Source organism: Nocardia yamanashiensis NBRC 100130, from assembly GCF_001613325.1.
Taxonomy (GTDB): Bacteria; Actinomycetota; Actinomycetes; order Mycobacteriales; family Mycobacteriaceae; genus Nocardia; species Nocardia yamanashiensis.
Genome location: NZ_BDCD01000041.1, coordinates 1 through 57,671, shown reverse-complemented (window position 1 = coordinate 57,671; position 57,671 = coordinate 1). Strand labels below are relative to the sequence as shown.

The following is a 57,671-nucleotide window of genomic DNA, read 5'->3' as shown; positions in this document are numbered from 1 at the left end:
TTCGGCGGCAGATAGAAATCCGCCGCATCGGCATGCGCGGTGTGAACCGATCCGAGCACCGCACCCGCCGAAAGCAGGACGGTGGCGGTCAGGCGTAGAACCCGCCGCAGGTGAGCGTGCATCGCTGAAACTCCGGGGGGACTGCCGATGGAATGCGAACCCCGATGGTAAGCCGACCCGCCGTCGCGATCGCCCGTAATGACGAAATGACCCCGCCCCGGGTCAGGTGGCCGACCCGGTGGCGATGCGCAGCAGGTCGATGAGCGGTTCCACCGAGACCCCGGGGTCGACCGCACGCTGCAGACCGAGCCCCACGCCGCTGCTCAGCAAAATCAGCGCAGCCGCCTCGGCGGGCATGGCGGGCGCGAGCTCGAAACGATCACTGATCAATTGCAACGCCGCCGCGAGCGCCGCCCGCACCTGGCTCGCGCCGTCGGCGATATCGGTGCGCACGCTCTCGCTGTGCCGCGAGCGGGTGGAGAACTCGATCTCCAGCAGCGTCCAGTTGCGGTCGCCGATAGTTCGCTCGGCCCATTCGCGGAACAGTTCCAGGATGGCGTCCACCGACTCGGCGTCCGCGATCGCCGCCACCACTTCCCCGACCTTGGACAGCCGGATCTGGTTCAGCACCTCCAGGCAGAGCCCGTCCTTGTTGGCGAAATTGGAGTACACCGCGCCCTTGGAGTAACCGGCCTCCTCGGCGATCTGCTCCAGCGAGGCGGCGGCGTATCCATGCTCCAGGAAATGCCGCGTGGCCACGGTCAACAGCTCTTCGCGCGTGCGCGCCTGGGTCTGCTGTCTGCTCAGTCGCGCCACGGTCGCCTTTCGCCTCGATACCCCGCCAGCACGGTATCAAAAACCGGCCGCCGCGCTGTCTGGGCCGACCCGTCAAAGGCCGGGGTCGGGGGCACGAAATGCACTCGCCGCGACACGCTTGGCGGGCGCGGAAATTCTTGTGCCGCCTACATTGCTGTGCGCCCGTGTTCCGCTATCGTTCATCCAACTATTCGATGCTGCTACTGGCGCGCCAGGGCTGGTTCGTCTCATCCGGAGAGTGTGGCCGGTGCGGCAAGGCCTGACGCGAGCCCCCGACCATGTCCGAAAGATCGAGGGAACGTGCCTGTACCCGTAACTCTTGCCGGCCGTCTGGTACGGCTGGAACCCCTTGCGCCGCAGCATGCCTCGGGTTTATCGGAGGCGGCCGCCGGGAGTCGTGACGACTATGCGTTCACGCCCGTCCCACACGGTGCGGAGGAGGCCCTGGAATATGTGGCCGCCGCGCTGTCGGGACATGCGTCCGGCACGTCGCTGGCTTTCGCCATCATCGCGATAGCCAGTGGCCGGGTGCTCGGATCCACCCGTTTCACCCGCTTCGACTATTGGCAGGGGCCGCTGGTCTGGCCGCAGGTGCACGGTGCGCCGCAAGGGGATCCGCTGCTGGCGGTGCCCGACGCGGCGGAGATCGGCAATACCTGGCTTTCGCCCGAGGCGCGCGGCACCGGCATCAATCTGGAGTCCAAGCAGCTGCTCTTGCAGCACGCTTTCGACGTCTGGCGGGTCAAGCGCATCGCCATGCGGGCCGATGTCCGGAACCTGCGCTCCCGCTTGGCGATCGAGCGGCTGGGCGCGACCAGCGACGGCGTCCGGCGGGCGCATTCGCGCGGGCTGGACGGGGCGGTGCGCAGTACCGCCTTCTATTCGATTCTGGACGAGGAGTGGCCGACTGTCCGGGCCACCATCGAGGAGCAGCTGGCGCAGTCGGCCAACAAGCTCGGCGGGCGGGCCTCGAACGGCCGGTTGATCGACGCCTAGCCGGGGGTTAGCGACGAATGCGACCGATCGGAAACCGATCGGTCGCATTCGTATTCGGCGACTATACTTTCGGTGTCGCACCACCAAGCCAGCAACCGGCGCGGGGTCGCATGTCGTCCCCCTCGTTCTCGAAGGAGAAGCGCATGCCCGACCCGATGCACACCAAGGTCTGCCTGGCGGATCGCCGGACCGGCGACCCGGTTCTCACCCTCTTCCTGGTCCCCGAACCCCGCGTACCGGGCGCCAGCATCCTGCACCTGCTGGAACAGACGCCGCTCACCGGCCGCGTCCTCCGGCCCAATCCCACGCTCATCGACTGGTTGCAGGGGCATCGCACCCCGGCCATCCGGGCCCGATTCCTCGCCTTCACCCCCGGCCGGGCCGACCCGCGCCGGGTGCATTCGGTCCTGCACGACCACTTCATCGCCGATCCGGAACCGCCCATCGGACTGGATCTGGCGGATCAGGCCGAGCTCACCCGGTTGTCGCTGCTTCCCGAGCACGACCTCGGGCCCCGGCGCATCGACGACTTCCACGATCGCGCGGTGCGCAGCGCCATGCTCGCCGTCTATCGCCATTTCGGCGTCGATCGGCGAATACCCTTGCTGTACCACGGCTATGCCGCGGCCGAGGACGGCTGGTTCGAGGTGCCCGCGGCGCAGGCCTGATCAGCCGAACGGCACCACGGTCAGCAGCCACCACGGCCGGGCCGGCGTCTGGAACTGGAAGCTCTGCACATAGTGGTCGCGCTCGCGGCCGGCGCTGGGCTCGACCATGCGCACCGTGCGCTGCTCCGGAACCGGGAGGGCGTCGTCGGCGCCGTTCCAGAGCCGATCCCACTCCGGGATCCGCCGGCACATATTGCGGATCTCGTCGATGCGCGCCGGATCGATCAGCTTCGGGGCCAGTCGTTTGAACGCCGACACCATCAGGCTCGCTTCCGATTCCCAGCTGCCGAGCCGGGTGCGGGCCATCGGATCCAGCAGGATCGCGGTGAGCAGGTTCGCGCCCCGGCCGGCGCCCGGGAAGGTCGCTAGGAAGGCGTCGTTCACTTCCACCAGGTCGAACGCGGCGTCGTGCAGGCACGCCGGATGCGGAAAGCTGTGCAGCACCGCGAGATCGGCGGGCGGTGGCCGGGAGGGGTCGAACACCAAGGCAGTGTGCGGTAACCCTCTAATGATCTTCTTCGTGCCGGGTTAAGCCCCATCACAAGACTGGGTACTGTCGCAGAATTTCTGCCATATTGAAGACCTTCTGTTTGGTTTGTTCTGGTCTGTGTATGGGGGTCGGTCGGCACCATGGTGGTGACACGAATCGGGGTGCTCGGCCCGTTGCACATCAGCGTCGACGGCCGGCGGGTACCGCCCGGCGCGCCCATGCAGTGCGCGGTGCTGGGCCGATTGGTCGCCGCGGGCGGCCGGGTGGTGCCGACCGAACGCCTCATCGACGATCTGTGGGCCGGTGACCCGCCCGCCAAAGCCGTTGCCGCGCTGCAGGTCTACATCCACAATCTGCGGCGCATCTTCGAACCCGACCGGCCGCGGCGGGCGCGCTCCCGGGTCATCGTGAGCGAATCGCACGGGTACGCGCTGAATCTGGAACCGGCGCAGGTGGATTCCTGGCAGTTCGAGCAGCTGCTGCACGGGCACGAGGCCGCCATGCGCGATCCCGCCGGGCGGCCCGACCCGCTCGAGCAGAGCCGGGTGCTCGATGCCGCGCTGGCGTGCTGGCACGGGGCCGCGTTCGAATCGTTCACCGGAATGCCCTGGGCCGCGCAGGAAGCCGCGCGGCTCGCGGCCCTGCGGCTCACCGCGCTGGAATTGCGCGCGCAGGTCGCGCTCGACACCAACCGGCCCGCGGAAGTGGTGATGACGCTGCGGCCGGTGTTCGAGGAATATCCCGGGCGTGAGGAATGCGCGCGGCTGCTGGCGCTCGCCCAGTACCGGCTCGGGCAGTCCCTGGACGCGCTCGGCACGGTGCGGCGCAGCCGGGAATTCCTGACCCTGGAATTCGGGGTCGATCCCGGGCCCGGATTGCGGGAACTGGAGCGGGCCATCCTCACCCATTCCGTCGATACCGAGGCCCCGGTGCCGACCATTGCCGTGCGACCGGTGACGCCGGAACCGGCGCCGGCGCCGGAACCATTGGCGGACAGCGGTTACGGGAAACAGCGCGCCGCCGTGCTGGCCGCCGCCGCGGACGCCGCCGGCGGGCAGGTGCGGCTGGTCTGGCTGGCCGGTGAGGCCGGCGCGGGCAAGACCACCCTCGCCACCGGCGTCGCCGCGCGCCTGGCCGAACAGGGCTGGACGACGGTGTTCGGGCGCTGCCCGGAAGTGGAAGGCGCGCCGCCCGCCTGGGCATGGGCCGAAGTGCTCACCGGAATGGACGCCGCCGAACCCGAAACCTTCACCGCCGTGGACGCTTTCACGCTCGCGCGCCGGGTGGTGCGGTCCTGCCGGGAACGCAGCGGACACGGACCCGTCGCCATCGTCCTGGAGGATGTGCACGGCGCCGACACCGCCACCCTCCAGGTGCTGCGCCAGGTGGTCAATTGGCTGCGTGACCGCCCGATCCTGATCGTCGCCACCCTGCGCGGCACCGAATCCGGTCCCGGCGTGCGGGATACGGCCGCCGCCCTGGCGCTGTTCACCGCCGGCCGCATCGAACTCGACGGACTCGATCTGGCCGGCACCCGTCGTGCCGCCCAGGCCGCGGGTCTCATCGCACTCGACGACCACACCGTCCGCGTGCTGCGTCACCGCACCGGCGGCAACCCCCTGTTCGTCCGCGAACTGGCCAAACTGGTTGCGGCCCAAGGTTCGACCGACGGCCTTCCCGACACCGTCCGCGACCTGCTGGGCCGCCGTATCGCCCAGCTTCCCGCCGATGTCACCGAACTCCTGCGCCACCTGTCGGTCTGGGGCGAGGAATCCGACATCACTACCCTCGCCGCCTACACCGGCCACCCCACCGACACCGTGATCGACCTGCTGGCGACGGCCGAAGCCGCCCGCCTCGTCCGCACCGAACGCTCCGGGCGGCTCACCTTCGACCACGCTCTCATTCGCGAAACCGTCTACCACGACATCCCGATCCTGCGCCGGGCCCGAATGCACTGGGCTGCTTTCGAATCCCTCCGTCGGCAGTCCGTCGCGGATCGACCGGTGGACGGCCGTGTCGCGCCGCTCGCCGCGCACGAGGAATCGAACACCTCGGGCCTGTACGACCATGGACACGCCAGCCCGAGTGGCGCCTCGGCTGGGATACCAGAATCGACTGCGGTAGTCGGAGATTCGGAGTGTTCTGCGGCAGAACCGCCGCGAGCGCGGGATATCGATGCGCTGGCCCATCATGCCGCCTTGGGGGCGAACGCCGAAACCGCGGCGCTGGCTTTGGAATTCGGGGTGGCGGCGGCGCGGCGGTGTGTGGAGCGGCGGATGCGGGCCGATGCGGTGCGGCGGTGGCGGGCGGTGCTGGCGTTGCACGAGCTGGCGGGGCATGGGGCGGGTGGGGCGAGCCGGGCGGATCGGATCGGGTTGCTGGAGGCCAGATGCGAGCTGGTGACGGCACTGGCCTATGACGGGCAGCATCTGGCGGCGCGGGCGGAGCGGGAGGCGGCGCTCGCGTCGGCGGAGTCGATCGGGGGTGTGGAATTCGTGGCGCGGGCGGTGACCTGCTGGCCGACGCCGCTGATCTGGTCGGTGGTCGATTGGCATACGCCGGATCCGCGATTGCGGGCACCACTGCGGGCGGCCTTGCGCGCACCGCGGCTGCCGGTCACGACGCGAATTCTGCTGCTGGTCACCAGTGTTTTCGATCAGGCGCTGGAGGATCCCGAAGGTGCGCGGCAGGCGGCCGCGGATGCGGTGCGGCTGGCAGAACCGCTCGATGATCCGGAGCTGTTGTGCACGGTGATCAACGCGCAGGCGTTCGTGGCGTTCGCGTCGGGGACCTTCCTGCGGGCGCACGAGCTGAAAGGCCATGCGGCGCGGATGCTTCGGATCGCCGAGGCGGCTCACCTCACCGAATTCAGCGCGCTCGCACACTATCTGCTGTTCCGGGCCGAGCTGGCCGATGCGCGGCTCGTGGTGGCCGCGGGGCATGCGCGCAGCGCGGGGGAGTACGCGACGGACGGGCAGTTGCGGCATCTGCTCGATGCCATCGCGCCGTTCGGGGTGCTGCTGGAACTCATGCGCGGGAATGTGGCGGGGGTGCTGCAGGCCATGGCGGAAGTGCCTGCGGCCGAAGCGGATTCGGGCACGTGGGCCGAGAACGTGATCGACGGGCACGCGCGGGATCCGAACGCGCTGCACATCGGCATCGCGGTCGCCATCGGCTGGATGCGCGGGAATCTGTCCGACTACCTGGAGGAACTGCGCGAACGCAGCGCGGTCAAACCCGAACTGTTCATCTACGGGTACGCGCTGGCGCTGCTGCACGCCGGGCGCGAGGACGAGGTGCGCGCGGTGCTGGCCACCGAACCGCCGATCGGGCCGCACTTCTGGAACAGCTTCACCGCGGTGCGGGCGCGGATCGCCATCGCCCTCGGTGATCTGGACACCGCGCGCGAGCTCTACGACCTGCTGCTGCCGTTCGCGGGCACGGTGGCCGGGCTGGAAACCGGGGCGTCCGTGCTCGGACCCATGGACGATGTGCTCGCCGACCTGGCCGCCGTGCTCGGTGACCGCGCCCGCGCCGACGCGCACCGCGCCGACGCCGCCCGCCTGCAAGCCGCCATTCGCGCCGATCTGGACCAGCTCGCGGCCGAGGGCACCGGCATGTTGCCGGCCATGCGCATGGGACGCGCCCGGGGCTGAGCGGTCCGGCGTTCACCGGTAGCCGTGCGTTGCGTTCCCGCCGCCCTGTGCGATTCCTGTGGAGAAATTGTGCGGAAGTGGCGTGACGCAAGCGATTCGGGAACCCGGGCGGCGTCACGCGCGTCGGAATAGGGGAGTGGCCGGATACGGCCAGGGGAGAGGAGAACCGGGTGGACGCGAAGAAGCGAGCCCCGCGCCGGTGGGCGATATCCGTCGGCGTGCTGGCGGTCATCGTGGCGCTGGCCGTCGGCGGCGTGGTCGGGGTCGGGCTGTGGCATCGGCGCGGTGACGCACCGGTGCTGGCGGGCGAACGGCTGCGCAGTTTCCCGGACGTGGATCGCAGTGGATTCGACGAAACGCAGGGCCGCATCGTGGATGTGCTGGCGGGCGAATTCGACGCGCAGCACGACGGCACCAAGTATTCCGAGGGCGTGGACGAACCCTGGTGCGCGGATTTCGTGAGCTGGGTGATGCGCGAAGCCGGGCGGCCGCTGGCCAATCCGAATTCCGGCTCCTGGCGCATTCCGGGCGTTTACACCCTGGAGGACTACTACCGGGGGCAGCAGCGTTTCGAAGCCGCGAATTATCTGCCCAAGGCCGGTGACGTGGTCATGTACAGCGAGACCAGCGCCTTCCAGCAACACACGAATATCGTGATCGCCGCCGATCCCGCGGCCGGCACCATCACCACGGTGGGCGGCAATGAATTCGGCCAGATCACCATCCACCGCTACAACCCGAGCCTGATTTCCGGACTGGTCGGTTACGGCCGATTGTGAACACGCCGGTTCCACATATTGGAAACGCCGGAGACGGAGGGTAGGACTCCACGGATTAACCGCCTACGATGGTGGACGGCGGCGCCCGGCAGCGTCGCCGTTAGATCCCTGTCCTGCTGCCCCCTCATCGGCAGGACAGGGGTCCCCGCCCGACGAAAGTGCATGGATGACGCCGTCCCCTGAACCGACTTGGATCGATTACGCCGAATTCGGCGAACGTTTCGTGGCGGCGGCGGTGACGGAATCCCGCATCGAAGCGGCGGTCGCCGGGACGGCCGGACGCGGAATGACCATCGGCCCCTTCGGAATCGGTCCCGCCGGGCTCGCCAGCTTCGTGGCCAAGGGCAGCGTCGGCAAACCCACCATCGTGCGCCGTGGACCGCATGTGCACTTCGACGTCATGCTGCCGGTGAAACTCCGGGTCGACGTCACCCTCGGCGGGCAGCGACTACGTGTCGAAGCCGTGGTCGAGATCGATCTGAGCATGCACGCCCGCACCGCCGACCCGCTGCTGGTGGTCATCGACATACCGCCGGTGAACAGCCGGGACGTCAGCTTCGTCATGCGCGCCCAGGCCATCGGGACGGCATGGGAGGTGCTGCTGGACCCGATCGCGAAGCTGGTGCAGCGCGAGGTCGCCAATCGCATCAACGGCATTCTGGCCGATCCGGACGCCCAGCGCGGGCGCACCTTCGACGTGGAAGCCATTCTCAACGGCGTGAAATCGCCGTATCGCGGCAGCCCGGCCCACGAGTGGATCGACTACGGCGAGTTCGGGCATCGCTTCTTCGAACGCATCGTGACCGCGGAACGGGTGCGCGACGTGGTGGAAGCCATGGCGGGCAAGCCGATCGAGGTCGGTCCGCTGCGCGCCGGGCCGGGCAACAAGGCCCAGGTGGCGGTCAAGGGCACGGTGCGGGTGCCGCGGGTGGCGGAGAAAGCCGCGGCGGGCGAGTCGCCGCGGGCCGAGCCGCGCATCGCGGAACTGCCGAAACCCAAGGTCGAGGAGCCGGCGCCGGACGAGCACGATCCGGCGCTGATCAACTTCGAGCTGACCATCCCGGTCTCGCTCGACATCACCGTGGATGTGCTGCAGTCCAACCACTATCGCGCCGAGGTGCTGGTGCCGGTGGCGCTGACCGCCCGTGCCGCCGACCCGTTGCTCATCGTCATCGATGCCGCCCCGCCGCGCGCGGAGGACATCGATCTGGAGATGAAGGCAACCGGCTGGCGCGCCGCCACCCTGGGCAAGCTGGCCGGGATGCGCAAGCAGGTCGCCGCGCAGGTGGCGGCGGTGGTGCGGGCCGAGGTCGCGGACACCTCGCGCCGGACCATCGATGTGGCGGAGCGGCTGAACGGAACCCGCGTCTGAGCGGGTTTTCGCATGTGACCGATTGCGCACATGTGAGACGTATGGTGCCAGTGAGCCGTGTGCGCCTGGCGATTCCAATGTGAATATGGTGAAATGAGGGACGTTCATCCGGGCTCCCCGGCGCGCAGATGATGATCTTGCTCATCATCGGGGAAGGTGCGCCGGGCACGCCGCTTTTGGTTCCACCGGTCTTCGCGTGAATTCGCGCAAACGACCGGCAAGTTCGATCGGCGAGTGTGCGAAGGAGTTCCTTGATGCGTTCTGCCCGTGGCCATGTCAGCCGTCGCAACTTCCTAGCCGGGGCGGCCGCCGCGGCCGCCGGAATCACCGCGGGACTCACTCTTCCCGGCGCGACAGCATCCGCTCGGCAATCACTCGGCACCCTGCTCGACTATGCGGGCGGCGTGCCGGATGCCGCGGCCATCAGCGATGCGGGGCATATGGGCGTCATTCGCTACGTCTCCGACCGCCGGCCCGGCGCGGAATGGATGGAGGGCAAGCCGCTGCTCGCGCGCGAGGTCGACGCGCTCGCCGATGCGGGGCTGTCCGTCGTGTCCTGCTACCAGTTCGGCAAGGGGCCGACCGCCGACTGGCGTGGGGGATTGGAAGCCGGAATCCGGCACGCCACACGGGGACTCGTGCTGCACAAGGCCGCGGGCGGACCCGACTCCGCGCCCATCTACGCCTCGATCGACGACAAGCCGAGCCAGGAAGAGTTCGAGACCATGATCGAGCCCTACCTGCGGGGCTGGGAGACGATCCTCGGTCGTGAGCGCGTGGGCGTCTACGCGAACGCGCCGACCATCGATTGGATTCGCGACGCGGGGCTGGGTTCGCTTTTCTGGCAGCACAATTGGGGCACCCCGGCCGGGTACGTGCACCCGGCCGCGCAACTGCACCAGTTCGAGATCGACAAGCGCGCCGTCGACGGCATCGGAGTCGACGTCAATGCGGTGCTGCACCCGAATTACGGGCAGTGGTGGTGACTCCGAACTCCCGGACTCTCGTCCCCCGCTGCCTTTCGGCAGCGGGGGGCATTTCTTTGTAAGACGAATCGAGCGTCTAGGTCTGGCAGTGGCAGGTCGGGTCGTCGCGCAGGTCCGGCTCGTCCGCGACCACGCGCAGGATGGCGCGGGGTTCGTGGTCCTCGTCGCGTCCTTCGCTGAACGCCTGCCGGTCGCCCTGCCACGAGAACATGGACCAGCGCGACAATCCGGAGAACAGGGAGCCCAGGCTCGCGAACGAGCCCGAGGAGATGATCGAGCCGAAGGATCCGGCCGAGCCGATCGACAGCACCGAGCCGACCGAGCCGATGGACAGGATCGAATAGGCCGAGCCGATCGAGAGGATCGATCCCTCCGAGCGGATCGACAGAATCGACCGACGGGATTGCACGCCACGCCAAGAATTCTTCACAGCGGCCATAGATGCCGGTCTACCACACGTACGGGGGTGCCAAACAGATTTCGCCCCCGCCCGTTCCGGCTTGTCGCACGGAACGAACGGGGGCGAAATTTACGGCTACGAGCGGGTTTCCGCTACGCGACGGTGAAGAAACCGGCCGTCGGGAGGAACGAGCAGGTGATGGGCTGGTCCTCGGCGCTGGCCTGGGTGGTCAGCGAACCCGACACCACGGCGACCACGCGACCGGAGCCGGTGTTCACGATGGCCGACAGGGTGGCCGGGCCATCCGGGTTGATCTTGGCCTCGTCGGTCAGGTTCTGGATGCCGGACTGGCGGGTGTCCAGGTTCAGCCACTGCACGGTCATCGGCGGGTTCTGCACGGCGGTGGGCTGCTTGGTGCCCAGCGCGGTGAACACGAAACCGGTCTGACCGGCGGCCGGTCCGGGCGGCGGCAGGGTGGCCGGGCCGCCGACGGCGAGCGCGGTGCCGACCGAGTCGCCGGAGGAGGAGATGCAGCCCTTGCCGACGGTCGGCCACAGGAACTGGGAGATGACGGGACCGTCCTGCGGAATGTCCACGCCGCCACCGCCACTGCCGTCCAAGAAGGTGATGATCTTGTTCAGCGTGTCCTTGATGGACTGCGGGAGGTTCAGGGTGGTCAGGATCTGGCGGGCCTGATCCAGAATCGCCGCCTGCGGGCCGGCGGCCGCGATATCGGCGGGACCGGCGGCCGCGCCGATGATGGCCGGAACCAGCGAGGCCAGCGCCTCGACCGGAACACCCTCGGGGATCACCGGGATATTCGAGGTGGCCTGCGGCGCGGGCGATGCCGGCGCGGCGGCGGCTGTGGTCGGCACGACGATGGTGGCGCAGGCCGCCAGGGCCAGCGCGGACATTGCGAAGCGCGTTCCTCGGGTGCGAAGCACTGGTGTAGCCGTCCTTACCTCGGGTACATCTAGCAGCGATGGAGACATCGCTCCGCGCCACTCTAGGGACCGGGCCGCCTTGTTGTACAGCCACGGTGTGATCTTGGCGTCCTCGACTTTGCTCACGCTATCGAACAACCGACCAATTGCACTGTTACCCGTGTGGTCAGTGATGCAAATGTTACAGCGGTTACGCACACTGCACGACTATTTCCGGCTTGAACTAGTCTTACCGGCGTCCACACGCCCGCACACCGAAAGTACGAGCCGTGCACCGACACTTCCGCCTGGCTGCCGCGGCACTCGGTATCTCGGTACTGATCCGCCTGCTGTGGATGCTGCTCTCGAAAAACGGCATGAACCTGGTCGACCTGCACGTCTACGTGGACGGCGCGGCCGAACTGCCCAGCGGTCACCTCTACGACTTCACCTACGCGGTCGACACCCCCGATTTCCCGCTCCCGTTCACCTATCCGCCCTTCGCGGCCATCATCTTCTTCCCGCTGCATTTCCTGCCCATCGCGGTGACGGCGGTGCTGTGGCTGCTGGCGGGGGTGGCGGCGCTCTACGGCATCGTGTGGATTTCCCTGGAGCTGCTGCTCGGCCCGGCCGCCATGACGGAATCGCGGTGGCGGACAACGGCGGTGGCCTGGACCGCGCTGGGCATGTGGCTGGAACCGGTGCGCAACACCCTCGACTACAGCCAGGTCAATCTGTTCCTGGCGCTGCTGGCCATGTTCGCGGTGCGCAGCACGGTGTGGTGGGTGTCGGGCGCGCTGGTCGGCCTGGCCGCCGGGATCAAGCTGACGCCGGCGGTGACCGGGCTGTACTTCGCGGCGCGGCGGCAGTGGCTGGTCGTGGCGTGCTCGGCGGCGGTGTTCTTCGGGACCATCGCGCTGAGTTTCCTGGTGGTGCCGGGGGAGACCCGCAACTACTTCTTCGACCTGCTCGGGGACGCCTCGCGCATCGGGCCGGTGGGCACGGTGTGGAATCAGTCACTGCGCGGCGCGATCAGCCGCATCCTCGGTCACGACGTGGTGTCCGGGCCGATCTGGCTGGTCACGGTGGTGATCACGGCCGTGCTGGCGTTCCTGGCCTGGCGGGCCCTGGAAAAGGACGACCGGCTGGGGACGCTGCTCATCGTCCAGTTCTTCGGCCTGATGGTCTCCCCGATCTCCTGGTCCCACCATTGGGTCTGGCTGATCCCGGCCCTGCTCTGGCTGCTGTACGGCCCGTGGCGCACCGCGGCCGGCGCGCGCTGGGTGGCCGGCTTCTGGCTGTTCGCCGTCGGTATCGGCGTGCCGTACCTGCTCTCGTTCTTCCAGCACGACATCTGGACCATCTCCCGCCCGGGCTGGCAGGCGTGGCTCGCCATCTCCGGCCCGGTCGCGGTGGTCGTGTTCTACCTGTGGGTGATCCGCACCGGCCGGGTCAGCTCTGCGCGGACAGCCGATCGATCTCCCGAGCCAGCGCCGCATCCAGCGCGGTGAGCCCGCCGGCGTCATGGGTGGAGAGCGTGAAAGTGACTCGGCGCCAGCGAATGTCGATATCGGGATGATGATTGGCGGCTTCGGCGGCGACGGCCACCCGGCGCACCAATTCGATGCCGGCCAGGAATGACGGGGCTTCGTAGGTGCGGGCGATGCTGTCCCCGGTACGGGTCCATTCGGGCAGTTCGGTGAGGGCCTTGGCGATCTCGTCTTCGGACAGGAGTGCGCTCATACTCCCGGTCTACTCCGGACTCACGCCGCGCGTGCGGCTTTGAGGCCCTTCTTCAGTTCCTTCTTGCCGCAGCAACCCGACGCTTCGAGCTTCTTCATCCGCATGATCACGACGGGGCATTTGAGGCACCGCGTCTTCTTGCGGCAGCACTTCTTCTTCGGCTTCAGACTCGAAACGTCCTTCGCCTTCACCTTGCCCATGTTGGTTAGCTTAACCTAAGTCGCACGCGCTAAACGTGTGACTTGGGACCCCCGGTAATGTGTAGCTCGCCGCATGCCCGGTGGAAGTTCGCTATGTCATCGAAGACAGTGCCCCCATGCATGTACCTACCAGGTCCCGGCAACAAAACTTTGCAGCAGGAGGAATCTAACGTGTCGTCTGTCGAGTTCCGCAACGTCGCCATCGTGGCGCACGTCGACCACGGCAAGACAACACTGGTCGACGCGATGCTGCGGCAGTCCGGTGTCTTCGGTGAGCGTGCCGAGGTAGTGGACCGGGTCATGGACTCCGGTGACCTCGAGCGCGAGAAGGGCATCACCATTCTCGCCAAGAACACCGCCGTGCACCGCCACAACCAGGACGGTTCCGTCACCGTCATCAACGTGATCGACACCCCCGGCCACGCCGACTTCGGTGGCGAGGTCGAGCGCGGTCTGTCCATGGTCGACGGCGTCGTGCTGCTGGTGGACGCCTCCGAAGGCCCGCTGCCGCAGACCCGTTTCGTGCTGCGCAAGGCCCTCGCGGCCTCGCTGCCGGTGATCCTGGTGGTCAACAAGACCGACCGTCCGGACGCGCGCATCGAGGAGGTCGTCGAGGAATCGCACGACCTGCTCCTCGATCTGGCCTCCGATCTGGACGACGAGGCTTCCGAAGCCGCCGAGCTGGCGCTGGACCTGCCCGTCCTCTACGCCTCGGGTCGCGCGGGCGTGGCTTCCACCACCCGCCCGGAGAACGGCACCGTGCCGGACGCCGAGAACCTCGACGAGCTGTTCGACGTGCTGATGAAGTACGTCCCCGCCCCCAAGGGCGACGCCACCAAGCCGCTGCAGGCGCACGTCACCAACCTCGACGCCTCCCCGTTCCTGGGTCGTATCGGCCTGGTGCGCATCCACAACGGCACGCTGAAGAAGGGCCAGAACGTGGCCTGGATGACGCCGGAGGGCACCAAGAACGTCAAGATCACCGAGCTGCTCAAGACCATCGGCGTCGAGCGTCAGCCGGGTGAAGAGGCCGTGGCCGGTGACATCGTCGCCATCGCGGGCATTCCGGACATCATGATCGGCGACACCCTCGCCGACCCCGAGAACCCGGTCGCGTTGCCGCGCATCACCGTTGACGAGCCCGCCATCTCGGTGACCATCGGCACCAACACCTCGCCGCTGGTCGGCCGCGTGTCGGGCCACAAGCTGACCGCGCGCATGGTCAAGGACCGGCTCGACAAGGAACTGGTCGGCAATGTGTCGCTGCGCGTGCTCGACATCGGCCGCCCGGACGCCTGGGAGGTGCAGGGCCGTGGTGAGCTGGCGCTGGCCATCCTGGTCGAGCAGATGCGCCGCGAAGGCTTCGAGCTGACCGTCGGCAAGCCGCAGGTGGTCACCAAGACCGTCGACGGCAAGGTGCACGAGCCGTTCGAAGAGCTGACCATCGACGCGCCGGACGAGTACCTGGGCGCCGTGACCCAGCTGCTGGCCGCCCGCAAGGGCAAGATGGTCCAGATGAGCAACCACTCCGCCGGGTGGGTGCGCATGGAGTTCATCGTGCCCTCGCGCGGTCTGATCGGCTTCCGTACCGACTTCCTCACCGAGACCCGCGGCACCGGTATCGCCAACGCCGTGTTCGACGGTTACGCCCCGTGGGCCGGCGAGATCCGCGCCCGTCACACCGGTTCGCTGGTCTCCGACCGCAACGGCTCGGTCACCCCGTTCGCCATGATCCAGCTGGCCGACCGCGGTCAGTTCTTCGTGGAGCCGGGCGCCGACACCTACGAGGGCCACGTGGTGGGCATCAACCCGCGCGCCGAGGACCTCGACATCAATGTCACCCGCGAGAAGAAGCTGACCAATATGCGGTCCGCCACCGGTGACGTGCTCGAGACCCTGGCCAAGCCGCTGCAGCTGGATCTCGAAGGCGCGATGGAGTTCTGTGCCGCCGACGAGTGCGTCGAGGTGACCCCGGAGATCGTGCGCGTGCGCAAGGTGACGCTGAGCGCCACCGATCGCCAGCGTGAGACCTCGCGCCGCAAGGCGCGCGATCGCGCTGCCGCGCAGTAGTAATCGGATCGTCAGCAACGCCCGCGCCGAACGGCGCGGGCGTTGCTGTAGGCCGGGCCGGAAGGTCTTCACGATCCGGCAAACCGCTGGTAGTCCTCATGATCGAGTAGCGAAGGGTGCGACCGGTAAAGTGCGCGACGTGAGTATGGGGGCCTTCGGGCGGCGCGCATCGTGGCGTGCGGTGATGGTGTTGGTCGCGACGACGCTGGCTGTCGCGACCGGCTGCACCGCGAATCCGCCGCCGCCGATCGAGAGCACCGACAGCCCGAAGACGACGGCCGCGAAGCCGACCAAGACTTCCGTCGTGGTGGCCATCGACGACATCGGGCTCGGGTTCAATCCGCATCTGCGGTCGCAGCAGTCGCCCGCGACGGCGGCGGTGGCATCGATGGTGCTGCCCAGTCCGTTCCGGCCCGCGCCGACCCCCGGCATTCCGGGCGGCACCGACTGGGTGCTGGATCCCTCGCTCATGGTGTCGGCGGATGTGACCGTCCAGGAGCCGTTCACCATCACCTATCAGCTCAAGAACGAAGCCTCCTGGTCCGATGGCGCGCCCATCGCCGCCGAGGACTTCCGCTACCTGTGGCAGCAGATGATCACCCAGCCCGGCGTGGTGGATCCGGCCGGATACCGGCTGATCTCGGATGTGAGTTCGTCGGCGGGCGGCAAGACCGTGACCGTCACCATGAACGAGCCGTATCCGGCCTGGCGGCAGTTGTTCGCGGATCTGCTGCCGCAGCACCTGGTCAAGGATTCCGGCTTCGAACAGGGCCTGGTGGAAACCATCCGAATCTCCGGCGGGCAGTTCCGGATCAAGCAGGCCGATCGCGGCCGCGAGGAGATCCTGCTCGAACGCAATGACCGGTACTGGGGCAAACCCGCTGTGCCGGACCAGATCCTGATGCGCCGCGGCGGCACCTACGCGCAGGTGGCCGAGTCGCTGCGGGTCGGCGACGCGCAGATGGCGCTGGTGCACGGCGGCGTCGCGTTGCAGGCGCAGCTGGCGGCCATCCCGTCGGTGCGCACCGCGGTCATGGCGCAGTCGCGGGAAATGCAGCTCGTCCTCAATGGCCGCAGCGGCGATCTGGCCGATATCCGGGTGCGCAAAGCGGTACTGGGACTGCTGGATCCGGTGCTGCTGGCCACCGTCGGCGCGCAGACCGGCAGCTGGGTGGAGCCGGTGCGGGCCCAGGTGCTCACGCCGTCCGATCCCGGATACACCCCGACCGCGCCGCCGCGGCTGAGCCTCGAGGAATCGTTCGCGCTGCTGAACGAGGCCGGATTCGGCCGCGCGCCCGAGACTCCCGGCACCGGTTCGCCGACTTCGCCCGCGCCGCAACCGCGTCCGCTGGCCAAGAACGGGAAATCGCTGACCATCCGGATCGGCGCGGTCGAGGGTGACGACGCCTCGCTCGCGGTGGCGAACACCGCCGCCGACCAATTGCGCAGCGCCGGAATCGATGTCATGGTGCGCAGCGTTTCCGCCGCGCAGCTCTACGGCAAGGATCTGACCGACGCCGGCATCGATGCCCTGGTGGGCTGGGAGCGCGCCGGTTCCGATCCGGCCACCGTGCTGGCCTCGCGCTACGGCTGCCCGCCGGTGCAACCCACCGGCACGGACGGGGATTCGACCGTCGCCGACGCCGCCAAGAAAGCGCCGTCGAACCTGTCCGGCGTGTGCGATCCGACCCTGCAACCGGCCATCGACGCGGCCCTGCGCGGCATCGACACCGCCAAGGTGATCGCCGAGGCCGAGCCGAGATTGTGGGAGCTGTCCACCGTGCTGCCGATCGTGCAGGACACCCAGGTGGCGGCGGCCGGGCCGCGGGTGGACGGGGCCTCGCTGAGCGGGGCCATCCAGACCGGCATCTTCGGCGATGCCGCGAACTGGCGGCGGATCCCGTGACGACTTCCGCACCGACCGGCGGGCTGCTGCTGGTGCACGCGCACCCCGACGACGAATCCATCACCACCGGCGGCACCATCGCGCACTATCGCAAGCGCGGGGTGCCGGTGACCGTGGTGACCTGCACGCTCGGTGAGGAGGGCGAAGTCATCGGCGACGAGTACGCCCACCTGGTTGCCGCCGAGGCCGATCAGCTGGGCGGCTATCGCATTCTCGAATTGACCCGGGCGCTGGCCGCATTGGATTGCGCCGCGCCGCGCTTCCTGGGCGGCGCGGGCCGCTGGCGGGATTCCGGGATGGCCGGGACGCCGTCGGCCCGCAATCCGCGCGCCTTCGTGAACTCGGGGGACGCGGCGGTGGACGCGCTGGTCCAGGTGATCCTGGAACTGCGCCCGAACGTGGTGGTGGGCTACGACCCACGCGGCGGTTACGGCCATCCGGACCATATTCGCGCCCACGAAGTCACCATGACCGCCGTGGACGCCGCCGCCGACTGGGGTTGGGAGGTCCCGAAGGTCTATTGGACCGTCACCGACGGCGCGGTGCTGGGCATGCACACCGAGGCGCTCAAACGCCGCACCGTCGATCAGCTGCCGGGCGCCCTGCCGCGCGGCTGGCGGCTGCCGCACGACGGCGAATTGGCCTGCGTGCCCACCGAATCCGTCACCACCACGGTGGACGTGTCGGACGCGCTGGCCGCCAAGCGCGCCGCCCTGCGCGCGCACGCCACCCAGGTGACGGTGGCCCCGTCCGGACGCGAGTTCGCGCTGTCCAACGACATCGCCCAGCCGGTGCTGCCGGAGGAGCACTACATTCTGGTGCGCGGGCGGCGGGGTCCGGCCGGTCCCGACGGCCGCGAACACGATCTGTTCGCCGGGCTCGGCCCCGAAGTGAGAGACTGACCGCATGTACAACTGGGATCTGCAGAATGCGATCGCGGCATTCGTCGAGAGCCAGCGGCCCAACTTCCCGGCGCAACACGAGCTGTACCTGTCGGTGCTGTACGCGTTCGTCGATATGCAGAGCCACCTGCTGACCCTCCTCGGCTTCCCCCCGGTCGCGTGACGACGGCCGTCAGCGCCTCCGAGCGCACCGAGTCGCCGTTCGACGCGCCGCCGCTGCGCGGCTGGCTCAATGCCGCCATCGCCGGGCTGCTGGTGCTCGACGCCCTGGTGACGCTGGTGCTCGAAGTGCTCTTCCTGCCGATCTATGCCGGGCAGTCCAAGCTGAACGAACCGCAGCAGCTGCTGGCCGCGGCGTCCTCGCTGGCATCGGGCGTGACCGAGGGCGCGGTGCCGCTGCCGTTCACGGCGCTGGCGGCGGCGGTGATCAATGTGGCGCTGGTGGCCGGGATGGCGGTGGTGTCGCCGCGGATCTCGGTGATGGTGCTGCCGTTGACGGCCTGGACGCTCGGGTTCCTGGTGCTGGCCAGCAGCGGGCCGGGCGGCGACATGATGCTGATGAGCGATTGGCCGACTCTGCTGCTGTTCGTGTGCGGGCTCTTCCCGGCCGGGCTGTACCTGTATTGGCGCGCCACGTCCGGATTCGGTTCGCCCGCACGCTGATTCGCCGCTGTGCCGCTCGTCGCATCGCGGTCGGGTTCGCCCTCCACCGATGGCATGCTGGTGGCCGGGGGACGAAGGAGAGATGCGATGACGGGTTCGGCTCAGGATGTGGCGCGGCGGTTCCGGTGGACCCGGCGGTTACAGCGCTATGTACTGAATCCGCCCATGCGCTTGCTGGTTTCGGCCGGTCTGGTGGCCGATCACGCGATCCTCGAGACGGTCGGGCGCAAGACCGGCAAGCGGCGGTTGAACGTGGTGTCGGTGAAGCCGGACGGGCAGACGCTGTGGGTGGTGTCCGAGCACGGCCGCCGGGCCGGATACGTGGCGAACATCGGTGCGCAGCCGCGGATCCGGGTGCGGTTCGGGCGGCAGTGGTATCAGGCCACGGCGACTTTGCTGCCGGAGGATGACGCGCGCGCCCGGCTGGCCGACAATTGGTCGCAGGAGTCGGCGCGGCGGGCCATCGAACGCTTCGGGACCGCGCTGATGACCATTCGGATCGACCTGGACGAACCGCTCCGACCCTAGAAGTTTCTTCCGATTCTTCCCAATTGTCGCGAATCCGTATGCGATTCGGGATGATTCCGTTACCCTCACGCGGAGGGAAGCGTGCCGAGCCGTCTCTTTGCGACAGCCCGGCACGTGGCGGGGAACGCGTTGGCTTGAGCGGGAAGATCGACTGTGGGCACTTGCCAGAATCGGCGGGAATCGCTTGACCGTCAGGCTGATTCGACCAAAGGCGCTTTCCGCGGCTGGGTGAGTGTGCGCGCCCGGCTCCTGTCGATCGTGCTCATCTCCAGCGTCACCCTGCTCGTCATCGGCAGCGGCGCGGCCATTTACCTGGTGAAATCGGCCCGCGAGGCCAAGCAGTGGGCCGAACTCGCCAGCAGCACCACCTCACCCGCGATTCTCATGGTCTCCGCCTTCGAGGAGGAGCGCCGGCTGTCGATGCTGCACCTGGCCGGTGACCCGGACGCGGCGCATCTGCTGCCCGCCGCCCGGCAGCGTTCGGACGAGGCCCTCGCGGCGGTCAAGGCCAAGGGCGATGCCGCCCGCGAACTGAATCCGAACGGCTCGGCCGGCGATATCGAGGCCTACAACAAGCTTTTCATCATGGTGCCGACGCTGCGCAACGGCGTCGACGCCCGGCAGGCACCCACCGACCAGGTCTTCGGCTTCTTCACGCAGGTGATCGGCACCATCATCTCCGCGTCCATGCTGGCCGCCCGGGTCGCGCCGGATGCCGGGATCGGGATCGAACTCGGTTACGGCGTCGAGCCTTTGCGCGCCGCCGAAGCGCTGTCGCAGGCCGACACCCTCGGCGCGGTGGCGCTGACCGCGGGCGAGCTGACCTCGGCGCAATTGCTGGAGTTCGGCCGCCTGGTCGGTGAATTCCGCGGCGAGGTGCGCTATTCCGCGTCGGTGCTGAAGGACGCCCGGCTGGCGCAGCTGAACGCGATCACCGGCGGCGCCGCCTGGCAGCAGGTGACCGCCATGCAGGACGCGGTGCTGTTGCGCGGGGCGGTCGGCGAGGACGCCGCCGAGACCGCGCCCAAGTCGCGCAGCGGCAAGGCGGTGAATCGGGCGGTGACGCTGCCGATTTCGCTGGCCGAATGGCAGGAGTCGTCCAGCCAGGTCAATGCCGCCCTGCAGAAGCTGTGGGAGGACCAGAGCCGGGACGCGCACGTCATCGCGCGCGAGCAGGGTGAGGCGGCGACCCGGGATTCGATCATCGGCGGCGCGGTCGTCGCGCTGATCGCGGCGCTGGCCTTCCTGGCGGCGCTGGTGCTGGCCAATCAGTTCATCGGCCGGATGCGCCGATTGCGCCGCGACACCCTGGAATTGGCCGACAATCGCATGCCGGAACTGATCAACCGCCTGGGCGCAGGCGAGAACGTGGACGCCGCCGCCGAGGCCGCGCGCCTGGACTACGGCACCGACGAACTCGGTCAGGTCGCCGACGCTTTCAACCGCGCGCACCTGGCGGCGGTGTCGGCCGCGGCCGGGGAGGCGCGCACCCGCGCCGGGATCAAGGCCGTGTTCCTCGATATCGCGCATCGCAGCCAGGTGGTGGTGCACCGGCAGCTGGCGCTGCTGGATCGCGCCGAACGCGAGGAGAGCAATGCCGAACAGCTCGAATTGCTGTTCCAGCTCGACCATCTCGCGACCCGGGCGCGCCGCAATGCCGAGAACCTGATCATTCTCGGCGGCGAGCAGCCCGGCCGCCGCTGGCGCAGCCCGGTGCCGCTGCTGGAAGTGGTGCGCGGCGCCATCACCGAGAGCCTCGATTACACCCGGCTGGAGCCCGGCCGCATTCCCGACGTGCGCATCGCCAGCCACGCCGTCGCCGACGTCATCCATCTGCTGGCCGAACTCACCGACAATGCCACCGCCTGTTCGCCGCCGGAATCGCCCGTCACGGTCACCGCGACCATCGTCGGGCGCGGGGTGGCCGTCGAGGTGATCGATCAGGGGCTCGGCATGACGGAAGCCGAATTCGCCGAACACAATGCGGCCCTGTCGAATCCGCCGGAATTCAGCGTCGCCGCATTGTCCGGCAACACCCGCCTGGGCCTGTTCGTGGTCGCGAAACTCGCTGCCCGGCACGGTATCTCGGTCAAACTGATCGAATCCGTGTACGGCGGCGTCCGCGCCGTCGCCCTGATCCCCTCGTCGCTGCTGATCGGTGACGGCGTCGGCGCCCAGCCACCCGCCCCCGGCTCGCCCGTCACCACCGTCCTGCCCGTCGTCGGCGTCGCCTCCACCAACGGCGCCGCACACGCCATGGGCGATCCGTTCGCGGCCAATGGCGAGGCCTGGTCCGCCAACGAGGCATGGTCGGCCGCCAACGGTGTGGCCGGTGGTGATACCGCATGGCAGTCGTCCGCGTCGTTGCCCCCGGGTGCTCCCGCCCCCGAGAGCCCGACGGTCCGGATTCCGAACGGCATCGAATGGCCGTCTCCCACCTCGGAAGTCGATGCGACACCGGTGCGCCGCTTCCCCGCGCCGTATGTGCCCGCGGACGATGAGCCGTTCTTCACCCCGACCTCCGATACCTACCCGCCCATGCCGACGCGTTTCCAGCCGGATCGCCCCGCGTCCACGTCCGTGGGTTTCTCCGATCCGGTGTCGGGCGCGCCGATTCGTTTCCCGGATGCGTACCCGCCGATCTGGGATTCGCACGCGGACGTTCCGGTGCAGGACATCGATATCGATCCGGCCCTGTCCGGTCCGCTGCCGAATTCCATTCCGGCGCTGCGGGCCGCGCGCTATGCCGCCGGGATGCCGGCTCCGGCCGAGCGCCCGGATCTGCCGCGCCGCCAGCGCGCCGCCTTCGGCGACGCCGATCCGGCCGAGCCGGAGGCGACCGGCGCGCCGCGCCTGCGTTCGGCGGAGGAGGCCCGCAAGCGGATGAGCGCGATCTCGAAGGGTTCGCGGCAGGGCCGCCGCCCGCTCAGCGACACAGATTCGAAACCGACGGATTGACGAGAAGGCGACAATGACCACTTCCCACCGGATCGACCTCGGCTGGCTGCTCGACGAATTGGTCAACGGGCTCGCCGACGCCCAAGCGGCGGTGCTGCTGTCCACCGACGGCCTGCTACTCGGCTTCTCCCAGGGTCAGGATCGCGCGGACGCCGAGCGCTTCGGCGCCATGGCCTCCGCGCTGCACAGCCTGGCCCGCAGCGCCGGACAGCATTTCAAGGCGGGCGGCGTCTGCCAGACCGTGGTGGAACTCGATCAGGCGGTGCTGTTCGTCACCGCCGCGGGCACCAATACCTGCCTGGCGCTCTTGGCCGCGGAGACAGCGGATCTCGGCCTGGTGGCGTTCGAGGTGAATCAGACTGTGCAGCGCGTCGGCGCGCATCTGACCGCGGACCCGCGGACCCACGACCGACCATGAGCGATTCGCGCGAGCACTGGTACGAGGACGAGGCGGGCCCGCTGGTTCGTCTCTACGCCGTGACGCGCGGTCGCGGCCGGGCGCAGCGGCCCGATCTGGATCTGACCACCCTGGTGGTGGACGCCGGTTTCGCCTCCGCGCTGAAGCGGCCCGAACCCGAATACGCGGCGCTGCTGCGGCTGTGCCGGGGCCCGCTGTCGGTGGCGGAGGTGGCGGCGCACATGGGGCTGCCGCTCACTTTGACCAGGGTGCTGGTCGGCGATCTGATCGACGACGGGCTGCTGGTCTTCCGATCGCCGCCGCCCGCCACCGACCATGCCTTCGACACTGGGCTGCTGTACGCGGTCCTGGAAGGCATCCGGTCCCTCTGAACGCTCGGATTCGCCGCTCGCGCAGCGGGATCCGGATGCCGATAACTCAACTCAACCGCGCGGCCAGGCGTTTGGCGTTCATATAGGCGATGGCCTCGATGGACACCATCGGATTCACGCCGGGCGCGGTCGGGAAGCTGGAACCGTCCGCGACCACGATATTGGCGACATCCCAGGTGGCGCCGTCCGGATTGGTGGCCGACAGCTCCGGCGAACCGCCCATGCGCGCCGACCCCATGATGTGCAGCGCGCCCATCGCGCACTGCCCCGGCCCGTATCCGGCGGCCTTGGCGGCGGCGTCGAACTCGTCGATGGACCCCCGCACGCCCGGTTCGTAGGACACTCTGGCCTGATGCCCCGAGACGATGCGTTGCGCGCCCGCCGCTTCCAGGATCTTCGCCGCGCCGACGATGCCGGTGTGCAGGTGCCCGGCGTCGTAGTCGGACAGCTTGTACTTGACGATGGCCTCCCCGGCCTTGTCGATGCTCACGGTCCCCGGATCCCGGTCCCGGGTGATGATCCCGATGGCGTCCGAGCGTGCGAAGTCCAGCATGGTGGCCCGGTGCGCCGCCGCCCCGCGCCAGCTCAGGAACCCGGTGGCCAGACCCGGATGGATCGGCCCGGTCTCGTAGATCACGCCGTAGCCGTTGCCGTCCAGGTCGGCGTGCTCGCGGCTGATCCGGGTCTGCAGCCCGCCCTCCCAGCCCCGGATCTCCTCGTCGAAGACGCCGAACACCGCGGCGGCCGGATGCAGCCGTAGGTAACGCCCGATGTTCTTGTTGCGCAATCCGGATCGCTTCAGCAGCGCCGGCGTCTGGATGGCCCCGGCCGCCACCACGACCGCGCGAGCGCGCACCGTGATCTCCGCGCCGTCGGCGGTGCGCGCCGAAACCGCTTCCGCGCGACCGTTCTTCACCTCGATCTTGCGCACATCGGCGTCCACCACCAGGCGTGCGCCGCTCGCGGCGGCATCGGCGAGCCAGGTCTTGGTGGTCGACTGCTTGGCGCCCAGCCGGCACCCGTACCCGCACCGCCCGCATTCGACGCCCGCGTCACAGGCGTCGGACACATTGCGCGGCAAGGTATCCAGATCCCAGCCCAGCGCCAGCGCGCCCCGCTCGAGCACGGCATCGCGCTTCGAGAGCGGGGAGCGTTCGACATTGACCCCGATGCGCTTGCTCACCTGTGCGAGCGCGTCCCCGTATTCGTCCTCCGCGAACTGCTTCGCCCCGAGCTCCGCCCATTCCTGCCGCACCCGGTCCGGGGTGGGCAGCGAGGTGCTCCAGTTGACGACGGTGCCGCCGCCCAGGCAGCTGCCGGACACCAGGGTGATCTGCCCCTCGGCGGATCCGGGCGGGCCCGCCGCGTACAGCGAGGTCAGTCCCGCCAGTTCGCCGCCGCCGAAATCCTGGTCGTCGTAATAGTTTCCGCGTTCCAGCACGATCACGTCGAGCCCGGCCGCCGCCAGTACCGCGGCCGCGGTGCCGCCGCCCGCCCCCGAGCCGACGATCACGACATCGCAAGTGAGCGTGGTGGATTCGGTGTAGCGCAGCGGCGCGAGCGCGGGCTTGGGCGCGGTCTGCAACGGCCCGGCCGGCGCGGGGTACCCGATCTCCTTCCAGAGCGGATTGGTGCCGGTGGGCCCGGGGGTGACGTTGTAGGCCAGCAGCGCCGCCTGCTTGAGCGCCTGGAAGATGGCGCGCACCGGGGCGAGCCCGGAGTCCCCGAGCCGCAGCAGTGCTTTCTCCCGCTGCTCCTGCGACAGAGTGGAGAACTTGCGTGGGCCACTGCCGGTGAGCAGCCCGGTGAGCCGCGAGTCCCACAGCCCGAGCAACATGGCCAGCTGCTTCTGCTCCGCTTCCCGGGGATTGCGCCCCAGAATCTGGAAGATGGTGTCGACGGCGCCGAGTTCGGTCGCCGCCGGCAGGGTCAGCCCGTCACCCGGCAGGAACGTATCGCAGATCATGCCCAGTGCGGCACGCTGCTGCGCCGTAGGCTCCATGAAGAATCCACCCTTCTCAATGCTCGGTGATTTCTACCACAGTAGGCCGAATCTCCGCTCACTTTCTAGCGGTCTGTTCAGCTCAAAGAGCCTGAATGGCACGTGAATTGGCAATTACATCGGCCCGTACTGGAACACGTTCACGATTTGTTCACAGTGCCCTCGCTGTAATTGCTTCCGTACCGGTCACCGGAGGGTCGGCCGGTCGGGATCAGGAAGGGAAGCTTATGAAGAAGTTCGCTGCCGTTATCGCAATTTCGGCCGGTCTGGCCGGTTTGTCCATGGGTACCGCGCACGCCGAGGAGCTGATCGGCAACGGCAACTACGGCACCCTCGAGGCGTGCGACATCGACGGTTCGAAGGGCTCGTGGGTGGGCCCCAACGGCCAGCAGATCACCGGTGACGCGGGCTGGTGGTACCAGTGCCAGCAGCACGACGACGGCCTGTGGTACGTCCACCTCTTCCGCTGAGTTTCCACATTCCTTGCGCAGCGGTCGAAACCCGAAGGCCCCGGTGGGTTTCCCCACACCGGGGCCTTCGGGCATTTCCGGCGGCTAGCGGCCCAGTTGGCCGGGCGTGACGGATTCGATGAGCTCCCAAGCCTTTTCGAGCGGCAGATCGATGACGTGGTAGCGCTTCTTGCCGGCGGCGGAGGCGGCCACCACGGTGGCCAGGCCGGCGCGGCGCTGGAAGAAGGACTGACGCACCGTCCAGCCGATCACGCCGGGCGCTTCCAGGCAGTCGCGATCGCGGTCCAGGGAGCCGCTGCGGGTGACCAGCCAGGCCGGATGGCCGGGCGCGGCCGGGATCACGGCGTGGCCCAGGCCGCGGTAGCGGTCCCAGGCCAGTGCCGTTGCGACAGCGGCGATTACGGCCAGCAGCGCCCAGATCCAGGACGGAATGTGGTTTCCGGCAAGTGATATGGCGATGGGGGCCACCGCGAGCAGTGCGACCGGGCCGAGCGCGCGGGTATAGCGCCGGCGCCGCGCGGCCGGACCGTGCCGGAGCAGTTCCACGGTGACCGGGGGCGGCGGCGCGAGCCCGGCGGGAGCGGGGCCGCCGTCGAGCACCGCCTCGTCGTCCAGCAGATGCGCGAGCGTGTGATCGACCGCCGCGCGCGGAGCCTGGGGGAGCAGCTTCTGGCGCGGATCGGTGCCGGTCATGATGGCCTCGAGCTCGGCGGCCCCGGCCAGGCGCAGCAGCAGCGGTTCGTTGACCGTCGCGCCGCGCAATCGCGCCAGGTCCAGGGTGGTCTGGCGGGTGGTGAACAGGCCGTGCCGCAGATGCAGGGTCTTGCCGTCGTCGACGACCCGCAGCCCGTACCAGGTGGCCAGGTAGCGGGCGCACGCCACCAAGCTGACGAACACCACCAGCGCCACGATGAGCAGTGCGATGAACAGGGCGATCGCCCGCGCACCGCTGTCCTCCACGCCGCGCACCGTGCTGGATTCGAAGATGAGGTCGGCGATCCCGTACTGGAAGGCCAGGCCCACGATCGGCGCGATGATGGCGAATCCGGTCAGCGACAGCGGCGCGAAACGCACCCAATCCGGCCGCCAGTGCGCGATCTCCACCGGTGCGTGACCGTTGGGCGGCTGTGCCGCAGCGGGTTCGGTGAGGTCGACGCCGGTATCGCCGCCCGGTGTACTCGTAACCGGTTGCGCCCCGGCGGATTCCGGCGACTGCTGAGTATGCGCCAGCAGCGCCGTCCGCAATTCCGGCACCAGCCGCGCGTCCAGGGAATCCAATTTGAACTGGTCCCCGCGCTCGGCCTGCTGCCCGGTGCCGATGGACAGCACCGCCAGCCCCAGCGCCCGGTGCAGCAGATCGGCTTCCACGTCCACCGACCGCACCCGGGTGCGCGGCACCGAAAGTCGTTTGCGCTGCAGCAATCCCGTGCGCAGCTCGACATTGTCGCGGGTGATCCGATAGGTGGTGGTGAACCAGCGCGTCACCGCCAGCACGATGATGATCCCCACCACCCCGAGGCTCCACATCGGATTGTCGCTGCGCGCACCGGCGATGAGGGTGGCCAGCAGTACCGGAATGAACCGGATCAGCTCGGTGATCGGATGCACCAGCAGCATGCGCCGATCCAGCCGCTGCCAGCCCCCGGCCACGGAGGCGTCGGTCAGCTCGCTCACGTGGCGTCACCCCGATGCCGGGCGGCGATCTCGGTGAGCTGGGTGACGGTCTGCCGCGCGTCCTCCAACTGCAACGCGCTGATGTGCACGGCCCCCGCCGACGACGCGGTCGTCACGGTGACGGTCGCCAGCCCGAGCAATCGCTCCAGCGGCCCGCGATACGTATCCACCGTCTGCACCCGCGTGATCGGCGCGACCCGGCTCTCCTGGGTCAGCCACCCCGTCCGGGTGTACACGGCCTCATCGGTGATCTCCCACCGATGCACCGCGTACCGCCACAGCGGCACCACCCCGATGCTGAATGCGGCTGCGACGACCGCGATTCCGAGAATGATCAGCTGAACGGTCCGCCGGTCGGGATCGAGAACCATCCAGACCAGCAGGCCGATCAGTGGAAAGACCCACGACAGCGCGGCACTGACGGCCCACAGCAGTTTGGCGCGCGGACTGGGCCGCCGCGCGGGTTCGGCCAGAATCCCGCCCGGGGCGGTGCGGTCGGACATAGACCACATGCTTGCATGATTCCGACCGCCCGGGCGGGACATAGATCAACGAGGCGTGATCCGGAAGAGTCCGCTCAGCGTGCCCTGGTACTGCACGCGGCCGGGTGCGATGGTGCCGACCATCTGCAAGGTGTCGTGGACGGTGGTGCCGCCCATGAAGCGTTCGGATTCGAGTTTGCCGGTGGCGGCGTCGATTACGGCGAAGCGGTAGGTGTCGGCGATGCCGCTCGCACTCCCGCTGCCGCTACCGCTGTCGGCGCTGCCGGAATCCGCGCTGCCGGAGGGCAGGTCCGCGCTGCCGCTGCCGAGCAGTCCGCGCCGGGTGACCGTGTAGATCTTGCCGTCCGCCACCGACAGTCGCGGCACCGCGGACGAGCGCACCGTATTCGTCCACATCACCGTGCATCCGGAGCCGGTGACGTCGATGCGGGTCATGCCGCCGGTGAAGGACGCGCTGGCGGGCTGGCTGGGTCCGGCGTTCGCGGGCAATTGCGGATAGGGGTAGCCGTAGGTGCTGGCGACGAAGAGGCTGTTGCCCGAGCCGATGGGCGAGTTCTCGGTGCCGTCGATGGCCGGGACCGAGCAGACGGTGCGCCCGGTGCCCGTCTCGTAGACGAGCAGGTTCTCCTTGCCCGCCGCATTGTCGGTGATGGCCAGGTATTCGGTGCCGCTGCCGGGCCCGAAGAAGGTGGGCGTGGCGCCCGTGCCCCAGCTCAGCTGGCCGGGCTTGCGCGCCGGACCCCGGTCGTACGCCTGCCGCCAGAGCACGCGCGGGTTGCCGCTGCCGTCGGCGTCCACCAGGTACAGCGCGTGCGAGGTGGCGATCGCGACGCCCTGCGGCGCAGTGGAAATGCTGTTGGCCACGGTTTCCCCGGGACCGAGCACGATCGACTTGGCCACCCCGTCCAGCCCGACGAATCCGGCGGCGGCATTGTCGGTGGCGAACCACACCCGCCCGTCGAAGTCGGCCATGACCGAGCTGACCGCATCGCAGCTGCCGCCGCCGCAGTGCCCGGTAACGGCCTGCGACACATCGGTCTTCGAGGCGATGCTCAGCTTCCAGCCGCCGTCCGGCCCGCGCTGATGCCCGACGCGCAGCAGGTTCCCGCTGCCGTCCACGGTGACCATCCGGTCCTGATCGTCGAGGTAGGCGTACACACCGCCGAGCAGGCTGCCCTTGGTGAGGTCGAGGGAGGCCAGGGTATTGCCGGTATTCGGGTCCAGCAGCAGCACTTCCGGGGCCCGGTCCACGATCTTGGTGCACAGCGCCTGCGGCAGTCCGTCCGCGCCTTGCAGGATCGTCGGGCAGGCGGCGGCCAGTTCGTGGAAGTCGGCCTTGATATCGCCGGTGCCGGGTCCGGCCAGGGGCGTGCTGTCGGAGGATTCGGCATCGCCGTGCATGGTCGCCGTGCCGAGCGGACCGAGATACGGATTGGCCGGCGGCAGGGGCCCGAAGGCCGCGGACGCGGAGGTGGTGGCAATGGTCAGCAGCAGCGACGCGCCGAGGGCGGCGGTCGCGGTGGCGCGGCTCAGGCGTAGGAGCACGGGACCTCGATTTGAATATTCGTATCGATGGATGCGAGTAATCGCACAGTGCGATCACCGTAGAAGAGCGGCCCGCCGGTGGCAAGCATTGGGATCGGTGAGCGGAAATTAATCGGAGAACCGCCCGCCGTCGCGCATATCCACCGGCGATGCGGAAGGATTATCGAGACGGGCGCAGTGGAATATGCTGCCGCAGCGCCGGGTTGCCAGCTCTTATGGCACCCGAGTCGGACCAGCCGAATGGATGGCGCATGATCGATGGCGTGACGGACCTAGCGAACCCGAGCCTGCCTCCGAACCCGCCCAGTGAGTCGGCGATGCGCCGGGCACTGCGCCGGGCTCGCGATGGAGCGACGCTCAACCTCGATGAGGCGGTGGTGCTGCTGCACGCCAGGGGTGCGCATCTGGAAGATCTGACCACCTCCGCCGCGCGGGTCCGCGATGCCGGACTGCGGGAAACCGGATACGCCGGTGACCCCTTGCCGATCACCTATTCGCGCAAGGTCTTCATCCCGCTCACCCACCTGTGCCGCGACAAGTGTCACTACTGCACCTTCGTCACCGTCCCCGGCAAGCTGCGTGCCGAGGGCCGCGGCATGTACCTGGAACCCGACGAGGTCCTGGAGATCGCCCGCAAGGGCGCCGAACTGGGTTGCAAGGAAGCGCTTTTCACCCTCGGGGACCGTCCCGAGGAACGCTGGCCCGAGGCCCGCCAGTGGCTCGACGAACGCGGCTACGACTCCACCCTGGACTACGTGCGCGCCATGTCGATTCGCGTACTGGAGGAGACCGGCCTGCTGCCGCACCTGAATCCGGGTGTGATGACCTGGGCGGAACTGTCCCGCCTCAAGCCGGTCGCCCCGTCCATGGGCATGATGCTGGAGACCACCTCCACCCGCCTGTTCACCGAACCCGGCCAGGCGCACTACGGCAGCCCGGACAAGGATCCGGCGGTCCGGCTGCGCGCGCTCACCGACGCGGGCAGGCTCTCGGTCCCGTTCACCACCGGCATCCTGGTCGGGATCGGCGAGAACCTCACCGAACGCGCCGAGTCGATCATGGCGATCCGCAAGGCGCACAAGGCTTTCGGGCACGTGCAGGAGGTGATCGTGCAGAACTTCCTGGCCAAGCACGACACCGCCATGCGCAACACCCCCGACGCCGATCTCGAGGAGTTCCGCGCCACCATCGCCGTGGCGCGCCTGCTGCTCGGCCCCAAGATGCGCATCCAGGCGCCGCCGAACCTGGTGTCCCTGGACGAATGCCGCGCGCTCATCGACGCGGGCATCGACGACTGGGGCGGGGTGTCGCCGCTGACTCCCGACCATGTGAACCCGGAACGGCCCTGGCCGAACCTGGAGGTGCTGGCGCAGGTCACCGCCGACGCCGGCTACGTACTCACCGAGCGCCTGACTGCGCACCCGAAATACGTGCTGGCGGGCCATCCTTGGATCGATCCGCGCGTCTCCCGGCATGTGGCGGCGCTCGCCGATCCGGTGACCGGCCTGGCCCGCGAGGTCAATCCGGCCGGGCTGCCGTGGCAGGAACCCGATCACGACTGGGAGTCGGTCGGCCGCGTCGATCTCAATACCGCCATCGACACCGAGGGCCGGAACACCGAGTCCCGCAGCGATTCCGGGCTCGTCGACGATGCCCTGGGCGCGTTCGGCGACTGGGAGACCATTCGCGAACAGGTGAACGAGCTGGCCGCCGCCGCGCCGGAACGCTTCGACTCCGATGTGCTGGCCGCCCTGCGCGCCGCCGAGAAGGATCCGGCCGGGCTGTCCGACGAGCAGTACCTGGCGCTGGCCACCGCGGACGGCCCGGCGCTGGAAGCGATCACGGCCTTCGCCGATCAGCTGCGCCGCGACACCAACGGCGACGATGTCACCTACATCGTGAACCGGAACATCAACTTCACCAATATCTGCTACACCGGTTGCCGCTTCTGCGCTTTCGCCCAGCGCAAGGGCGACGCCGACGCCTTCACACTGAGCGCGTCCGAGGTCGCCGACCGCGCCTGGGAGGCGTACGTCGAAGGCGCGACCGAGATCTGCATGCAGGGCGGCATCGATCCCGAACTGCCGGTGACCGGGTACGCCGACCTGGTGCGGGCCATCAAGGCGCGGGTGCCGTCCATGCACGTGCACGCGTTCAGTCCCATGGAAGTCGTCAATGGGGCTTCTCGAGGTGGGCAGAGCATTCACGACTGGCTGGCCGCGCTGAAAGAGGCCGGGCTGGACAGTATTCCGGGCACCGCCGCCGAGATCCTCGACGACGAGGTGCGCTGGGTGCTGACCAAGGGCAAACTGCCCACCTCGGCCTGGGTGGAGGTCATCACCACCGCCCACAAGCTGGGCATTCGCTCCAGCTCGACCATGATGTACGGGCATGTGGACAACCCGAAGCACTGGGTCGGCCACCTCAATGTGCTGCGCGGAATCCAGGACGAGACAGGCGGATTCACCGAATTCGTGCTGCTGCCGTTCGTGCACCAGAGCGCCCCGCTCTACCTCGCCGGCGCGTCCCGGCCCGGTCCCACGGTGCGCGACAATCGCGCCGCCCACGCGCTCGCGCGCATCATGTTGCACGGGCGGATTCACAATATTCAGACCAGCTGGGTGAAACTGGGAACCAAGGGCACCCAGTTGATGCTCAACGGCGGCGCCAACGACCTCGGCGGCACGCTCATGGAGGAGACCATCTCCCGCATGGCCGGTTCCGAACACGGATCCGCCAAGACGGTCGCGGAACTGACGGAGATCGCGTCGGGCATCGGCCGTCCGGTGCGCCAGCGCACCACCACCTATGGCGTACCGCCGCATCGGAGCCCGGTTTCGCTGTCGGTCGGCTGAGCCCCGCCCGAGCAAGTTAGGGCAGGCTGACCAGAGGTAATGTGTTCGGACCGGGATACTGTTTCGCGGGGCGGAGTATCCCGCATGTGAGGACAGACTAGGAGAGCGGCAGTGCCGTACATCATCGCTGAACCGTGCGTTGACGTGAAGGACAAGGCGTGCATCGAAGAATGCCCCGTGGACTGCATCTACGAGGGCGGCCGCATGCTGTACATCCAACCGGACGAGTGCGTGGACTGTGGTGCATGTGAACCGGTCTGCCCGGTGGAGGCCATCTTCTACGAAGACGACACCCCGGATCAGTGGGCCGGTTACGTCAACGCCAATGTCGACTTCTTCGACGAGCTCGGTTCGCCGGGCGGTGCGACGAAGGTCGGCAAGGTCGATTTCGACCCGCCGTTCATCGCCGCGCTACCGCCGATGGCCGAAGGCGAGTAACCCAGCGTGACCGCACGTGGCCGGGTGAGCAGTCTCCTACCCGATTTCCCTTGGGACACCATCGCTTCCGTCAAGGCGAAGGCCGCTTCGCATCCGGGCGGAATCGTGGACCTGTCGGTCGGCACCCCCGTCGATCCGGTGGATCCGCTGATCCGTTCGGCGCTGGCCGCCGTGGCGGAGGTGCCCGGGTACCCGACCACGCACGGCACCGCCGAATTACGGCAGGCCGCGGTCGATGCCATGAAGCGGCGCTTCGGCATCACCGGGGTCGACCCGGCCGCCGTGCTGCCGGTGATCGGCACCAAGGAGCTGATCGCCGGGCTGCCGCGGCTGCTGGGCCTCGGCGCCGGCGACCTGGTGGTGATCCCGGAGGTCGCGTACCCGACCTACGAAGTCGGTGCGCTGCTGTCCGGTTCGCGCATCGTGCGCGCCGACGGGCTGACCCAGCTCGGCCCGGAGCGGCCCGCGCTGATCTACCTCAACTCGCCGTCGAACCCGACCGGCAAGGTGCTCGGCGTCGAGCATCTGCGCAAGGTGGTCGAATTCGCCCGCGAGCGTGGGGCGATCGTGGCGTCGGACGAGTGCTACCTCGGGCTGGTGTGGGAAGGCCGCGCGGCCTCCATCCTGGATCCCGAAGTGTGCGACGGTGATCACACCGGGCTGCTGGCCATCCACTCGCTGTCCAAGACCTCGAACCTGGCCAGCTACCGGGCAGGCTTCGTGACCGGCGATCCGGCGCTGGTGGCCGAAATGCTGGAGGTGCGAAAGCATTCCGGCATGATGCTGCCGTTCCCGATCCAGGCGGCCATGACCGCCGCGCTCGGCGACGACACCCACGAGGCGCAGCAGCGCGAGCGCTACCGGGCGCGCCGCGAGGTATTGCGAAACGCGTTGCAGGCGGCCGGTTTCCGGATCGAGAACTCCGAGGCCGGGCTGTACCTGTGGTCGACCCGGGACGAGCCGGGCCGCACCACCCTGGACTGGCTGGCCGAGCGCGGCATTCTCGCGGCTCCCGGCGAGTTCTACGGTCCCCGCGGGGCGCGGCACGTGCGCATCGCGCTGACCGCCACCGACGAGCGCATCGCGACCGCCGCCGATCGTCTGACCAGCTGATTTCATTTCGTCACGGGGGTCGTGATAGCGTCTACGACGTTGCACGGCCCGGGTGGCCGGAACAATCACGCAAGGCCCTGTGGCGCAGTTGGTTAGCGCGCCGCCCTGTCACGGCGGAGGTCGCGGGTTCGAGTCCCGTCAGGGTCGCTTGTAGAAGAGCGCACAGCTTCGGCTGTGCGCTCTTTTGCGTTCCCGCCGAACTTTTTTCGATCTTGCTCGAAAACTGACACGCGTTCTCTTCACAACATCTATAACAGGTTCTCATCGGAACTCGATGAGGAGTCTTTCAATGCGCATGACCCGCCGTGCATTCCTTGCCACCACCGGCCTCGTCGTGGGAGGTGCGGCGCTGACCCGGCGCACCCCTGCGCAGGCGCTACCCACCAAGCAGCTAGCGGATGGTGACAAGGTCCCGGCCCTGGTGATCGGCAGCGGCTACGGCGGGGCGGTCGCGGCGCTCCGGCTGGCCCAGGCCGGCATCGACGTGGCCGTGGTGGAGATGGGCATGTCCTGGTCGCAGCCCGGCTCGGACGGAAAGATCTTCTGCGGCATGCTGAAACCGGACGGGCGTTCGTTCTGGCTGCGCAACCGCACCGATCAGCCGATCAATCATTTCTCCGGCGGCGACTACAACAAGGACATCTCGCGCTACACCGGCGTGCTGGATTCCGAGCAGTTCAGCGGGATCAAGATCTACCAGGGGCGCGGGGTGGGCGGCGGCTCGCTGGTCAACGGCGGCATGGCCGTCACGCCCAAGCGCGAGAACTTCGCGAGCATCCTGCCCTCGGTGGACGCGGGCGAGATGTACAGCACCTACTACCCGCGCGCCAATGCCGCACTGGGCGTGAACAATATCGACCAGAGCTGGTTCGACAGCGCCGACTGCTACAAGTACGCGCGGGTCGGGCGCAAGCAGGCCGAGCGGTCCGGGTTCGCCTGGACCTTCGTGCCCAACGTCTACGACTTCGAGTACATGAAGAAGGAGCAGGCCAATACCGTCACCCGGTCGGCGCTCAACTCCGAGGTCATCTACGGCAACAACTACGGCAAGAACTCCCTCGACAAGACCTATCTGGCGCAAGCCGTCGCCACCGGCAAGGTCGGCATCACGGCCATGCACAAGGTCACCGCGGTCTCGCCTGCCGAGGGCGGCTACAAGGTCGAGATGAACCAGATCGACACCAGCGGCAATACCGTTGCCACCAAGGCGGTTACGGCGCAGCGGGTGTTCTTCGCGGCCGGCAGCGTCGGCACCTCCAAACTGCTGGTGGCCATGAAGGCGCAGGGCAAGCTGAAGGACCTCGCGGATTCGGTGGGGACGAACTGGGGCAACAACGGCAATGTGATGGTGGCGCGGGCCAATCACGTGTGGGACGACACCGGCAGCCTGCAGTCCTGCATTCCGTGCCTGGGCATCGACAACTGGGCCGATGCCAGCGCGCCGGTGTTCGCCGAGGTCTCGCCGATCCCGGCCGGGCTGGAGACGTTCATCAGCCTGTACCTGGCCATCACCAAGAACCCGAACCGCGGCAAGTTCACCTTCAACTCCGGCACCGGCGGGGTGGATCTGAACTGGCAGACCGCGTGGAACCAGACCAGTATCGATTCCGCCAAGAAGGTCTTCGACAAGATCAATTCCAAGGAGGGGACGATCTACCGGACCGATCTGTTCGGGCTGTACAAGACCTGGGGCGACGACTTCGCCTACCACCCGCTCGGCGGCTGCGTGCTGAACCAGTCCACCGACAATTACGGACGGCTCAACGGGTACAAGGGGCTGTACGTGATCGACGGATCGCTGATCCCGGGCAGCACCACGGTGAACCCGTTCGTCACCATTACCGCCCTGGCAGAACGCAATATCGAGAACATCGTGGCCAATGACCTGAAGTAGCGCCGGGGCGCGCCGTGCCCGGTGAGCAGGGCCGTCCCGCGTTAGCCTGGGTTATGGACGCTGTCACGGTTGTCCCTAATCCGAGCAATGAACCGGTGCATTCCTATGCACCGGGGAGTCGCGAACGTGAACTGCTCACCGGCAGGCTCGCCGAAATCTCCTCCGGGTCCGTGGATGTGCCGCTCGTCATCGGCGGCAAACACCAGCCCGGGTCAGGCGAGCGCTTCGATATCGTCATGCCGCACCGGCACCGTCATGTTCTGGGGACCTACACCAATACGAATCACTCCGAAGCCCAGGCGGCCATCGACGCCGCCACCGCCGCCGCACCGGGCTGGCGGGCGCTGACCTTCGAGGAACGCGCGGCCGTCCTGCTGAGAGCCGCCGACCTGCTGGCCGGGCCGTGGCGGGAGACCATCGCCGCGGCCACCATGCTCGGCCAGTCGAAAACGGTGCAGCAGGCCGAGATCGACGCCCCCTGCGAGCTGGTCGACTTCTGGCGGTTCAATGTGGCCTTCGCCCGGCAGATCCTGGCGCAGCAGCCGGAATCGAGTGCGGGCGTATGGAATCGGATGGACTACCGGCCCTTGGAAGGGTTCGTGTACGCCATCACGCCGTTCAATTTCACCGCCATCGCCGGGAATCTGCCCACCGCACCGGCGCTCATGGGCAATACCGTGGTCTGGAAACCCTCACCGACGCAGACGCTTTCGGCGTTCTACACCATGCGATTGCTGGAAGCGGCGGGGCTGCCGCCCGGGGTGATCAATATGGTCACCGGCGACGGGGCGCAGCTGTCGGAGGTGGCACTGGCCGATCCGCGCCTGGCGGGCATACATTTCACTGGATCCACCCGCACCTTCCATCACCTGTGGCAGCAGGTCGCGGCGAATATCGACCGCTACCAGGGTTATCCGCGGCTGGTCGGCGAGACCGGCGGCAAGGACTTCATCGTCGCGCACTCCTCGGCCGAGCCGGATGCGCTGCGCACCGCCCTGATTCGCGGGGCCTACGAATACCAGGGGCAGAAGTGCTCGGCCGCCTCGCGCGCCTACATCGCCAAATCGGTGTGGCGGCAAATGGGGCACGAATTCCTCACCCAGGCCGAGGAACTGAGCTACGGCGATGTGTCCGACCTGTCGAATTTCGGCGGTGCGCTGATCGACAGCCGCGCCTACGACAAGAACGTGAAAGCCATCGTGCGCGCCAAGGGCAAGGGCATCGCCATACCGGCGGGCGGGGTGTACGACGACAGTGAAGGCTGGTTCGTGCGGCCCACCGTGCTGCTCAGCGACGATCCGGGCGACGAATCGTTCGGGACCGAATACTTCGGGCCGATCCTATCGGTGTACATCTACGACGACAGCCGGCCCGACGGGTTCGCGGACGTGCTGCGCCTGGTCGACACCGCCGCGCCGTACGGGCTCACCGGCGCGATCTTCGCGCGTGACCGGGAAGCCATCGAGGCAGCCTCGGCCGCACTGCGATTCACGGCGGGCAACTTCTACGTCAATGACAAGCCGACCGGCGCGGTGGTCGGACAGCAGCCGTTCGGCGGCGCGCGCGCCTCCGGGACCGACGACAAGGCGGGCTCGTATCTGAACCTGCTGCGCTGGGTCGCGCCGCGCACCCTCAAGGAGACCTTCGTGCCGCCCACCGATTACCGGTATCCGCACATGGGGGAATCGTGAATCCGCTGCGGCCGGTGATCCTGGCGGCGGCCGGATCAGCGCGCATGAAACAGGCCGTCACCAAGGTGCCGATCACGGCGGCCGTGGTGCGGCGGTTCGTGGCGGGGGAGACGCGCGCGGAACTCATCCCCGTGGTGCGGGAGCTCCTGGACAGCGGGCGCATGGTCAGCGTCGACTTCCTCGGCGAATACACCGCCGATCCGGCCATGGCGAACGCGGCGGTGGCGGAATACGTTTCGCTCATCGACGATCTGGCGGCGCTGGATCTGCCCGACGGGCCGACGCCGCGGGTGGAAGTGTCGGTGAAGCTGTCGGCGCTCGGGCAGTCGCTCGGTGAAGACGGCCCCGCCATCGCCGCGGAGAACCTGCACAAGCTGTGCGTCAAGGCGGTCGAATCCCGGGTCTGGGTGACCGTGGACGCCGAGGACCACACCACCACCGAGGACACCCTGGAAGCGGTGCGGCTGGCGCGGGCCGAATTCCCTTGGCTCGCAGTGGCATTGCAGACCTATCTGCGGCAAGCCGAGGTGCGAGCGCGGGAACTGTCGGCGTCCGGGACTCGAATCCGGTTGTGCAAGGGGGCGTATCAGGAACCGGAGTCGGTCGCGTATCAGAAGAGCTCCGACGTGGACGGCTCCTATCTGCGCTGCCTGGCGGTGCTGCTGCGCGGCGGCTGGTATCCCATGATCGCCTCGCACGATCCGGCCATGATCGAGGCGGCGCTGCGGCTCGCGGCCGAGAACAAGCGCGGCCCAGGCGATTTCGAATTCCAGATGCTCTACGGGATTCGCGATGCCGAACAACGGCGCCTGGTGGCGGAGGGGCACGCACTGCGCGTCTACGTCCCGTACGGCAACCAGTGGTACGGATATCTCATGCGCCGCTTGGCCGAACGCCCCGCCAACCTCGGCTTCTTCCTGCGCGCCCTGGCCGATCGCGGCTGAAATACAGTGCGGGCGGGCAGGAGTCCGGTTCTCCTGCCCGCCCGCACCGGCCGCTGCACGGTCCACCCCTAGACCAGCGGCCGTCCCAGGCGGCGTCGCAGCCGCATATCCGCGAGATAGAAGTTGTAGGGGAACAGGCGGAGCGGGCCGGGCAGCACCCGCCAGACCGCCGAGAGGGCGCGCAGCAGGCGGCCGAAGACGCGCTCGTCCCGCGCCGACCAGCTCATGTTCATCTCCGCCCGCAGATGCGGCGGGAGCAGCGCGGTCACGATGAAGCGATGCAGCCCGCCGAACAGCACCTGCATGGGCCAGGGCAGCATCTTCAGGTCGGCCAGCGCATTGAAGTACGTGCGGGTCGGGTCGTCGATGGTGCGTTCGGCGAGGTTCTCCTCCCAGTACGCGTAGAAGGCGTCCCGGGTCGGCGGCCACATCTCCTCGCGCATCTGCAGGGTGGTGCCGAGGCGGGCGCTGTAGCGGTAGAGGGCTTCCGCGGTCGCGGGATCCATCGGGCCGCGCATGCGGTGGATGATGTCGTCGATGCCCCAATAGATGCAGGCCGCCACCCACAGCTGCAGCTTCGGATCGAAGGCGTTGTACTTCACCGGGCTGTCGGGTTTGGTACGGATGGTGCGGTGCGAGGTGTTGACCGCCTCGCGGTAGGCCACCCGGTCCGCGTCGTCACCCATCAGGGCGACGGCGATGTAGGTGAGCGTGGTGCGCAGGCGCTTGAGCGGGTGCCGCATGATGTTGCCGCTGTGCACATCGCTCTCCATGACGCCGTAGCCGACCGGCTTCAGCGAGAGCTGCATGATCACATTGGCCGCACCGCCCAGGAAGGCGGCGACGCCGTCGATGTGCTCGCGCACGGTTTCCGGGGTCAACTCCTCGAAGTCGACCGATGGGTACTCATCGAACTTGCGCAGCGGGGCGGTCATCGTTGACACGACTCCTCGTCAGTCACTCCTCGACGATGAGGAGAGTGTGAGAATGTTCGCTTCTCACCTTCTCATCGCAATGCGGGAGTGTCAATGTGCGATGATGAGTGCCTCATCGTATCGGCGTCTGAGGAAAGGGTCCGGACCATGGCCAAGCTGGCCAAACTCCTCCCGCTCGTGCGTGAATCCGGGCCCGAGGACCGCAATCAGGCCAAGGTACTCGACGCCGCGCTGGTGGCCTTCCTGGATTTCGGAATCAAACGCACCAGCATGGTCGAGGTCGCCCGGCGCGGCGGGCTCTCGCTCGCCACCCTGTACCGGCGCTTCGCCGGCAAGAACGATCTCATCCAGGCCGTCGGGCTGCGGCAGGCGCGGCAGTTCATCGAAGACGTCGACGCCGTGGTGGCGCGGCAGATCGAATCCGACGCCTCCGCCGAGGATCAGATCGTCGAACTGTTCGTGGCGTTCCTGGCGGGGCTGCGCGGCAATCAGCTGCTGGACCGGCTGCTGCGCACCGAACCCGAGATGGTGCTGCCGTACCTGACCGTGCAGGGCGGGCCGGTCATCGAACTCGGGCGCGACTATCTGGCCGAATTCATCGCCCGCCTGCAGGCCGAAGGCAAACTGGCGCAATATGATCCGCTGCCGTTCGCGGAAATGCTCGCCCGCAATTCGCTGTCCATGGCCTTGACGCCGCAGACGGTGATTCCGCTCGACGACGAGGCGGCGCTGCGCAAATTCGCGCGCGAGCACGTGGTGCCGGGCTTCCGGATTCTCTGATCACACCAGGCGCAGGCCCAGGCGGCGGCGCAGGCGCATATCCAGCAGATAGGCGTTGAAGGGGAAGGCGCGCACGGGAGCCGGGGCGAGATCGCCGGCGGTGCCGAGGGTGCGCATGGCGCGGGCCAGCAGGCGATCCTGGCGGGGCGACCAGGTCATGCCCATCTCGTCGCGGAGATGTTGCGGGAGCAGGCCGGTGACGAAGAAGCGGTGGGTGCGGCCGAACGCCAGCTGGAACGGTCTGGGCAGCATCTTCAGGTCGATGAGATCGTCGAAGTAGGCGTGCACCTTGGGGTCGATGGTGGTTTTCGCGAGGTTCTCGGTCCAATAGCGGTCGAACGCCGCGCGATTCGCGGGCCACATCTCCGGGCGCATCTGCAGGGTGGTGCCGAAGCGCGCGGAATGGAAGTAGAAGGCGTCGGCGTCCTGCTCGTTCATCGGGCCGTGCATGCGTTCGTAGAGGTCGCGGGCGCCCCAATAGAGGCAGGCGGCCACCCAGAGCTGGAGTTTCGGGTCGAAGGCGTTGTACTTCACCTCCGCGCCGGGCTTGGAGCGGACCTGGCGGTGCTGTTCGTTCACGGCTTCGCGGTAAGCGATCTGGTCCTCTTCGTTGCCCAGCATGGCGACCGAGAGATAGGTGAGGGTGGTGCGCAATCGCTTGATCGGATGGACCACCACGCTCCCGCTGGGAACGGGACTCTCGACCACGCCGTAACCGACCGGTCGATTCGAGAGCTGCATGATCACATTCGCCGCGCCGCCCAGGAATCCGGCCGCGCCGTCGATGAATCGACGGATATCGATCGGCGGCTCTACCTCGGGCGTCGTCGCACGCAATGGGCTGGTCATCGTTGACCCCATCCTCGATGAGAAGGTTGTGCACTTACTCTCTTACCCACTCACCCCCGTGTCAACCACCGCCGCCGCTTCGCGGCTGAATCGTGAAGGCCCGCCCGCCGCAGTAGCGGCGGGCGGGCCGGGCGCGGGGGGTGGGAGGCGCGGCCCGCAGTGCGGAGTTGGCCGATTCTGGCGGGTGGGGCGCACGTCGGCTGCGGGGCGCGAAGTACGGTGGGCGCGTGTTGTTGCGCTCGCTGAATCCGGCCGCTGTGGCCGCCGGTGCCGATGTCCCGAACGCCGTCACCATCGAGGGCGTGACGCTCTCCAGTAGTGATCTGCTCGGAGCTGCCACCTCGGTGGCGGAGCGGGTGGCGCGGGCGGAGCGGCTGGCGGTGCTGGCCGAGCCTACGGTGACGACGGTGCTGGCGGTGGTGGGGTGTTTGATCGCGGGCGTCACCGTGGTGCCGGTGCCGCCGGATGCGGGGAGTGCCGAGCTGGCGCACATCTTGAACGATTCGGGGGCGCAGGCGTGGCTGGGGAAGGCGCCCGAAGGGAGTGAGCTGCCGGTTATTCCGGTGCGCAAGCATGCCCGGTCCTGGCATGTGTATTCCGAACCTGCCGGTAGTGCAACGGCTTTCATTCTCTACACCTCGGGGACCACCGGCGCGCCCAAGGGCGTGATGCTCAGTCGCGATGCGATCGCCGCAGGGCTGGATGCGCTCGCCGACGCCTGGCAGTGGACCTGGAAAGACACGCTGGTGCACGGGCTTCCGCTGTTCCATGTGCACGGCCTGATCCTCGGCGTGCTCGGTCCGCTGCGCGTCGGCAGTCCGTTGATCCACACGGGCAAGCCGACCCCGCGCGCCTATGCCGACGCGGACGGCACCATGTACTTTGGTGTGCCGACGGTGTGGTCCCGTGTCGTCGAGGATGCCGACGCCGCAAAGGAATTGGCGAAGGCTCGTATCCTCATCTCCGGCAGCGCCCCGCTTCCCGTGCCGGTCTTCGAACGCCTCCGCGACCTCACCGGCCACGCTCCTCTCGAGCGGTACGGCATGAGCGAAACCATGATCACCCTGTCCACCCGCCCGGACGGCGAACGTCGGCCGGGCTGGGTCGGCATCCCGGTCCAGGGCGTCGAAACCCGTCTCCGCGACGAATCCGGCGCGCCGGTCCCGCACGACGGCGAATCCGTGGGCGGGCTCCAGGTCTGCGGCCCGATGCTCTTCGACGGCTACCTCAACCGTCCGGAGGTCACCGCCGAGAACTTTACCGAGGACGGCTGGTTCAAGACCGGCGATGTGGCCGTCATCGATCCGGAGGGGTTCCACCGCATCGTCGGCCGGGAATCCGTGGACCTCATCAAGTCCGGTGGCTACCGGATCGGGGCGGGCGAGATCGAGACCTCTCTCCTCGGCCACGCCGCTGTCGCCGAGGTGGCGGTGGTCGGCGCGCCGGACCCTGACCTCGGTCAGCGCATCGTCGCCTACGTCGTACTGCGTGACGGCGCAACGGATTCCATTGCTCAGGAGCTCATCGACCATGTGGCGGGGGAGCTTTCGGTCCACAAGCGGCCTCGTGAGGTGCGGCTCGTCGACTCCCTGCCGCGCAATGCCATGGGCAAGGTGCAGAAGAAGCTGCTCGCCTAGGTTTTACGGGCTCGGCGGTGGGATCGCGGAGCGAACGAGATAGTGGGGTTGCGTCGTCTGCCGTACCCGGCTGTGGTCCCCCCCGTCGGGAGCCGTGCTCTCGCCTTCCGGCGTCGTTCCGGCCGTTGTCGCCATTTCGGATTCTGGGGTCAGGTGGCCGGATTGTAGGTGGAGGCGGTGGTGGGCGCGGTTTGCTTCCTGGGGGTGGTGGGTGGTTTGGATGATGGTCGCGCCTTCGGCTGCCAGGGTGTGCAGGAGTTGTGAGATGTCTTGTTGGGCTTCGGGGTCCAGGCCGGTGGCGGGTTCGTCCAGGAGGAGCAGGTCGGACTGCTGGGCCAGGGCTTGAGCGAGTAGGGTGCGCTGGCGTTGGCCGCCGGACAGAGCTGTCATGCGGCGGTTGGATAGTGCGGCCACTCCCATGCGTTCCATGCAGGTGTCGATCAGGGCGCGGTCGGCGCGGGTCAGGCGACGCCAGGGGCCGCGGTCGGCCCATCGGCCCATGGTGACGGTCTCGCGTACGGTGATCGGGAGCGTTTCGGGGATCGCGCTCTGTTGAACGACCAGTGCGGGGCGTCGAATCGGTGTGGGCGTGGCGTTGACCCGCGCGCGTTCGACGGTGTCCGTCGAGCCGGGCCGCACATACTTCACGGTTCCCGCACGGGTGGGCACGATGCCCGCGAGAACGCCCAGCAGCGTTGACTTTCCGGAGCCGTTCGGCCCGATGATCGCGGTGACGCGTCCGCCCGGAATCACGGTCGTGACGTCGTGCAGGACGGTGTGCCCGGCATATCCGGCGCTGACGCCGGTCAATTCGATCGTTGAAAGTCCGCTTGTGTGCAACAGCTCACCTTACTTGTATTGAAAATCATTTCCACTATAGATTGCCTCGCCATGGAGTGGTTGCTCGACCCCTTGCAGGTCGCGTTCGTACAGCGGGCCCTGTGGGGTGGGCTCCTGGTTTCCTGTTTGTGCGCGCTCGCCGGAACCTGGGTTGTGGTGCGCGGCATGGCTTTTCTGGGTGATGCGATGGCGCACGGGATGTTGCCCGGCGTCGCCGTGGCGTCCCTGCTGGGGGGAAACCTGTTGCTGGGCGCGGCATTCAGTGCGGGTGCGATGGCGGTGGGGGTGTCGGCCCTGGGACGCAGTCGCCGCTTCTCGGCGGATACCGGCATCGGATTGCTGTTCGTGGGGATGCTTGCGCTCGGCGTGATCATCGTGTCGCGGTCGCAATCCTTCGCGGTCGATGTCACCGGATTCCTGTTCGGCGACGTCCTCGGCATCAGGGGGCAAGACCTCGCCTACCTGGCGGTGGCACTCGGAATCGCCGGGCTCATCGTGGTTCTCGGACACCGCGCTTTCACGGCGCTCGCCTTCGATCCGCGCAAGGCCGCCACCTTGGGATTGCGCCCCCGCCTCGCCCAGGCCGCCCTGCTCGCCCTGGTGACCCTGGCGATCGTCGCTTCCTTCCATATCGTCGGCACCCTGCTCGTCTTCGGCCTGCTCATCGCGCCTCCGGCGGCAGCTCTGTACTGGGCCAACCGAATTCCCCTCGTCATGGCACTCGCCGCGCTGTTCGGCATGTTCGCCACCGTGTGCGGACTGCTGGTGTCCTGGCACGCGGGTACCGCCGCCGGCGCCACCATCGCGGCCGTCGCGGTCGGCTTGTTCTTCGCCTCGGCCGGGCTGTCGGGATTGCGTGATCGGATCGCACGTCGAGGCGATGGCCCCGCTGGGTTGAAGCCGCGCGCATTGCTGATGGTCGTCACGGCCGCGCTGTCCATGTCGGCTTGCTCGACCGGTGGACAGAGTGATGAATCGGAGCCCGTGCCACATGGGTATGTCGCAGGTGCGCAGGAGGTTTCGGAAGAGCAGCGGCGGTTGGTGGTTGCCGATCGGGAAACCGGCGACGTGCGGGTGGTGGATCTGGTTTCGGGAGAGATCAGTGCTGCCGGGCGGGGCGGGCGGCCGGAATTGATGCTGGGCGACGATCGGTTCGCGTATGTGGTCGGCGGGGGAGCGACGCGGGTGGTGGATGGCGGGGCGTGGACCGTCGATCACGGTGATCACGTGCACTACTACCGCGCGGACATTCGAGAGGTCGGGGTGTTCGATCGGCCGGTGCGGGCCGTGTACGGCGATGCCGTGGTCACGGCGGCGGTAGCGGATGACCGTACGACGCTGTTGGATCGTGCGGACTTGGCCGCGGGTGCGGTGACCGTGCGCGCGGTCATCGACGGGGTGGCGGCGCCGTACGGCGAAAACCTGGTGGTCGTCGAGAATTCGGGCCGGATGACCGTGCGCAGCCGCGATGGGCCGGTGGTCGCGGAGCTTGCGGAGAGTTGTGCGCCTACAGCGGGTTCGGTGGGAGCGGAGGGGGTTTCGCGGGGCCGGGCGATGCCGCGGCTGCCGGGAGTCGCGCTGACGCGGCGCGGGGTGGTGTTCGCTTGCGCCGACGGCGCGGTGGTTGTCGCGCGCGGTGAGTCGGGATTGGTGGCTTCGCGGATCGACTATCCGCATCCGGTTCCGAAAAACGAACGCGCTGTGGAATTCCGGTATCGACCGGGTAGTGATCGGCTGGTTGCCACTGCGGGGGAACGTGGGGCGTGGCTGCTCGATATGCGTGCTCGCACTTGGACTTTCCTGGATACCGGGCCGGTGGTTGCGGTGAATACGGCGGGGGAACGGTCGCCCGTGCTGGTGCTCGGCCGGGATGGCGTACTGCGGGCGCTGGATCCCGCCACCGGTGTGGAGACGGCGCGCACCACCGTGCTGGCGAAACCCGTCGCGGACGGAGCCGTGCCGCCGGTGATCGAGATCGACATCGATCGCGCCTACGTGAACGACGCCGAAGCCGGGGTGATCCACGAGATCGACTATCGCGACAAGCTGCGCAAGGCAAGGACTTTCACGCCGGGCATCGCGCCCACCCACCTGGTGGAGGTCGGCCGGTGAGCGCCGCTCGTCGCTTGTTCATGGTCGCACTCTTGCTCGTCGGGCTGGCCGCCTGTGCGCAGCCCGGGGACGAGCGGGCCGACATCATCGTCACCACCAACATTCTCGGTGACATCACCCGCGCGGTCGTCGGCGACACCGCACGCGTGACCGTGTTGATGAGCGCGAATGCCGACCCGCATCAATTCGCCCTGTCCGCCAAGCAGGCTGCCCAATTGGAGCGAGCTCGGCTGATCGTGCACAACGGGCTGGGCCTGGAAGAGGGCGTGCTGCGCAATGTGACGGCGGCCGAGCAGGCGGGGGTTCCGGGGCTGGCGGTGGGGGAGCGGATCGATCCGATTCGGTTCGGGGACAACGGGTCCGGGGCGGTCGGCAAACTCGATCCGCATTTCTGGACCGATCCCGCGCGCGTCCGGCGGGCGGTCGGGCTGATCGCCGATGCGGTGATCGCGCGGGTCGACGGGATCGACGCCACTGCCGTGCGCGCCAATGCGGCGAGCTATGCCGCCGAACTCGAGCGGCTCGAGGGCTGGATGACCGAGCGCTTCGCGACCATCGATGCGGGGCGGCGGAAGCTGGTCACCAATCATCACGTCTTCGGTTATCTCGCACAGCGTTTCGGGTTCGAGGTGGTCGGTGCGGTGATTCCCGGCGGCAGCACGCTCGCCTCACCCAGCAGCGCCGATCTCGCGGACCTGGCGGGCGCGGTGCGGGCCGCCGGGGTGAGCGCGATCTTCGCCGACTCCTCGCAGCCGGATCGGCTGGCGCGGGTGCTGGCGGAGCAGGCCGGGCTGCGGGTCCAGGTCATCGCGCTGTATTCGGAATCGCTCACCGAGCCGGGGCAGGGCGCGGGGACCTACCTGGAAATGATGCGCGCCAATACCGACGCCATCGTGCGCGGGCTCGGCGCGGCCTGAACTTCGGCCTTTGTCGTCACGAGAAATGGAGCAGTACATGCAGTTACGTTCGCGCGCCACGGTATTGGCGGGCCTCACGGCGGTCGCCGCCGCCCTCGCTGGATGCGGCGGTGGCGAGACGGCGAAGCCCGCCGTCGCCGATCCGATCGTGGTCACCTACGACGGCGGAATGCGGATTCTGGACGGCAAGACCCTGGAGCAGCGCGGAGAGATCCGGCTGGATGGGTTCAACCGGATCAATCCCGCCGGTGACGACCACCATGTGATGGTGTCCACGCAGGACGGGTTCCGGGTACTGGACGCCGTGCACGGTGAGCTCACCGATATCTCCTTCCCCGCCGTCAAACCCGGTCACGTGGTGCGGCATGCGGGGAAGACGGTGCTGTTCGCCGACGGCACCGGGGAGGTGACCGTGTTCGATCCGGCGAAGTTGGAGGACGGGAAGCCGCCGACGCAGACCTATCGCACCCCGGCCGCGCATCACGGCGTCGCGGTCGAGTTGGCCGACGGGAAGCTGCTGGTCACCGTCGGGACCGAGGAGAAGCGCACCGGCATAGCGGTGCTGGATCGGGACCGGAAGGAGATCGCGCGCAACGAGGACTGCCCGGGCGTGCACGGTGAGGCCGTGGCCGCCGGGGAAGCCGTCGTGGTCGGCTGCCAGACCGGTGCGCTCGTCTACCGCGACGGCGTCATCACCAAGGTCAAGAGCCCGGATGCGTACGGGCGCATCGGGAATCAGTCCGGCTCGGATCGGTCGCCCATCGTGCTCGGGGACTACAAGCGGGACAAAGACGCCGAACTGGAACGCCCCCGGCAGGTTTCACTGATCGACACCCGCACCGGGGGACTGCGCTTCGTGGATCTGGGGACCAGCTACACCTTCCGGTCGCTGGGACGCGGGCCGGCGGGCGAGGCGCTGGTGCTGGGCACCGACGGCGCGATCCACGTGATCGATCCGGAGGCGGGCACGGTCACCCGCAAGATTCCGGTGCTGAGCGCATGGGAGGAACCGGTCAAGTGGCAGCAGGCGCGGCCGGCGCTGTTCGTACGCGGTGGCGACGTCTACGTCTCGGACCCGGCGCGCAAGCAGGTGCACCGCATCGACCTAGGTGCCGGAACCGTCTCCGCCACAGTCACTCTCGCGGAATCGCCCAATGAACTGAGCGGCGTCGTCAACCACTGACCCGGACCTGCGCGCCGCCCCGCCCGGCGTGGGGTTGACCTCGACCGTACTCGAGGTTCTACCGTGACGGCCATGATCGCAACGCTCTCGCCCGCGCAGGTCGAATACCTGGAAAGCCAGCGCCTGGGCCGCCTCGCCACGGTGCGGCCGGACGGTTCGCCGCAGAACAATCCCGTCGGCTACCGCTGGAACGCGGCGCTGGGAACCATCGATATCGGCGGGTATCAGATGGGGGCCAGTCAGAAGTTCCGGAATCTGGCCAAGGAAGACCGGGTCTCACTGGTGGTCGACGATGTGAAGTCGATCCAGCCGTGGGCCGTGCGGTGCCTCGAAATCCGGGGCACCGCACAGGCTTTGCGGGATGTCGAACCCTGGGGTCCGGGGATGTCGCCGGAACTGATCCGGATCACCCCCGAACGGGTCATCGCCTTCGGGATCGAATAGCCCGCGGCGGCAACTCAGTTGGCGTGCAGGGCGGCGTTCAGTTCGATGCCGGTGCCCTTGCGGGACACCACCTCCACCGCGCCGGTCAGCGAATTGCGGCGGAACAGCAGGTTGGACTGGCCGCTCAGCTCGGCCGCCTTCACGATGGCGCCGTCCGGCAGCTGCACCTTGGTGCCGGCGGTGACGTACAGGCCCGCCTCGACCACCGAATCGTCGCCGAGCGAGATGCCCAGGCCCGAGTTGGCGCCCAGCAGGCAGCGCTCGCCGAGCGAGATGACCTGCTTGCCGCCGCCGGACAGGGTGCCCATGATGGAGGCGCCGCCGCCGATATCGGAGCCGTCGCCCACCAGCACGCCGGCGGAGATGCGGCCTTCGACCATGGAGTTGCCGAGGGTGCCGGCATTGAAGTTCACGAAGCCCTCGTGCATGACGGTGGTGCCCGAGGCCAGGTGCGCGCCCAGGCGCACGCGGTCGGCGTCGGCGATGCGCACGCCCGAGGGGGTCACGTAGTCGACCATGCGCGGGAACTTGTCCACGCCGTACACGGTGACCGGGCCGCGCGCCCGCAGCTTCAGGCGGGTCAGCTCGAACTCCTCGTTGGAGCAGGGGCCGAAGTTGGTCCACACCACGTTCGCCAGCAGCCCGAAGATGCCGTCCAGGTTGGCGCCGTGCGGGCGCACCAGGCGATGCGACAGCAGGTGCAGCCGCAGGTAGGCGTCATGGGTGTCGACCGGCGCGGCCGCCAGATCGGCGATGGTGGTGCGCACCACGACGATCTCGACCCGGCGCGCCTCGTCCTCGCCCGCCAGCTGCGCGAACTTGGCGTACTCGACGTCGGAGGCATCCAGCCGCTGCGTCCCGGTCTCGCCGAATTCCCCGAGCTGCGGGTACGGGTACCAGGTGTCCAGCACCGTCCCGTTCGCGGTGATGGTGGCGAGGCCGACTGCTACTGCTCCCTGAGTGCTCACGTTCGCACAGGTTACCGGGGCCGTGCGCGCGCAGATTCTGTGAGGTTGGTTGCGAATGGTGTCCGTTTGTGCCGACGCAGGTGGGATGCAGGGAACGGAGGCGGATCCTCCCTTAGGGTGGAGTGGGTGACCCTCGATCTCCATGCTGACCCCATCAGTCTCGCCGCCGCCCTCGTCGATATCCCGAGCGTTTCCCGGGACGAGGCCGCCATCGCCGACATCGTGATGCAGGCATTGCAGCAGCAGACCACGGGGTTCGAGATCGTGCGGCACGGCAACACCGTGCTGGCCCGCACCAAGCGCGGCCTGCCGACCCGCGTGATTCTGGCCGGGCATCTGGACACCGTGCCGATCGCCGACAATGTGCCGAGCCGCTTCGAGGTCGGCGCGAACGGCGAACGGCAGCTGTGGGGTTGCGGCAGCGTCGACATGAAATCCGGTGACGCGGTCTTCCTGCACCTGGCGGCCACCGTGGCCGAGCCGGTGCACGACCTGACCATGATCTTCTACGACGCCGAGGAGATCGCCGCCGAATTCAACGGCCTGGGCAAGATCGAACGCGAACTGCCCGAATGGCTGGAAGGCGACCTCGCCATTCTCGGCGAGCCCTCCGGCGGCTGGATCGAAGCCGGCTGCCAGGGCACCCTGCGCGTCCGCCTCACCACCTCGGGCGTGCGCGCCCACACCGCGCGAGCCTGGCTGGGCGACAACGCCATTCACCGCCAGGCCCCCATCCTGGAACGCCTCGCCGCCTACCAGGCCCGCGAGGTCGACATCGACGGCTGCGTCTACCGCGAGGGCCTGTCGGCGGTGCGCGTGTCCGGCGGCGTCGCCGGCAATGTGGTGCCGGATGTCGCCGAGGTGGACGTGAACTTCCGCTTCGCCCCCGACCGCACCCTGGACGAGGCCACCGAGCATGTGCGCGAGGTCTTCTCGGGCCTGGAGCTCGGTTTCGAACGCACCGACGGCGCCCCCGGCGCGCTGCCCGGCCTGTCCGCCCCGGCCGCCAAGGACCTGATCGAGATCGTGCACGCGCACGGCAGCGGCGGCGTGCGCGCCAAGTACGGCTGGACCGACGTCTCCCGCTTCGCCGCCCGCGGCATCCCGGCGGTGAACTTCGGCCCCGGCGACCCGAACCTGGCGCACAAGCGCGACGAGCACCTGCCCGTGGACCAGATCACCCAGGTCACCTCCATGCTGCGCAGCTACCTCACCGGGGACAAAGCCTGAATGAAATACAGTTGGCTGCATGTCTGCTGACGGTGAAATCTCCGGTGCGCGTTCGTCGAAGACCCCTAGGTTCCGTGGGCCGATAATGCTGCGGCGTGATCGCAAGAAGGGCATCGGCACCACGGATCAGCATCTGCTGGACGAGCGCGGGCCGGCCGACTGGGTGCACACCGATCCGTGGCGGGTGCTGCGCATCCAGGCCGAATTCGTCGAGGGCTTCGGCGCTTTGGCGGAGGTGCCGGCCGCGGTGGCGGTGTTCGGTTCGGCGCGGACCGCGCCGGAGCATCCGGAGTATCAGGCGGGCATGGCGATCGGCGGGGCGCTGGCGCGGGCCGGGTTCGCGGTCATCACCGGCGGCGGGCCCGGGGCCATGGAGGCGGCCAACCGGGGCGCGTCCGAGGCGGGCGGCTACTCCATCGGCCTGGGCATCGAGCTGCCGTTCGAACAGCACCTCAACGAATGGGTCGATCTCGGCATCAACTTCCGGTACTTCTTCGCGCGCAAGACCATGTTCGTGAAGTACTCGCAGGCGTTCGTTTGCCTGCCGGGCGGTTTCGGCACCCTGGACGAGTTGTTCGAGGCGCTCACCCTGGTGCAGACCCGCAAGATCACCCGCTTCCCGATCATCCTGTTCGGCACCAGATACTGGTCGGGACTGGTGGATTGGATGCGTGATTCGCTGCTCGGCTCGGCCAAGATCGCGCCCGGTGACCTGAGCCTGGTGCACGTCACCGACAGCGTGGACGAAGTGGTGGAGATCGTCATGCGGGCCGCCGAAGCGCGCGCCGAGACCGAGGACGTGGTGGAGGATCAGTGGTGAGCGACCTGTCCGGCGACGGTTATTCGATCTGCGTCTACTGCTCGGCCAGCGCCACCGATCCGGCGGCGCTGGAACTGGCGACCCGGGTGGGCGCCGAAATCGGCCGCCGCGGTTGGCAGTTGGTGTCCGGCGGCGGGCACGTCTCCATGATGGGCGCGGTGGCCACGGCGGCGCGGGCGGCCGGCGCGCACACGGTCGGCGTGATTCCCAAGAAGCTGGTGCATCGCGAGATGGCCGACACCGATTCCGACGAACTGATCGTCACCGACTCCATGCGCGAGCGGAAGCAGATCATGGAGGATCGCGCCGACGCCTTCCTGACCCTGCCCGGCGGGGTCGGGACGCTGGAGGAGTTCTTCGAGACCTGGACCGGTTCCTACCTGGGCGTGCACGACAAGCCCGTGGTGGTGCTGGACCCGAACGGCTTCTACGGCGGCCTGTTCGACTGGATCGGTCAGCTGCGCGAGCGCGGGTTCGTGGGCCGGGAATCGCTGGAGAAGGTGGTGCGCGCCGCGGATCTGGAGTCCGCCTTCGCCGCCCTGCGACCCGGGTTCTGAATCGCCTTTGCGAAACCAGGCGGTTTCACTCGACAAGGCGGGATTCATCCGCCAGGGTAGGAATCGGGCGCAATGGGGCATACCCGGTACAGGGGGAACGTCGCGTCACCGCGCCACCGAGCACGACCTGGTGAGGAGCACAACGAAGTGAATATGGATGCCCGTTCGACCGTCGGCCTGCTGGATCTGGCCCGCAGCCTGCCCGGGATGGCCGTGGACGCTCCCTCGATGCTGCGCAACGCCGTGCGCATGCTGGTGAAATCCGGGGACAAGGCATCCATCGGATTGTTCTTCCAGCGCGGCGCGGCCATCCACCCGGACCGGCCCTTCCTGAAATACGAAGGGCGCGTGTACAGCTGGGGCGAGGCCAACGAACTGGTGAACCGGTACGCGCACGTGCTGGCCGGGCGGGGCGTCGAGCGCGGGGACGTGGTCGGCATCCTGCTCACCAATCGGCCGGAGGCGCTGTTCACGGTGCTGGCCACCGTGAAGCTGGGCGCGACCGCCGGGCTGCTCAACCATCATCAGCGAGATGTGGTGCTGCGGCACAGTTTCGGGCTGCTGAACTCCAAGGTCGATGTGATCGGCGAGGAATGCGCCGAGGCGCTGGAGACGCTCGGCGAGACGCGGCCGAACCTGCTCTGGACCCGCGAGCTGGAGGCCGCCGCCGCGACCGCCGATTCCGGCAATCCCGCTGTGTGCGAGGAGATCACGGCCCGCGAACAGGCGTACCTGATCTTCACCTCCGGCACCACCGGCTTGCCCAAGGCCAGCGTCATGACCCATCTGCGCTGGACCAAGTCCATGGCCGGGATCGGCGGGCTCGGCGTGCGGCTGCGGCCGAACGACACGCTGTACTGCTGCCTGCCGCTCTATCACAACAACGCGCTCACGGTGGCGCTGTCCTCGGTGATCGCCGGGGGCGCGAGTTTCGCGCTGGGACAGAAGTTCTCGGCTTCGCGGTTCTGGGACGAGGCCATCGCCCACGACGCCACCGCCTTCGTCTACATCGGCGAGCTGTGCCGGTACCTGCTCAACCAGCCGGCCCGGCGAGCCGACCGCGCCCATCGGGTCCGGCTGGCGGTCGGCAACGGCCTGCGCCCGGAGCTGTGGGACGAGTTCCGGCAGCGCTTCGGCATCAAGCGGATCGTCGAGTTCTACGGCGCGAGTGAGGGAAACGTCGCCTTCATCAATGCCTTCAGCGTCGACAAGACCGCCGGTTTCACCCCGCTGCCGTTCGCCATCGTCGAGTACGACGAGGCCACCGGCAAGGCGCGGCGCGGCCCGGACGGCAAGCTGCGCCGGGTGCCCGCGGGCGGCGTCGGGCTGCTGCTGGCCAAGGTGACGAACAGCTCGCCCTTCGACGGCTACACCGACGAGTCCGCCACCGAAGCCAAACTGGTCCGCGACGGCTTCAAGGCCGGGGACTGCTGGTTCGACACCGGTGACCTGGTCCGCGACCAGCGCTGGGGGCATATCGCCTTCGTGGACCGGCTCGGCGACACCTTCCGCTGGAAGGGCGAGAACGTGGCCACCACCGAGGTCGAGGGCGCGTTCGGCGGCATCGACGCGGTCACCCAGGCGGTCGTCTACGGCGTCGACGTGCCCGGCGCGGACGGCAAGGCCGGCATGGCGGCGGTGACGCTGCACGAGGGCGCGGCCTTCGACGGCAAGGTGGCGGCCAAGGCGCTCTACGAACAGCTCCCCAATTACGCTGTGCCCCTGTTCATTCGCGTCGTCCCCGAACTCGAGCAGACCTCCACCTTCAAGAGCCGCAAGGTCGAACTCCGCAAACAGGGTTTCGCCCCCGACTCCGACAGCGACCTCTACGTGCTTGCAGGTCGCACCGACGGTTACGTACCGGCCTACGACGAGTACCCCGCCGAGGTCGCCGCGGGTCGCCTGCCGGGCAACTGACCGGCCGGTGACGGGCGGCCGATTCCGGTCGGCTGCCCAGCAAGCGTGATACTGCACTCGGTACAGTCGAGGTCATGTGTGCGCCGTTGCCGACATTGTGCGGGAAGCCGGTGGCGACGGATCGGGCGCTTGTCATGGCGATCGTGAACCGGACGCCGGACTCGTTCTATGACCGGGGCGCGACGTTCAGCGACGATGCGGCAATGGCGGCGGTCGACAAGGCGGTCGCCGAGGGCGCGGATCTGGTCGATATCGGCGGGGTGAAGGCCGGGCCGGGCGCGGAGGTCGACGCCGCCGAGGAAGCCCGCCGGGTGGTGCCGTTCGTGGCCGCCATCCGGGAGCGCTATCCGGAGCTGCTGATCAGCATCGACACCTGGCGGGCCGATGTGGCCCGCGCGGCGGTGGCCGAGGGCGCGAACCTGATCAACGACACCTGGGCCGGGGCCGACCCGGATCTGGTGGGCGTGGCGGCCGAAACGGGCGTGGGCATCGTGTGCTCGCACACCGGTGGCGCCATCCCGCGCACCCGCCCGTTCCGGGTGCGCTACGCCGATGTGGTGGCCGAAGTCACCGAAACCGTGGTGGCCGCCGCCGAGCGCGCCGCGGCGGCCGGAGTGGCAAAAGATTCGATCCTGATCGATCCCACCCACGATTTCGGCAAAAACACGTACCACGGGCTGGAATTGTTGCGGGGAATAGACGTTCTTGTGAAAACCGGATGGCCTGTCTTGATGGCGCTGAGCAATAAGGATTTCATCGGAGAGACTCTTGGTGTCGGCCTGACCGAACGATTGGAGGGCACATTGGCAGCGACTGCTTGGTCGGCCGCCGCGGGTGCCCGGGTCTTTCGGGTGCACGAGGTCGGCCACACGCGCCGGGTGGTGGACATGATCGCCGCGATTCAGGGGATCCGACCACCCGCACGAACCCTGCGAGGTCTCGCATGATCGATTGGGTACGCCGTAACACGTTCGACGCTCCCGACTGGACCGTCGAGGAACTCATCGAAGCCAAGGGGGACCGGACCGTCTCGGTCGTCCTGCCCGCGCTCAACGAGGAAGACACCGTCGCCACCGTGGTCGGCAGTATCCGGCCGCTGCTGGGCACGCTGGTGGACGAACTGGTGGTCCTGGACTCCGGGTCCACCGACGCCACCGCCGAACGCGCACAGGCCGCGGGAGCGCGTGTGGTGAGCCGGGAACAGGCGGTGCCGGAACTCGAGCCGGTACCGGGCAAGGGGGAGTGCCTGTGGCGGTCCCTCGCCGTCACCTCCGGCGATCTCGTGGCATTCGTGGATTCGGATCTGATCGATCCGGATCCGCTGTTCGTGCCCAAGTTGCTGGGTCCACTGCTGACCGTCGACGGCATGCACCTGGTGAAGGCGTACTACCGCCGGCCGCTGCGGCAGGGCGAGAACATCGACCACCACGGCGGCGGGCGGGTGACCGAGCTGGTGGCCCGGCCGCTGCTGTCCGCGCTGCGGCCGGAACTGTCGAATGTGCTGCAGCCCTTGGGCGGTGAGTACGCGGGCACCCGCGAACTGCTCGCCTCGGTGCCGTTCGCGCCCGGCTACGGCGTGGAGATCGGCCTGCTGCTGGACACCTACGACCTGCTCGGGCTGAACGCCATCGGCCAGGTGAATCTCGGTGTGCGCCAGCACCGCAACCGCCCGCTGTCGGATCTGGGCGTGATGAGCCGGCAGATCCTCGGCACCGTGCTGGGCCGCAGCGGGGTCAACGACTCCGGCGCGGCGCTCACGCAATTCCCGCTGGTGGGCGGCGAATTCACCGCCCACGCCACCGAAGTCTCGCTGGCGGACCGCCCCCCGATGAACACCCTGCGCCCCGAATGGGCCGCCGCCTGAGTTTCGGCGGCTCTGGTACCTGGAAGTCCGCCCCGCACCCTTGAAGGGTGCGGGGCGGACTCCAGTTATGGGTGCGGGGGCCCGCCCCATTACGAAATTCGCCCCCGCACCTGTAAAGGTGCGGGGGCGTTGTTTTTTCGGTGCTATCGGTTCAACGGTCGTGCCGGTAAATGGGGGTGAGCAGGTCGGCTTCGATCGGCTCGCCGGTATTCCGGTCGTAGCGCACGCCGACGACGGCGGAGAACGGATGCGTGCCGGCGCGCTCGTGCAAGGTGGCCAGGCGGGTCGCCAGCAGGCGGATGGCACCGAGCGAGGCGGGCGGGTGCAGGCCGTCGATGACCAGCACCGTGCCCTTGCCATCCGGCCGCGGAAGCCTTGCCAGGTAGGCGATGTCGTAGGGCTCGGTGCCTCCGGGCCGGTACACCCGCCGTGCGGCCCGATCCTCGATGCCCCGGCGCACCCGCCCGGCCCGCGCCACGGTCCGCCGCAGCCGCGGGTCCGCCGCCACGAGATATCGCAGACTGGGCGACAATTCGGGCCCGCCGAGCACGATCAGCCCGTCCCGGTCGAGATCGAGCGGCCGTCCCGGCAGGAATCGTTGTACAGCCGCCTGGAAACCCAATTCCCGCAGTAATTCCACCAGCCGGTGCGGGGCTGCGGCATCCGGCGCGCCCACCAGCGCCAGCGCGCGCGTGGTGCTGCGCACGTCCGGCGTCAGGATGGTGAGCGGCCCGTGCCCGAAGAACAACCCCTCCGGCACCGGTCCCTGCGTACTCACCTGATGGATGCGCGCCCGGGAAAGTCCGGCCGCCGCACCGATTCTCGCGAAGGTCCACCCTTCGGCGTGTAGTTCGCGAATGACCGCGCGGCGGATCCGGGTCAGTTCATTGATGGTCTGCTGCGCCGCCGCCACGCCGTCGGTGGCGGCTTTGAGGCGCTCGACCTTGTCTTCGATCGCGAACACCTTCGCCACCTCGTCGGCCGACATTCCCGCAGTCTAGATAGCTGGACAGCCTTGGGTGTCAAGTCCGCTGAACGTAATTGATCTCAGGTGGCGTCCGGATCGACCGGCGGACGTTCGTTGCGCTCCAGCGGTTTCTGTTGCTCGGGCATCGAAAAATTGCCGTATCCGCTGTTCGAGGCGTTAGTGGGCTTGTCGAAATTACCCGTGAGGAAGGAATCGTCGCCGTCCAGGAGGTGTTTGGTGACGAGCGATTTTGGATTCATACTGCGCAGTTCGTTCAGCTGTTCCAAGGGCTTGCGGAGTTCGTCGAACTCCGGACCCAGCTCCTGCTTCAACTGCTGCGTGGCCCCGGTCGCGTAGTCGCGCGCCTGCTTCAGCGACGTGGCGGTCCAGCGAATGGCACCGGGCAGTCGCTCGGGGCCGAGAATGACGAGTGCGGCGACGAGCAGAATCAACATCTCGCCCCAGCCGATATTGCTGAACACGGGACTAGGTTACCTGTGTCCGATTTCGGCTTTTTCGCCGCCGCACCCGCACGGAAAACACATCGCCTACTTGTTTTCGTCCGATTCCAGAGTGACCGGTACGTCCACCTCGCGGCCATCGCGAATCAGGCGGAAGTTCACCGTCTGGCCGATTTCGTGCGACTGCACCGCCACGGTCAGTTCCTCCGGCCCGGTGACATCCCGGTCGCCGACCTTCACGATCACGTCGCCCTCGACGATGCCGGCCTTGGCCGCCGGGCTGTCGGCCCGCACATCGGCCACGGCGGCGCCGCTCATCACGTCATTGGCGACGATCTTGGTCTTGGCGCTCACCCCGAGCCAGGCGTGGAACACCTTGCCGTCCCGGATCAGCGCCTGCGAGATCCGCTTGACCTGATCGATCGGAATGGCGAAGCCCAGGCCCACCGAACCGCCCGACTCGGACTTGATGGCGGAGTTGATGCCGATCAGCCGGCCCTGCATATCCACCAGCGCGCCACCGGAGTTGCCGTGGTTGATGGCCGCGTCGGTCTGCACGGCGTCGAGCGTGGCATTGGTGTCGGTGCCCTCGCCGCCGACCTTCACCGGCCGGTGCAGCGCCGAGACGATGCCGGAGGTGACGGTCTTCTCCAGGCCCAGCGGCGAACCCAGCGCCAGCACCTCGTCGCCCACCTGGACGTCGTTGGAATTGCCCAGCTGGATCACCGACAGGTTCTTCACATCGACCTTGAGCACGGCCAGATCGGATTTGGTGTCCCGGCCGACGATCTTGGTCGGTACCCGGGTGCCGTCGGAGAAGACCACCTGCAGCTGCGCCTTGCCGGTCTTGTCATTAGCGGCCAGCGAGATCACGTGATTGTTGGTGACGATGTAGCCGCCGCCGTCGATGACCACGCCCGAACCGGAGGACCCGCTGTCGCCGACCCAGGCGCGCACGGTCACCACCGCGGGCATGACCGCGTCGACCACCTTGGTGATCTGGGTGTGCGGCTGATCGGAGCCTTCGGCCGATTGCAGCGCCACCTTGCGCGAGGTCAGCGAGGACACCGAATCCCCGGTCAACCGCCCGACCAGTCCGCCGGCCAGGCCGATCACCAGCGCGACCGAGGCCAGCACCGCCAGTGCCGTCGGCGACACCCGGCCGCCGAAGAGCACCTCGCGCGCGGTCAGCTTGCGGCCCGGCGCGGACGGC

The 57,671-nt window shown here is 68.3% G+C and carries 53 protein-coding genes and 1 tRNA gene (1 of these 54 running past the window's edge); 36 read left to right on the top strand and 18 right to left on the bottom strand.

All coding sequences use genetic code 11. The features are described 5' to 3' along the window. Positions 1 to 122, bottom strand: partial view of a lipase family protein gene (locus tag NY1_RS36720; protein ID WP_067721789.1) — the start only. Its footprint begins 1,147 nt before the window's first position; only the first 122 of its 1,269 coding nucleotides appear in the window; it begins with the start codon at positions 120 to 122; its stop codon lies beyond the left edge, outside the window. 100 nt (positions 123 to 222) lie between these two features. After that, positions 223 to 816: a TetR/AcrR family transcriptional regulator gene (locus NY1_RS36715; RefSeq protein ID WP_067721788.1), complete on the bottom strand. Its 594-nt coding sequence runs from the start codon at positions 814 to 816 to the stop codon at positions 223 to 225. Between the two features lie 300 nt (positions 817 to 1,116). Here NY1_RS36715 and NY1_RS36710 point away from each other — a divergent pair, with 300 nt between their 5' ends. Together NY1_RS36710 and NY1_RS36705 are read left to right on the top strand one after the other, a co-directional pair. Beyond that, positions 1,117 to 1,812 carry a GNAT family N-acetyltransferase gene (locus NY1_RS36710; protein ID WP_067721787.1) on the top strand — a complete coding sequence of 232 codons (696 nt, stop codon included), beginning with the start codon at positions 1,117 to 1,119 and terminating at the stop codon, positions 1,810 to 1,812. Positions 1,813 to 1,955: 143 nt separating this feature from the next. Continuing rightward, a complete protein-coding gene (locus NY1_RS36705) occupies positions 1,956 to 2,480 on the top strand; it encodes a hypothetical protein (protein ID WP_067721786.1) in 525 nt (174 codons plus the stop codon). Here NY1_RS36705 and NY1_RS36700 read toward each other — a convergent pair whose 3' ends face one another. Beyond that, a complete protein-coding gene (locus NY1_RS36700) occupies positions 2,481 to 2,963 on the bottom strand; it encodes an MmyB family transcriptional regulator (RefSeq protein ID WP_157762713.1) in 483 nt (160 codons plus the stop codon). It abuts the gene before it with no gap. A gap of 147 nt (positions 2,964 to 3,110) precedes the next feature. On the opposite strand from NY1_RS36700, the gene NY1_RS36695 reads away from it, so the two are divergent. The 4 genes from NY1_RS36695 (at position 3,111) to NY1_RS36680 (ending at position 9,766) form a co-directional block, all read left to right on the top strand. Further along, the gene (locus NY1_RS36695) at positions 3,111 to 6,629 is read left to right on the top strand and encodes an ATP-binding protein (RefSeq protein WP_067721784.1); all 3,519 of its coding nucleotides are present in this window, start codon (positions 3,111 to 3,113) and stop codon (positions 6,627 to 6,629) included. 170 nt (positions 6,630 to 6,799) lie between these two features. After that, the gene (locus NY1_RS36690; protein ID WP_067721783.1) at positions 6,800 to 7,408 is read left to right on the top strand and encodes a CHAP domain-containing protein; all 609 of its coding nucleotides are present in this window, start codon (positions 6,800 to 6,802) and stop codon (positions 7,406 to 7,408) included. A 166-nt stretch (positions 7,409 to 7,574) separates the two neighbouring features. Further along, positions 7,575 to 8,780 (top strand): hypothetical protein, encoded by a 1,206-nt coding sequence (locus NY1_RS36685; RefSeq protein WP_067721782.1) that lies wholly within the window; start codon positions 7,575 to 7,577, stop codon positions 8,778 to 8,780. 254 nt (positions 8,781 to 9,034) lie between these two features. Further along, entirely contained in the window at positions 9,035 to 9,766 is a 732-nt protein-coding gene (locus NY1_RS36680) for a DUF1906 domain-containing protein (RefSeq protein ID WP_067721781.1), read from the top strand. Positions 9,767 to 9,842: 76 nt separating this feature from the next. Here NY1_RS36680 and NY1_RS36675 read toward each other — a convergent pair whose 3' ends face one another. Both NY1_RS36675 and NY1_RS36670 read right to left on the bottom strand, forming a co-directional pair. After that, a complete protein-coding gene (locus NY1_RS36675; RefSeq protein WP_067721780.1) occupies positions 9,843 to 10,205 on the bottom strand; it encodes a hypothetical protein in 363 nt (120 codons plus the stop codon). A gap of 113 nt (positions 10,206 to 10,318) precedes the next feature. Beyond that, positions 10,319 to 11,080: an Rv1157c family protein gene (locus NY1_RS36670; RefSeq protein ID WP_233033271.1), complete on the bottom strand. Its 762-nt coding sequence runs from the start codon at positions 11,078 to 11,080 to the stop codon at positions 10,319 to 10,321. Positions 11,081 to 11,379: 299 nt separating this feature from the next. On the opposite strand from NY1_RS36670, the gene NY1_RS36665 reads away from it, so the two are divergent. Further along, positions 11,380 to 12,600: a mannosyltransferase gene (locus tag NY1_RS36665; RefSeq protein WP_067721778.1), complete on the top strand. Its 1,221-nt coding sequence runs from the start codon at positions 11,380 to 11,382 to the stop codon at positions 12,598 to 12,600. Here the strand turns inward: NY1_RS36665 and NY1_RS36660 are convergent. Further along, positions 12,542 to 12,832: a 4a-hydroxytetrahydrobiopterin dehydratase gene (locus NY1_RS36660; RefSeq protein ID WP_067721777.1), complete on the bottom strand. Its 291-nt coding sequence runs from the start codon at positions 12,830 to 12,832 to the stop codon at positions 12,542 to 12,544. The genes NY1_RS36665 and NY1_RS36660 overlap by 59 nt on opposite strands. A 20-nt stretch (positions 12,833 to 12,852) precedes the next feature. Then, a complete protein-coding gene (locus NY1_RS42410; protein WP_084522846.1) occupies positions 12,853 to 13,032 on the bottom strand; it encodes a hypothetical protein in 180 nt (59 codons plus the stop codon). 171 nt (positions 13,033 to 13,203) lie between these two features. Here NY1_RS42410 and typA point away from each other — a divergent pair, with 171 nt between their 5' ends. The 9 genes from typA (at position 13,204) to NY1_RS36615 (ending at position 22,848) form a co-directional block, all read left to right on the top strand. After that, positions 13,204 to 15,102 carry a translational GTPase TypA gene (gene typA, locus NY1_RS36650; protein ID WP_067721775.1) on the top strand — a complete coding sequence of 633 codons (1,899 nt, stop codon included), beginning with the start codon at positions 13,204 to 13,206 and terminating at the stop codon, positions 15,100 to 15,102. 145 nt (positions 15,103 to 15,247) lie between these two features. Then, positions 15,248 to 17,008, top strand: a complete 1,761-nt coding sequence (locus NY1_RS36645; protein ID WP_067721774.1) for an ABC transporter family substrate-binding protein — start codon at positions 15,248 to 15,250, stop codon at positions 17,006 to 17,008. Continuing rightward, positions 17,005 to 17,910: an N-acetyl-1-D-myo-inositol-2-amino-2-deoxy-alpha-D-glucopyranoside deacetylase gene (gene mshB / locus NY1_RS36640; RefSeq protein WP_067721773.1), complete on the top strand. Its 906-nt coding sequence runs from the start codon at positions 17,005 to 17,007 to the stop codon at positions 17,908 to 17,910. The genes NY1_RS36645 and mshB overlap by 4 nt, the downstream gene beginning before the upstream one ends. A 4-nt stretch (positions 17,911 to 17,914) precedes the next feature. Next, on the top strand, positions 17,915 to 18,073 hold the full coding sequence (locus tag NY1_RS43925; protein ID WP_169815458.1) for a hypothetical protein: 159 nt from the start codon (positions 17,915 to 17,917) through the stop codon (positions 18,071 to 18,073). Further along, positions 18,070 to 18,573 carry a hypothetical protein gene (locus NY1_RS36635; RefSeq protein ID WP_157762712.1) on the top strand — a complete coding sequence of 168 codons (504 nt, stop codon included), beginning with the start codon at positions 18,070 to 18,072 and terminating at the stop codon, positions 18,571 to 18,573. Before NY1_RS43925 ends, NY1_RS36635 begins: the two co-directional genes overlap by 4 nt. An 87-nt stretch (positions 18,574 to 18,660) precedes the next feature. Then, entirely contained in the window at positions 18,661 to 19,101 is a 441-nt protein-coding gene (locus NY1_RS36630; protein WP_067721772.1) for a nitroreductase family deazaflavin-dependent oxidoreductase, read from the top strand. 228 nt (positions 19,102 to 19,329) lie between these two features. After that, entirely contained in the window at positions 19,330 to 22,059 is a 2,730-nt protein-coding gene (locus tag NY1_RS36625) for a sensor histidine kinase (RefSeq protein WP_233434647.1), read from the top strand. 13 nt (positions 22,060 to 22,072) lie between these two features. After that, the gene (locus NY1_RS36620) at positions 22,073 to 22,477 is read left to right on the top strand and encodes a roadblock/LC7 domain-containing protein (protein ID WP_067721770.1); all 405 of its coding nucleotides are present in this window, start codon (positions 22,073 to 22,075) and stop codon (positions 22,475 to 22,477) included. After that, entirely contained in the window at positions 22,474 to 22,848 is a 375-nt protein-coding gene (locus NY1_RS36615; protein ID WP_067721769.1) for a DUF742 domain-containing protein, read from the top strand. Before NY1_RS36620 ends, NY1_RS36615 begins: the two co-directional genes overlap by 4 nt. A 46-nt stretch (positions 22,849 to 22,894) precedes the next feature. Here the strand turns inward: NY1_RS36615 and NY1_RS36610 are convergent, their stop codons facing one another. After that, the gene (locus tag NY1_RS36610) at positions 22,895 to 24,850 is read right to left on the bottom strand and encodes a GMC family oxidoreductase N-terminal domain-containing protein (protein WP_067721768.1); all 1,956 of its coding nucleotides are present in this window, start codon (positions 24,848 to 24,850) and stop codon (positions 22,895 to 22,897) included. 227 nt (positions 24,851 to 25,077) lie between these two features. Here NY1_RS36610 and NY1_RS36605 point away from each other — a divergent pair, with 227 nt between their 5' ends. After that, complete coding sequence (locus tag NY1_RS36605) at positions 25,078 to 25,320, top strand: hypothetical protein (RefSeq protein ID WP_067721767.1); 243 nt, start codon at positions 25,078 to 25,080, stop codon at positions 25,318 to 25,320. A gap of 84 nt (positions 25,321 to 25,404) precedes the next feature. On the opposite strand, the gene NY1_RS36600 is transcribed toward NY1_RS36605, so the two are convergent. Genes NY1_RS36600 through NY1_RS36590 form a run of 3 tightly spaced genes read right to left on the bottom strand, consistent with a single transcriptional unit; the run spans position 25,405 to position 29,042 of the window. Continuing rightward, positions 25,405 to 26,994 (bottom strand): PH domain-containing protein, encoded by a 1,590-nt coding sequence (locus NY1_RS36600; protein WP_369690470.1) that lies wholly within the window; start codon positions 26,992 to 26,994, stop codon positions 25,405 to 25,407. Beyond that, positions 26,991 to 27,497 carry a PH domain-containing protein gene (locus tag NY1_RS36595; RefSeq protein ID WP_067721766.1) on the bottom strand — a complete coding sequence of 169 codons (507 nt, stop codon included), beginning with the start codon at positions 27,495 to 27,497 and terminating at the stop codon, positions 26,991 to 26,993. Before NY1_RS36595 ends, NY1_RS36600 begins: the two co-directional genes overlap by 4 nt. A 45-nt stretch (positions 27,498 to 27,542) precedes the next feature. Then, positions 27,543 to 29,042 (bottom strand): NHL repeat-containing protein, encoded by a 1,500-nt coding sequence (locus tag NY1_RS36590; RefSeq protein WP_157762709.1) that lies wholly within the window; start codon positions 29,040 to 29,042, stop codon positions 27,543 to 27,545. Between the two features lie 251 nt (positions 29,043 to 29,293). On the opposite strand from NY1_RS36590, the gene NY1_RS36585 reads away from it, so the two are divergent. The 7 genes from NY1_RS36585 to NY1_RS36555 all read left to right on the top strand — a co-directional run bounded on the left by NY1_RS36585 (position 29,294) and on the right by NY1_RS36555 (position 37,977). After that, positions 29,294 to 31,897, top strand: a complete 2,604-nt coding sequence (locus NY1_RS36585) for a bifunctional FO biosynthesis protein CofGH (protein ID WP_067721765.1) — start codon at positions 29,294 to 29,296, stop codon at positions 31,895 to 31,897. Positions 31,898 to 32,008: 111 nt separating this feature from the next. Continuing rightward, on the top strand, positions 32,009 to 32,335 hold the full coding sequence (fdxA, locus tag NY1_RS36580) for a ferredoxin (RefSeq protein ID WP_067721764.1): 327 nt from the start codon (positions 32,009 to 32,011) through the stop codon (positions 32,333 to 32,335). Between the two features lie 6 nt (positions 32,336 to 32,341). Further along, a complete protein-coding gene (dapC, locus tag NY1_RS36575; RefSeq protein WP_233434646.1) occupies positions 32,342 to 33,448 on the top strand; it encodes a succinyldiaminopimelate transaminase in 1,107 nt (368 codons plus the stop codon). Positions 33,449 to 33,521: 73 nt separating this feature from the next. After that, positions 33,522 to 33,595, top strand: a tRNA-Asp gene (locus tag NY1_RS36570). A 148-nt stretch (positions 33,596 to 33,743) separates the two neighbouring features. Next, on the top strand, positions 33,744 to 35,342 hold the full coding sequence (locus tag NY1_RS36565) for a GMC oxidoreductase (RefSeq protein WP_233033212.1): 1,599 nt from the start codon (positions 33,744 to 33,746) through the stop codon (positions 35,340 to 35,342). 53 nt (positions 35,343 to 35,395) lie between these two features. Beyond that, complete coding sequence (gene pruA / locus NY1_RS36560; RefSeq protein ID WP_067721761.1) at positions 35,396 to 37,033, top strand: L-glutamate gamma-semialdehyde dehydrogenase; 1,638 nt, start codon at positions 35,396 to 35,398, stop codon at positions 37,031 to 37,033. A gap of 44 nt (positions 37,034 to 37,077) precedes the next feature. Continuing rightward, a complete protein-coding gene (locus NY1_RS36555; protein ID WP_084536043.1) occupies positions 37,078 to 37,977 on the top strand; it encodes a proline dehydrogenase family protein in 900 nt (299 codons plus the stop codon). 68 nt (positions 37,978 to 38,045) lie between these two features. On the opposite strand, the gene NY1_RS36550 is transcribed toward NY1_RS36555, so the two are convergent. Next, positions 38,046 to 38,912 carry an oxygenase MpaB family protein gene (locus tag NY1_RS36550; RefSeq protein WP_067721759.1) on the bottom strand — a complete coding sequence of 289 codons (867 nt, stop codon included), beginning with the start codon at positions 38,910 to 38,912 and terminating at the stop codon, positions 38,046 to 38,048. A gap of 147 nt (positions 38,913 to 39,059) precedes the next feature. Between NY1_RS36550 and NY1_RS36545 the strand changes: the two genes are divergently transcribed. Then, complete coding sequence (locus tag NY1_RS36545; protein ID WP_067721758.1) at positions 39,060 to 39,692, top strand: TetR/AcrR family transcriptional regulator; 633 nt, start codon at positions 39,060 to 39,062, stop codon at positions 39,690 to 39,692. Here the strand turns inward: NY1_RS36545 and NY1_RS36540 are convergent, their stop codons facing one another. Further along, positions 39,693 to 40,541 (bottom strand): oxygenase MpaB family protein, encoded by an 849-nt coding sequence (locus NY1_RS36540; RefSeq protein ID WP_084536033.1) that lies wholly within the window; start codon positions 40,539 to 40,541, stop codon positions 39,693 to 39,695. It abuts the gene before it with no gap. A gap of 227 nt (positions 40,542 to 40,768) precedes the next feature. Here NY1_RS36540 and NY1_RS36535 point away from each other — a divergent pair, with 227 nt between their 5' ends. Beyond that, positions 40,769 to 42,178 carry an acyl-CoA synthetase gene (locus tag NY1_RS36535; protein ID WP_067721757.1) on the top strand — a complete coding sequence of 470 codons (1,410 nt, stop codon included), beginning with the start codon at positions 40,769 to 40,771 and terminating at the stop codon, positions 42,176 to 42,178. A 3-nt stretch (positions 42,179 to 42,181) separates the two neighbouring features. On the opposite strand, the gene aztA is transcribed toward NY1_RS36535, so the two are convergent. Then, entirely contained in the window at positions 42,182 to 43,018 is an 837-nt protein-coding gene (aztA, locus tag NY1_RS36530; RefSeq protein ID WP_233434645.1) for a zinc ABC transporter ATP-binding protein AztA, read from the bottom strand. Between aztA and aztB the strand changes: the two genes are divergently transcribed. The 4 genes from aztB (at position 43,013) to NY1_RS36510 (ending at position 47,674) form a co-directional block, all read left to right on the top strand. Next, positions 43,013 to 45,130, top strand: coding sequence for a zinc ABC transporter permease AztB (aztB, locus tag NY1_RS36525; RefSeq protein WP_233434644.1), 2,118 nt, complete (start codon positions 43,013 to 43,015; stop codon positions 45,128 to 45,130). The genes aztA and aztB overlap by 6 nt on opposite strands. Before the next feature lie 20 nt (positions 45,131 to 45,150). After that, positions 45,151 to 46,047, top strand: a complete 897-nt coding sequence (aztC, locus tag NY1_RS36520; RefSeq protein ID WP_067721754.1) for a zinc ABC transporter substrate-binding protein AztC — start codon at positions 45,151 to 45,153, stop codon at positions 46,045 to 46,047. A 37-nt stretch (positions 46,048 to 46,084) separates the two neighbouring features. Beyond that, positions 46,085 to 47,230: a zinc metallochaperone AztD gene (gene aztD / locus NY1_RS36515; protein WP_067721821.1), complete on the top strand. Its 1,146-nt coding sequence runs from the start codon at positions 46,085 to 46,087 to the stop codon at positions 47,228 to 47,230. A gap of 72 nt (positions 47,231 to 47,302) precedes the next feature. Continuing rightward, positions 47,303 to 47,674 carry a PPOX class F420-dependent oxidoreductase gene (locus tag NY1_RS36510; RefSeq protein WP_067721753.1) on the top strand — a complete coding sequence of 124 codons (372 nt, stop codon included), beginning with the start codon at positions 47,303 to 47,305 and terminating at the stop codon, positions 47,672 to 47,674. Between the two features lie 14 nt (positions 47,675 to 47,688). On the opposite strand, the gene dapD is transcribed toward NY1_RS36510, so the two are convergent. Then, entirely contained in the window at positions 47,689 to 48,642 is a 954-nt protein-coding gene (dapD, locus tag NY1_RS36505) for a 2,3,4,5-tetrahydropyridine-2,6-dicarboxylate N-succinyltransferase (protein WP_067721752.1), read from the bottom strand. Positions 48,643 to 48,768: 126 nt separating this feature from the next. Between dapD and dapE the strand changes: the two genes are divergently transcribed. The 6 genes from dapE (at position 48,769) to NY1_RS36475 (ending at position 55,030) form a co-directional block, all read left to right on the top strand. After that, a complete protein-coding gene (gene dapE / locus NY1_RS36500; RefSeq protein WP_067721820.1) occupies positions 48,769 to 49,872 on the top strand; it encodes a succinyl-diaminopimelate desuccinylase in 1,104 nt (367 codons plus the stop codon). 19 nt (positions 49,873 to 49,891) lie between these two features. Then, positions 49,892 to 50,692, top strand: coding sequence for an LOG family protein (locus NY1_RS36495; RefSeq protein WP_067721751.1), 801 nt, complete (start codon positions 49,892 to 49,894; stop codon positions 50,690 to 50,692). A gap of 5 nt (positions 50,693 to 50,697) precedes the next feature. Further along, a complete protein-coding gene (locus tag NY1_RS36490; RefSeq protein WP_157762715.1) occupies positions 50,698 to 51,249 on the top strand; it encodes an LOG family protein in 552 nt (183 codons plus the stop codon). 153 nt (positions 51,250 to 51,402) lie between these two features. Continuing rightward, positions 51,403 to 53,166, top strand: a complete 1,764-nt coding sequence (locus NY1_RS36485; RefSeq protein WP_067721749.1) for a long-chain-acyl-CoA synthetase — start codon at positions 51,403 to 51,405, stop codon at positions 53,164 to 53,166. Between the two features lie 74 nt (positions 53,167 to 53,240). After that, positions 53,241 to 54,113: a dihydropteroate synthase gene (gene folP, locus NY1_RS36480; RefSeq protein WP_067721748.1), complete on the top strand. Its 873-nt coding sequence runs from the start codon at positions 53,241 to 53,243 to the stop codon at positions 54,111 to 54,113. Next, positions 54,110 to 55,030 carry a glucosyl-3-phosphoglycerate synthase gene (locus NY1_RS36475; protein WP_067721747.1) on the top strand — a complete coding sequence of 307 codons (921 nt, stop codon included), beginning with the start codon at positions 54,110 to 54,112 and terminating at the stop codon, positions 55,028 to 55,030. The genes folP and NY1_RS36475 overlap by 4 nt, the downstream gene beginning before the upstream one ends. A 151-nt stretch (positions 55,031 to 55,181) precedes the next feature. Here the strand turns inward: NY1_RS36475 and NY1_RS36470 are convergent, their stop codons facing one another. From NY1_RS36470 to NY1_RS36460, 3 genes are all read right to left on the bottom strand, one after another. Further along, complete coding sequence (locus NY1_RS36470) at positions 55,182 to 56,018, bottom strand: hypothetical protein (RefSeq protein ID WP_067721746.1); 837 nt, start codon at positions 56,016 to 56,018, stop codon at positions 55,182 to 55,184. A gap of 59 nt (positions 56,019 to 56,077) precedes the next feature. Further along, a complete protein-coding gene (gene tatB, locus NY1_RS36465; protein ID WP_067721745.1) occupies positions 56,078 to 56,479 on the bottom strand; it encodes a Sec-independent protein translocase protein TatB in 402 nt (133 codons plus the stop codon). 66 nt (positions 56,480 to 56,545) lie between these two features. Then, positions 56,546 to 57,671: S1C family serine protease (locus NY1_RS36460; protein ID WP_067721744.1), on the bottom strand; the 1,126-nt coding region annotated here is incomplete at its 5' end.

Coding starts and splice junctions, on each gene's coding strand:
- NY1_RS36645 (WP_067721774.1), top strand. CDS start 15,248: ATGGGGGCCTTCGGGCGGCGCGCATCGTGGCGTGCGGTGATGGTGTTG.
- NY1_RS36670 (WP_233033271.1), bottom strand. CDS start 11,080: ATGTCCGCGCTGGCCCTGGCGGCCTGCGCCACCATCGTCGTGCCGACC.
- NY1_RS36555 (WP_084536043.1), top strand. CDS start 37,078: ATGAAACAGGCCGTCACCAAGGTGCCGATCACGGCGGCCGTGGTGCGG.
- NY1_RS36675 (WP_067721780.1), bottom strand. CDS start 10,205: ATGGCCGCTGTGAAGAATTCTTGGCGTGGCGTGCAATCCCGTCGGTCG.
- aztC (WP_067721754.1), top strand. CDS start 45,151: ATGGTCGCACTCTTGCTCGTCGGGCTGGCCGCCTGTGCGCAGCCCGGG.
- NY1_RS36545 (WP_067721758.1), top strand. CDS start 39,060: ATGGCCAAGCTGGCCAAACTCCTCCCGCTCGTGCGTGAATCCGGGCCC.
- NY1_RS36495 (WP_067721751.1), top strand. CDS start 49,892: ATGTCTGCTGACGGTGAAATCTCCGGTGCGCGTTCGTCGAAGACCCCT.
- NY1_RS43925 (WP_169815458.1), top strand. CDS start 17,915: ATGTACAACTGGGATCTGCAGAATGCGATCGCGGCATTCGTCGAGAGC.
- NY1_RS36610 (WP_067721768.1), bottom strand. CDS start 24,850: ATGGAGCCTACGGCGCAGCAGCGTGCCGCACTGGGCATGATCTGCGAT.
- NY1_RS36615 (WP_067721769.1), top strand. CDS start 22,474: ATGAGCGATTCGCGCGAGCACTGGTACGAGGACGAGGCGGGCCCGCTG.
- NY1_RS36485 (WP_067721749.1), top strand. CDS start 51,403: ATGGATGCCCGTTCGACCGTCGGCCTGCTGGATCTGGCCCGCAGCCTG.
- aztD (WP_067721821.1), top strand. CDS start 46,085: ATGCAGTTACGTTCGCGCGCCACGGTATTGGCGGGCCTCACGGCGGTC.
- NY1_RS36620 (WP_067721770.1), top strand. CDS start 22,073: ATGACCACTTCCCACCGGATCGACCTCGGCTGGCTGCTCGACGAATTG.
- NY1_RS36585 (WP_067721765.1), top strand. CDS start 29,294: ATGATCGATGGCGTGACGGACCTAGCGAACCCGAGCCTGCCTCCGAAC.
- NY1_RS36595 (WP_067721766.1), bottom strand. CDS start 27,497: ATGTCCGACCGCACCGCCCCGGGCGGGATTCTGGCCGAACCCGCGCGG.
- folP (WP_067721748.1), top strand. CDS start 53,241: ATGTGTGCGCCGTTGCCGACATTGTGCGGGAAGCCGGTGGCGACGGAT.
- NY1_RS36565 (WP_233033212.1), top strand. CDS start 33,744: ATGACCCGCCGTGCATTCCTTGCCACCACCGGCCTCGTCGTGGGAGGT.
- NY1_RS36550 (WP_067721759.1), bottom strand. CDS start 38,912: ATGACCGCCCCGCTGCGCAAGTTCGATGAGTACCCATCGGTCGACTTC.
- NY1_RS36630 (WP_067721772.1), top strand. CDS start 18,661: ATGACGGGTTCGGCTCAGGATGTGGCGCGGCGGTTCCGGTGGACCCGG.
- NY1_RS36685 (WP_067721782.1), top strand. CDS start 7,575: ATGACGCCGTCCCCTGAACCGACTTGGATCGATTACGCCGAATTCGGC.
- NY1_RS36695 (WP_067721784.1), top strand. CDS start 3,111: ATGGTGGTGACACGAATCGGGGTGCTCGGCCCGTTGCACATCAGCGTC.
- NY1_RS36470 (WP_067721746.1), bottom strand. CDS start 56,018: ATGTCGGCCGACGAGGTGGCGAAGGTGTTCGCGATCGAAGACAAGGTC.
- pruA (WP_067721761.1), top strand. CDS start 35,396: ATGGACGCTGTCACGGTTGTCCCTAATCCGAGCAATGAACCGGTGCAT.
- NY1_RS36660 (WP_067721777.1), bottom strand. CDS start 12,832: ATGAGCGCACTCCTGTCCGAAGACGAGATCGCCAAGGCCCTCACCGAA.
- NY1_RS36540 (WP_084536033.1), bottom strand. CDS start 40,541: ATGACCAGCCCATTGCGTGCGACGACGCCCGAGGTAGAGCCGCCGATC.
- NY1_RS36705 (WP_067721786.1), top strand. CDS start 1,956: ATGCCCGACCCGATGCACACCAAGGTCTGCCTGGCGGATCGCCGGACC.
- NY1_RS36475 (WP_067721747.1), top strand. CDS start 54,110: ATGATCGATTGGGTACGCCGTAACACGTTCGACGCTCCCGACTGGACC.
- NY1_RS36510 (WP_067721753.1), top strand. CDS start 47,303: ATGATCGCAACGCTCTCGCCCGCGCAGGTCGAATACCTGGAAAGCCAG.
- NY1_RS36605 (WP_067721767.1), top strand. CDS start 25,078: ATGAAGAAGTTCGCTGCCGTTATCGCAATTTCGGCCGGTCTGGCCGGT.
- NY1_RS36680 (WP_067721781.1), top strand. CDS start 9,035: ATGCGTTCTGCCCGTGGCCATGTCAGCCGTCGCAACTTCCTAGCCGGG.
- NY1_RS42410 (WP_084522846.1), bottom strand. CDS start 13,032: ATGGGCAAGGTGAAGGCGAAGGACGTTTCGAGTCTGAAGCCGAAGAAG.